Source organism: Marininema halotolerans, from assembly GCF_900116235.1.
GTDB lineage: Bacteria > Bacillota > Bacilli > Thermoactinomycetales > DSM-45169 > Marininema > Marininema halotolerans.
The window spans coordinates 1-57,671 of record NZ_FPAA01000004.1 but is presented as its reverse complement, the minus strand read 5'-3'; the positions used below and the strand labels follow the sequence as shown (position 1 = coordinate 57,671).

Here is a 57,671-nt window from a genome sequence, read left to right as displayed (position 1 = left end):
GATCTTGGATATTGTCCTTGATCTTGCTTTGTCTTACTATGATAAAAGCACTACTTTTCAATCAATTCAGCATAGGAGGTATTGCCCCGTATGCATAAAATGGATATTCAAATCGATATTGCCCGTGAAATTGAAACCATTGATAAAAAAGCGTTTCATCTCGACCTGAAAAATGTACTCAGCAAATATTTTGAGATCAATTCTATCCATATCCGCAAGGAAATACATACCGTTGAAGTGGAGCGCCTACAGTTCCGCGAAAAAATGGTGACTGAAATTACTGAGTCAACACCACCCGATCCCTTAGTCGAGATTGAACGCACCCCACTGGTGACGGAGTTTGATTCGACTTCAACTCAACCCCCCCTCCCTAAGTCCAAACGCTCCGTCGACCAAAAACACGCAAGTCCCACTTCCGATGATGAAACCCTATACTATTAGTAAAAAAGTGTGGCGGATATCCGCCACACTTTTTTATGACACAAGATCGATCAATAACAATCCGGCATGCGATCCTCAAAAACCGGAATCTTCTTTCTTACTGTTGTCACTTGGCTCAAGTCAACATCGGTTGTGTAGATTCCTTCTTGCTCGTCACCTTCAACGAGAATTTCTCCCCATGGATCGATCACCATCGAATGACCACAGAACTGATTATTAGGATCGGTTCCCACTCGATTAACCGCAACGATTACCATCTGATTTTCGATGGCACGGGCTTGATTTAACAACCGCCAGTGGTTCAACCGGGGATGGGGCCATTCTGCCACTACAAATAAAATTTTCGCTCCTTGAATCGCAAGTGATCGAGTAAATTCTGGGAACCGGAGGTCATAGCAAATCATCAGCCCCCCCCAATCATCCCCTAGGGGGAAAAGCGCACCATCACGCTTTCCTGCGGTAAGTACCTTCTCCTCCTCCATTAACCGGAAGAGATGAACTTTTCTATAACGAGTGACGATGCGTCCTTCTGGTGAAAAGATATAGGATGAATTATAAAATTGCTCTCCCTCTTTTTCACCAATCGAACCCGCTACTAAATAGATTTGATGTTGTTTAGCAAGCATAGCCAATTTCTCAGGTAGTTCTCCACGGTCGGCAATCTTCTCAAAACGCGTTAAATCATATCCCGTATTCCACAGTTCAGGAAGCACCACCCAATTCGAACCTTCCTGAGCTACTGCTTGACTTACCCTTTGTTCAACGCGTTGCCAATTCCTTATCGGATCTCCAAAAGAAACATCCATCTGAATAAGTGAAATTCGCACTGTACCCCTCCCGACACTTTCCTACTACACCCATGATGATTTATAGGTTACTAATTCTACGCTTTATTTGTCTACTATACCCATACTGTGGAAAGAAACGAAAGGTGCGAAGCAATGTTTTATATCGTCGCTTCATTTCCTCCCGATACGTTATAAATGATTCTCCCTCCATATAAAGTAGACTAAAACAACTTAGATACATAAAACTGACTACCTCATGTACCTCTGGATATCGCCCTACCAAGTTTTGATGGTATAACGTCTCCTGCACAGCTTGTACACGTTCTAAAACAGAAGTAGCCGTACCAAGATCATCTTTTTCACTCATACGGAAAAGGGCTTGAACGTTCGTATCAATCTGCGGGAGGATTTCTCGTAGCTCACCATGAAGACGGCATTGTAAAAGCACTTGAACCACCTGCCATTCTAGAAGTGAAATCCAAAAATAAGCAAAATTTATTTTTATTAGAATTTTAGCAATGAACACTCTGAACGGATCCCCATCGCGATGCAAATTTACGGGTCAATATCTACTATCCATCCTACACTCGCCTTACCTCATCAATAAACGCGCAATTTCGATAAAAACAATTACTAAGTATGTCGATAAATGTCTTCTTTCGCCTGTCAAGTATTGAAGTGTAAAAATATTAAATTTTTCGGTTCTTTTTATAGATACAATATACCATCATCGTTTCTTTCTCTTCAAGACCAATTTCATACAGAGAACTATACGTGGTTAACATAAAAAAGAGGCGGATTCCGCCTCCATTATGGCATCAAATCAGCCCCTTCGCCCTTTTTCATTTCACCATCTGATTCGGTAATGATAGGGGGAATCTCCTTTTAAGATAACGCATTTTTTAAATCAGCAATAATATCTTCCACACTTTCAAGACCCACTGAAATTCGAATTAGGTCATCGGTTACTCCCATTCGTAACCGATCCGCTTCTGGAATCACGGAATGGGTCATTGTTGCTGGATGCTGAATTAAGGTAGTCACTTCACCCAAACTGACTGTCAGTTGACACAATTGTACGCCATCCAGTACACGACGCGCGCCTTCAAGCCCACCTTCTACTTGAAAGCTGATGACTCCACCAAAGCAGCTCATTTGTTCTGCTGCGAGTTCCCTTTGAGGATAACTGGCTAAACCCGGATATACTACACGCGTGACCTTTGGATGGGCATCCAAATATTCAGCCACTGCCTGGGCATTCATTCGATGACGATCCATTCGCACTTCTAATGTCTTTAGCCCTCTTAATAACAACCAAGCATCAAAGGGCGAGAGAACTCCACCCATATCCTTTAAGGTAGACATTCGTATCGAATCCATTTCTTCTTTTCTTCCCACTGCCAAACCCGCAATCACATCGCCATGCCCCCCAATATACTTCGTAGCACTATGAATCACAACATCAGCACCGTATTCGATTGGACGTTGTCCATAAGGAGTGGCAAAGGTATTATCAACAACCACGATTGCCCCTGCTTCCTTAGCAATGCCACTAATTTTTTTTAAATCTGCGATTTTCATTGTCGGATTAATCGGGGTTTCCAAAAAGATCACACGGGTATTGGGTTGAATTCCCTGACGAATAGCCTCTTCATCGGACATATCTACATAGTTCGATTGAACCTCAAAACGATCCTGTAACATGGTTAACAAACCATAGGTACAACCATATACGCCATCTGCACAAAGGATATGATCACCTGTACGAACAAGGCCTAATAACACACTGGATATCGCAGCCATACCTGAACCAAAGGCTAATCCCGCTTCTGCACCTTCCAATTCAGCGATAACCTCTTCTAATTGTTGTACAGTTGGATTCCCTAGGCGTGTATAAATAAATCCCTCTTCTTCCCCAGCAAAACGGCGTGCTCCCTGTTCCATATTTTCGAAGACAAAGGTGGATGTTTGATATAAAGGCGGAATTAACGAACCGGTTTTTGAACAAGGGGCTGCACCACCATGAATTAGACGCGTTGCAAAGCCTTTCTTTTCTTCCATAATCTCCACTCCCTTTTTTCTCTACTTCATCGAAGTTTGATGGGGTGGCTGACTCTGTCCCACATGGATCAATTGAATCACTTTCACCCAGCGCCCCACCATACACTTCCCATATCGATTGTAAGCGCTTTCAACTAAGATTGTCACGTGGAGACCCTCCATATAAAGTCGTTTCAGTATCGCAGGATCCCCACTTAACTGATAGCGCTCTCCATTTTGGGCCTCCATAATCCAACATCCGCCTTCTATATTTAGGTGCCGCATCGTTCCAGAGAGAATCCATTGCGGATTCTCTCTGGAATCTGCGAAAGCGGCCTCCGTGAGGAATCCCCCTATGAGCAGGATCAGTACACAAAAAAGGACCATCCACTTACGAATGGGTACGAAATTCATCTAACTTCCCTCCATTCAGGTGTTACCCGCTAGTCTCCCATCATGGAGGGTTATTTACTCGTTATCCTCGATTCGTACCGTACAATCGTTCATGCATACGTAATGCATAAGGATCAGTCATTCCCGCAATATAATCACATACAACCCGTGCTCGAGAAGAAGGATCCTCGGCGATACGATGACGATCATTGTTTAATAATAATTTCTCTTCCTCCATCATCGCTTCAAACAACATCCGAACCACATGATCCCCTTTCCATGCAAGAGCCTGCACCGATTGCGAGTGAATGACCCGCTCTTTGACAATTAATTTTAGACGCTCATTTAATGCTTTGAGCTCTTGAGGAAGTTTAGCACGATACCGAAGTCGTTTGGAGTGGAAAGGTTCACTCAGTAATTGTTCACATTCCACATGATTAACAAAAACCGCAATCAATGAAGCAAATACCTGTTTTAGTCGATGTTTAAAATCATCCTGTCCAATATCGAGTTCATCGGCTAGCTTACTCGCCTCATGTAATTCTTCATACAATCCTTGCCATGGACTTGCATTTAGTACATCCCGTAATTCTTCAAGTTCCACTAAACGTAAATTTACTGCATCCTCTAGATCATGGGTTGCATAAGCAATATCATCAGCTAATTCAATAATCGAACATTCAAAAGACAAATGACGGGTTCTTCGGTATTCCGTACTTGGATCCAAAACGGCCCTTTGAAAATACGTACGTTCCTCCTTATCAAAGGCAGACAATACCCAATTAAAGCTAGCAAGGTCACTTTTATAAACACCGATTTTTGGAGGCCATCTTTTCGCTTGAAAATGGGTAACCTCTGCAACCGCGTCTTCATAAAGAATTGGATATTTCATTACGGACAAAAGTAATCCCCTCGTTAGGTCAAGTCCCTTCTCATGCCTTCCCTCTAAGCGAGTAAGGATACGAAAGGTTTGTGCATTCCCTTCAAAACCGCCATAAGAAGCCATCATACGATTCAGGGAACGCTCTCCTTCATGACCAAAAGGAGGATGACCTAAGTCATGGGCCAATGCTGCCGCTTCAACCAAGGAGATATCAATTGATTCTCCTTGGGGCAATACCACAGACTCATGATTAAGAAAAATGGCGATACCCCGAGCAATTTGTGCAACTTCCATCGAGTGGGTGAGCCGGGTCCGATGCAAGTCCCCAACATCCGTGCCAATGACTTGCTTTTTTGATTGCAACCGGCGAAATGCCGCACTATGAATAATTCTACCATAATCGCGCTCAAAGGCATCCCTTACATCCCGCTGCGAACGAGACACGCCACCCCCACGTCGTTCTTTATCTCGCTCACCATAAAAAGAATTATTATTGATCATCATTTGCATTCAGGTATCCTCCTACAAACTTCCCCTTGTATTCAATTCCTGCTGACTTGTTCGGGTTCCTTTTTTCAGGCATCACAACAATGAGCAACCCTAGTTAGAGGAAAAAGCCCGAACGCTCCCCACGGGCTATATCCTTCGCTGCCTTCATTCTCCCTCAATAAACGCGCATCTTCAATTGTGCAACTTTCCCCCCACGGACAATTACCCAATATAAATGGTGTTGACGAGGTCTCGTTGATACACGCAAAGTATACAATCCAGGCGACAAACCAACAACGCCAAAAAAACCATGTCCATCCGATCGTTGGATAAACCTTTGTCCACAACCCCTTACTTGAATCATGACGCCATCTTTGAATCCACCTTGCCGATCCAAAACAACTCCCATAATATGCCCTTCTCCAGCCCGTCCCTTCCATGGCATTGCAGGTGTGGAGACAGATTGTTGAAATAATCGCTGCTTCAATTGTTGGTAGAAAAGTAGATTGTCCTGTCCATCTTTGTTCGTTACAGCATAACTATACAGACTGATTCCTGCTAACCGCTTTCCTCCAACAGAAGTGATACGCGCTCGTTCAATTTGCGCAAAGCTCCCGTCCATAGCGTTAAGGTAGATACCTGGACCTGCCGCAATCAATCGTTGATATTGATGATCCTTTTCCCATTCAATCCATTGATCGTACCACAGTTTTTGCTCAGCCACGTGTTCTCGATCATAATTCATCGGGATCATCAGGTCGATAATCCCTTCTTGTAGCCACCCCACCCAATCTTGCATGACTTGCTGAAAGGGTGCACTCATGTGATATTCGTCCATCGTGACTGGCCCTTTTCCCCAGGCAATGACCGCTGCGGATATTTTGATATTCATGCGAATGGCCAATGACTTTAAATAAACCTTTCGCACAAGATGCGTCACTTGCTGACGGCGCCATTCTTTCCAGCTTTCCTCGGTTTCCCCAGGCAACCCTACATAACCTGTAATTGCCTGAAAACGTGCTACGCTGATTGAATTATACCCCCAATCCTCACCCATGTATCGAACAAGATCAAGGTGAATACCATCCACCTCATATTCTCGTACCACATTAAGATACTGCTCGACTGTATACTCCACAGCGTCGGGATGCCCTGGGTCCAGTACATAATCCGCACCGCTACGATTGAGACCATCCTTGCGATCCATTAGCCAATAATCCCGCCCTGTTGCCATCGGACCATGTTGGTTAAATACATGGTCCGATGAAAGTGGAGGCGTCGCGGAATTCCAAATGGGAAGAGTCGCTAACCACGCGTGGACTTCAATTGATGGTTGTAAAGCGTGCGCCTTTTTTATGAGGTCATCTAAAGCATCAAAGCCTGGCGTTAAAGAGGGATCCTGGGTACGCGGCTCTAACGCTCGATTAAAGTAGACATCCCCACGTCTACGCACCTGTACAATGACCGCATTGGCCCCAGCTGTCTGAACATCACTTAAAAGTTGATCCACCTGTGCTGCAGTTTTTATCCCATCATGAAAGGCATCAACCCAAAACCCACGAAACTCAGCGGAAGTCGTCAAAACCTGTCACCTTCCTTATCGTTTGGGGTCGTCTTTTTCTGCCTTGAATAACCAGCCAATGCCGCTCCAATCTGATCTTGGAGGGAAGTTTCCGATTGCGGGGTGTATCCATTCATCATGATCGAGTAAGCAAACCATTCATGATCCTGGGTTTGTACATACCCCGAAAGAGTGCTTACATGGGTGAGTGAGCCCGTTTTCCCGCGCAGGTTATTAGCAGCGGGCGTATTTTTCATGCGGTTGGCAAGAGAACCATCTTTTCCAGCCAAGGGTAACGATTGATAAAAGGCCTCAAATTGAGCGGTCTTCCTTTGCGCCGCCAGTAAGAAAACCAACTGTTCAGGAGAGACAAAATTGTATCGAGTAAGCCCCGACCCGTCTTCGATTTGAAAAGTTCCTGGGTAATGGATTCGCCATAGATAATCCTTCACAACTGCAAGCCCATTCTCTGCTGACCCGATGCCATGTTTCTCCAAACCAAGGGTTCTTAGGATCATCTCCGCATAAAAATTATCACTTGCTTTATTTAAATAGCGGGCCACCTCGGACAAGGGAGGCGAATAGTAGACCGCCCATGGATCTGTTTTTTGTGGGACTCTCTTCTCCGTTACTGCCCGGGTATCCGTCACATTGATTCCTTCCCGGATAAGCGCTTCTTTTAAGAGCACTCCTGTGTAACAATGCGGACGCTCTACAGGAACGCGCGTATAATCTCCTTTAAAATCAAGGGGCAAGCTCCCACTGAGATGAATCCGATTGGTTCCCCGTTTTCGTTCAATTTTCAAGGTGTTTTTTGAACCGGCTTCTCCTGTCGTCACATCAACCTTTACTTGGACATTTTTCGTCTGTGGTGTGAGGCTCCAGCGAATGGGGTCCCCTACTTTATCACCAGGCAAATAATCAAAGCGAACGGTTCCACGGTTTACACTTAGTGCGGTAATTTGTGGTTGATAATACTCATTTTCATTGTCTGATGCCCACCCTTTTCCGTAGATCTCATTAGAGAAGGCCGTTGAATCCACTGCAATATTCCCATGAATCCGCTTTATACCTCTTTTTTTGATGTCCTTGACGATTCCTTCAATGGTAGGACCTTCTTGTACCTTCAAGGAGCTTTCTGATGCAAGCGTTGGATCCCCATATCCTTTGAGGATAAGGTCACCATGAAGGGTACCGTGTGTGATCTTTCCATCTACCACCAGCTCCGTCCGAAATTGATAATCTGGCCCCAGGGCATCAAAAGCTGCCGATGAAGTCAACAGTTTCGTATTGGAGGCAGGTGTTTGATGCGTGCTTCCCTCATGTCGATACATCGTTTCACCGCTGTCAAGGGAACGTACCACCATCCCCGTCTGTATTCCTTCATACCCCTCTCGATTAACAAGTGGATCTAACAAAGCGGAAAGGGGATACTTTTCCGTATCGTTTACCGCCTTGACCTCCGGAATCTCGGGATAGGAGGCAAGCGTTATGCCCATCCGATCTTCTAAATCATCAGCAACCTGCTGCCGGCTCACACCATTGATCATGATAGAAAAGGCCAAGGGCTCACCTGTGCGGGATTTCACTATTCCTGTTAATCCGCTGATGCCGGGCTCATCCACAGGAAATGCACGCAAATTCTCATCAGCACGGGTCCCTTCCATGCGTCCCTTTAACGCTCCTTCTCCTACGGAAGTAAACAAGGTCGTCAGCTCTTTTTGAGAAGGATCGTGTGACACCCATTGCATCAAATCGGTCAATTGTTCAGGGGACATTACACTCATTCGAGAAAGGCCAGATCCATCCTTCGGTCGAAACGTATCCTTCACTCCCACCGTATGCGTTGCATAGTGACGCAACACTTCTAATCCTTTCGTATCACTACCTTCCTCACCTGCTTCTACAGCCAATTGCCGCAGAAGTACCTCCCCAATTAAGCTATGCTCAACCTCCTTCATCTTAGAAACTAATGTTTTTAATGGCAGAGACTTTTGTGTGAGTAGGGGATTCCCACTGGGGGCGATTCCCTGCATGACACGCGAATGGGGTGCGAATCGAATCCCGACTTTCTTCATGCGCTGTTGAAATACCTCTCCCGTATAGAGGGAAGGATCATTCACTGTTCGGCGCAATTGAACGGGAGGATGGCTATGACCAATTTTTCCAGAAACCACATATTCATTTTTCGCTCGTGTTCGATCCACTTCGATCGCATTGCTACTTCCCAAAGAAGTAGTTGCCTGGTTTGAAAACGTAACATCCGATAATTTTGGAGAAATGGATACATGAGGCTTTTCTCCTATTGAACCTGGCTTTATTGCAACCTCTATCGTATTGCCATGAAGGTCTAATGCACCAATTGGGGCATGCGCTGGAAAGGACTCCTGATCCCACATCCAACTGATCCCGAGCTTGGTTGGATCAAAACGCGTATCATCCACGACAAGATTGCCAGTAACCCTTTGTATCCCTTTTTCTTTTAGAGCACGGGCCAACTTGTCCACCTCTGCCACATCCAAAGAAGGGTCTCCGCCACCCTTCACAATTACATCCCCATGCAAGATACCTCCCCTAATTTTCCCACGAGTGTACAGTTCGGTTGCAAATTGATGGGTAGTAGACCAAGTATGATACGATGCACTTGCCGTCCATAACCGAGATACAGGACCCGGTACTAATGTCTTCTCTTTCCGGTAAGAAGCCAGCACCCGATGATCCTGTAATGACACCACTTGATAAGCAATTGACATCCCTGCTCCTTGCGAGCGTGACTCTATCCCCTTGGCAAAGGTAAGCAACCGTTGTTCTAACCGTTGATCCGGTGCATCAGCGGCTATTGAAGTCATTGGAACAGGGAATAGACCTCCAATCAACCCAGCAATGACCCCGAGTGTACACCACCATCGCCATCGAACCCACATTCTACTCAACCTCCTCCGCTCAAAGCACTGATAGCTTATCCACATTCTACCAGATCACTCCAGCAAAACATGACGAAAGCAGTCGTAGGTCCACAACGTTATTTAATGGATCGATTTCTGCAACCCCGCTCTGACCAACAATTATCCTTGCAATTCACATCCTGGACCCCTGATCACATTTAAAAAGCATGATTTTTGAATTCCAATATCATTTTTTAAACACAAAAAACGGGGGATATCCCCCCGTTTTTTGTGTTCTCTAACCATGCTCGCGCTTATCCCGTTTGACGGACTTGAAAGGAAGTGCGACTTGATTGAAGGGATTTATCTTGGTCTTCACTCGGATAGGAAGATCCTCCATCAATCATTGCGCATGGCATGAACACGCGACGTCCACTCTCCCAAAGGTCAGGCGCATAAAAACTGTAGCGTCGTCCTTCCATGGATTCTGCATACACAACACGACCTGTGTGAGAACGTAGGAGTGCAATACTTACCCCTAGCGTATCTTGACCCGCCCGCTCAAAAATCAAATCAAATCCTTCCCCTGCTGGAAGCCACTTGGTCACGTGACGAAATAATGGCTTCACGGTCCGTTCTTTATATAATTGGATCGTCTCTTCGCATTCTTGTTGATAACGCTCAATCTCTGGAAACCAAGGCAAAGCGGAAGGCCAATCAAAGCGCGATCCTTCTTCTGAAAAAATCGCTTCTAAACTGGTCGCCCCAATCAACATCCCACCATATCGCTCTTCTAAATAATGACGCTGTTCCTCAGTTTGTGATACGACACCCATCCGAGCACCGTGACGATGGAGTGCATCTAAGATTTCTAATCCGTTGCGATCGACTTTTTCCCGGTTCGAACAACCATAGTAGAATAAAACCGATTCACCTCGTTGAAAATCTGCACGTCGTAGCATTCGATCGGGACGCAATGCTGCTCCCTTTCCTAGGAAGGTCATATGATTTCCTTTAGTTGACCCTGAAAAGCCAATCGTTCCACCATCCGCTAACATTTGAAACATCCGTGGAAACTCCGCCTCTAGCCCTGAGTAAGTCAAATATTGAGGCAACTGGCCCCCATTTCTTCTCCGGGTTTCTTCCACCAAAACTTCGCCCATCGCACACCATTTTCTCCACCTCGATGGATCACCCGGAATTTTAGTATAGATTCCCCGATAGCGCAGGCTGTTTTGGTCCATCATTGCGTCCCTCTCCTTTGTAAATTTTTCACCTGGACTTCCCAGGATCACTTTGAACCTCACATCAATCACTTCAAATTGTATTAGTACAGTATCCGTATTTTGTTCTTTGTTATATAATACACAGACTCTCTCTGAATGACAAGGCTTTTTTCCGGAAATTCAAAAAATATGTTTGTGAAGGAATGATTGACCCTCCTGCAAGGATTGGCTACACTAAGCGGTAACCTTTTATTTACTGCTGGATCGGAAAAGGAGAAGCTTATGCCCTATCTTCTTATTGGAATCGCGGGTGCATGTGGAGCACTACTCCGTTATGGTCTATCTGTTCTGTTGGTTTCTGAAGGAACCAGCTTTCCATGGGTCACCCTTCTTATCAATTACCTGGGTTGCCTACTACTCACCTGGCTCAATGAAAAAAAAGGTCCCTTTCAATCCAACCCTGCCCTAAACACAGCAATAACAACCGGTTTTATCGGTTCTTTTACGACCTTTTCTACGTTTAGCGTCGAAACCATCACACTCATCCATACGGGACAAATTCTTTTGGCTCTCCTTTATCTACTGTTGAGTGTATGGGGTGGATTCGCCTTTGCTTGGCTCGGGGCCAAGCTGGCTTCCTCCACTACTCCTTACGCTAAGGAGGGAGATCAATGATCCTCTCCATCTTAGAAGTTGCCCTAGGCGGATTTATCGGTTCCTTGACCCGTTATTTCCTCGGTCGCTTGTTGAATCCGTCCACTGCAGCCCTTCCATGGGGAACCTTCATCGCCAACTGTACCGGTTCATTTTTACTTGGATGGGTTTATGGCGATCATCCATCAAGCGATGGACTTCTTTTTCTTGGCACGGGTTTTATGGGATCATTTACGACCTTTTCTACATTTTATTGGGAACTTCATCGTTTAACGAGCCAAAGAAAGCGAGAGCGTATGTTTCTCTACCTGGGTCTGACCTATAGCATTGGCATACTCCTAGCTTACCTCGGTTTTTTGTTAGGCAAGCAAACCTGAGCCTCTCATCAGAGCTTCTCCGTTACTTTATTGGCGGTGTTTATCCGCTGAGCACGGATCTCTCTTCCTGGCTTCCTATATCAAAGAGGCATGCCCCATACGGAGCATGCCTCTTTGATATTGCGTTTATCTTATACCCTTTTGCTAATTGTTTCGTGGCATCCGATCGTCGTCTTTGCTATCCATTCCTTGTACTCATCAGGAGTCATTCCATAGATGGCGGTATGTACTAAACACCCCTCAGAGGAGCGCATCTCATTCCGCAATATCCCTTCTAAGGTAAAGCCCGCCCGCTCAGCTACTTGGCTACTCCGTTTATTTTCTGCATCGCAACGAATTTCCACCCGTTGTGCATTGAATTCTACAAAGGCGACTTTCATTAGCCGGTACACGGCTTCGGTTACCAATCCTTGTCCGGTCGCACCCGTGCGAATCCAATAACCGATTTCAAATCGCGGCACCGACCAATCAATCCGGTATAAACCACAAGTTCCTAACATTTGTTGATCCTCTTTCCGGATCATCTGATAAATCAAATGGGTTCGCTCAAGACAATGAATGCGATATGCCCGTAACTTCGCTTCAACATCCATCGCATTGGGATTCGTTTTAAACCACTCCAACCAACGTTCCAGCTCTTCTCGACTTTCTTCCACGGCTTCAAAGAGCTGTGCACCATCACCTGGCTCCGGTTGACGCAAGAACAGTCGTTCTGTTTCTAGAGAATATGGGACTTCCCTTAGAATCGACGGTATCAATACTCATACCTCCTCATCGAACCTCTCGATTACTAACGACGATGCCATCCCTTTTTATGATATTGGATGGTTAATTTCTTCCAGCGTTCTTTTTCAGAGCGCATCGCCTCGCTACTCTTCTTGCGTTCGAGATAGGCAAGTTCTCGACCCAGCTTACGGTAATTTTGTAATCGCGAGGAATCTAAAACCCCTTGATCAATCGCTTCTTGTACCGCGCATCCCGGTTCCATCTCATGGCAACAATCACTAAATTTGCATTGCTCAGCCCAAGTGAGAATATCCGCAAAGGTATGGTCAACTCCGCCTTCATTCTCCCAGACCTTAAGGAGACGCATCCCCGGCGTATCAAGAAGAAGCCCCCCTTCGGGTAATAGGACCAATTCACGATGGGTCGTTGTGTGACGTCCTCGTCCATCCGCGCGTACTTCACCGGTCGCCAAAAGCTCTTGATCAGCTAAACGATTAATCAGGGTCGATTTCCCTACACCTGAAGAACCCGTAAGCGCCACTGTACGCCCATATTCTAGGTATCTCTTCATGCAATCGATACCTTCACCGTTAAAAGCGCTGACAACATGGACAGGCACACCAAGCGCCACTTGTTCTACTTGCATCCGCTTCTCATCAGGATCTTCACATAAATCCGCCTTGGTCAGGACAATTACAGGCATCGCACCACTCTCCCAGGCAACGGTAAGATACCGCTCCAACCGCCGGAGGTTAAAATCCTGATCAAGACCCATAACTAAGAATACTGTGTCGACATTCGCTGCCACAATCTGCTCATCAATATGAAAACCCGCTTCACGGCGAGTAAATTTGCTTTTCCGTGGGAGAATCGCATCAATCACCGCTCTCCCATCGCCACCTTCACGTAACACGACCCAATCACCCACAGCAGGAAACCCATCTCGGCCCACTGCCTGATGACGTAACTTGCCAGAGATGGATGCAAGGCGCTCTCCACCTTCGACTTGTACACGGTACAAGTGTCTATGCTCCAATGTTACGCGTCCTTTTACCATACGATCTGCTTGATAGGTGCTATAACCCTCTTCGAAAAACGGATCCAAACCCCAATCTTGTAAGTTCAATGCTTATGTCCTCCCTATTGGTACATACTTGGTATCGTTGATAAATTCGGTTCACAATTGCGTTGTTTACCCTGATGGACATAAGACATCACCCTTTCCAGTTGATTGGAATGCGGCTATTGGATCAACTTTACATTCCATCGCTATTATACAACAAAATACAATTATGTGTAAATAAAATATAAAAATTTTAGGCGATTTCTAACTAGAGTGGTCGTATTTCTCCTTCCACTCCTCCAAGCTTAATCGCGGAATTGAAAATTCTTTACCAATTGTGCCATAGGAAGACCCGGCTAATCGTCCAATCGGATTGAGGGTCTTTGTATGAATCCGCCCCTGCTCATATAAGTCATCCTGTACATGAAAAAGAAGAACTTCACCAATGATCAGGTCCGTATTGGGCGTGGGTCCCGTCCCCCCCATGGGGATGATTTGATGCAGACGACATTCCATTTGCACCTTCGTCTGAGCGATGCGAGGAACCTTCACTTTTACGCCAGGCAATAAGTCCAGCCCTACCGCTTCAACTTCACTCACATCAGGAGGAAATTCTGTAGCTGTTTGGTTTACTTGATCGGCGATGCTCTCATCCACGATATGGACGACAAACTCCTTTGCTTGGGCAATATTCCGCGCGGTATCCTTCTGCACCCCTCCTGGCTTACGCCCCACAGAAACAGATATCATCGGCGGTTCGGTACTCACCACGGTAAAGAAGCTAAAGGGGGCGGCATTGACACACCCCTCTTCAGAGATCGAGGTGACAAAAGCAATGGGTCGCGGTAAGATACTCCCAATTAATAATTTGTAATTATCAGCGCGTTCTTGTTTTGCTGGATCCAGTTGCATAGGTGCCTCCTATCAATCCCCATCCAACCAACTGGTTAGATATTGGGCATCTTCTAATTCTAAGGCGGTTTGTGTGACATAGAGTGGACGGAAGGTATCAATCATCACAGCTAACTCTTCTGTTCCTTTTTTACCAATACTCCCTTCAACCTTACCAGGGTGAGGTCCATGAGGGATCCCACTTGGATGAAGGGTGATCGATCCTTCCTTTACTCCTTTTCGACTCATAAAATTGCCTTCAACATAATACAAAACCTCATCCGAGTTCACATTGCTATGCCAGTAAGGGGCGGGAATCGCTTCAGGATGATAATCATATAAACGAGGAACAAAGGAACAAATAACAAAATTCGGACCGGCAAACGTCTGATGTACAGGCGGAGGTTGATGGATACGACCGGTTATTGGTTCAAAATCACCAATGTTAAAAATATAAGGGTACAAATAACCATCCCATCCCACAACATCAAAGGGGTGAAAATCGTATTCATAAGCATGGAGACGATTGTGCGCCTTCACACGAACTTGGTACTGATTGCGATCTGTGTGCGTCTCTAATCGTTCAGGCAGACGAATATCCCGCTCGCAAAAAGGGCTGTGTTCCATCAATTGGCCATATTCATTGCGATACCTTTTTGGTGGGACAATCTCACCTGTCGATTCGACAACAAGAAAACGCGTCGATCCTTCCCCCAATTCGAATCGATAAGTTGTTCCCACCGGGATGACAATATAATCGCCAGGCTGATAGGATAACCTTCCAAAAACAGACTGAAATTCACCCGTACCCTCATGAACAAAAATAACTTCATCGCCATCACTATTGCGGAAAAAATAATCCATCGACTCTGTTGGTTGGCAGGTAGCGATGGCAACATCATCGTTGATTAGTAAATGACGCCGCCCTTCCACTACATCACCACCCGGTGAAGCATTCAAGGTTAACAAGTGGCGATGACGATTCGCTCCTTCCTCCTCAAGCAGTGGTACCCAATCTCTAATCTTTTCTGCTCGGCTCACTCTTGTCGGTGGATGGAGGTGGTAGAGAATGGACTGAATTCCTGAGAAGCCTTTGGTTCCCATGACCTCTTCCCGATACAAGCTCCCGTCCTCTTTTTTAAACTGCGTATGCCGTTTACGGGGAATTTTCCCCATCTGATGATAAAAGGGCATGGTCATCCTCCCCCTATACACGCTTAATAGGATTGGTCGTTCATGATCATTGTATCAGAAATGTTGGGAAGATTTAGATGGAAATGAATGAAGCAGGAGAATCACCATTGTGACTCGGTTCCTTCATCCCTTCCTGTTCTTATCGCCAATTGATTCGTAAGGGTTTGCACCATCGGGGAGAGTTCCTGTGCGTAGTAGACTGGCCATGGCACCTTCGGCATCGGTTCCGATGCCACGATGGCTTGAATCTGGGTCAACGCCTTCACCCAGTCAATATTTTCTCCTGGTTTCAAGATGGCCCATTTTGCAAAGGACTCTTGTTTATACCCCTCGACCAGCACCAAATCCATTGATTGATAATGTACCAACACCTCTGTTAATGAGTAGGTAAACGGATAGTAGATCGCCGTTTGATTTTGACCCACCAAAGACACAAGGGTGGCTCCTGCTTTCCGGTGAGACCAGGAATCCTTACCCACCGTATCCATTTCCAATTCCCTGTGATGATGTTTGATTGTTCCTACGCGATAGCCCTTAGCTGTAAGATTTTCCACCAATTGTGTAATCAATGTCGTCTTCCCAGAACCCGAATGGCCAACCAGTTGTAAAACCAATGGTTGCAATCCACTCCCTCCTTCTCCTCACAAAAAAAGCACCGAACGTATTCGGTGCTTTCGATATTAATATTGTAGCAACGAGATGACATCGACATCTTGAATCTTTTCCCGGCCCTTTAAGTAGGTCAATTCCATCACAAAGGCAGTACCGACGACTTCGGCTTGAAGTTGGCGAACCAAGTTTAGGGTTGCATTAATGGTTCCCCCCGTTGCTAAGAGGTCATCCACGATGAGAACCTTTTGACCTGGTTCAATCGCATCCGTGTGGATCGCTAATTTATCTTTGCCATATTCCAAACTATAGTCGGCCTCTACCACTTTGCCTGGTAATTTACCTGTTTTACGTACAGGGACAAACCCTATACCCAGCGCATACGCCAAGGGAGTCCCTACAACAAACCCCCGAGCTTCAGGCCCAACGATGAGGTCAATTTCTTTCCCTTCTAGGCGGTTCGCCAATTCATCAATTGCCGCTTTAAAAGCTTTTCCATCTTTTAAAAGCGTAGTGATATCTTTAAATTGGACACCTGGTTGTGGAAAGTCCTCAATTACCCGGATTTTATCTTTAAAGTCCATGATTTTTTTCCTCCCGGATTCATTTCTGTGGTAATAATGCATTGATATAAAGACTTAGGTCACGCGTAGAAGAATAAACAAAACGTTCCTGGACTTTCTCACGTTCTACTTGATGTTGATAACGATTCGATTCAGTGAGGGGACGCTTTTCAGCACCCACAACTAATTCCAAGCTGCCACCTTCCTGACGAAGAAAACCTAATTCGGAAAATACTTCAGTCATAAAGCGAATATAAGGACTTGACAATCCTGTCAAGCGAGCCAGACGATCCATATCCCTTGGAAAACGAATCCCTTTCTTCCCTACCAAGAAAGCATACAGTCGCTTAAATTGTTCGCGGTCAGGCGTTCGACTGAGAGCCTCATCCAGTTCCGCATCGCCATACGCCATGTATAAACGTTCGAGTTGAGTAAAGGAAGGAATCCGCTCCTCAAATTCCTGAATCGAAGGAGGTAAATTTAATAAGACCACGACACGGCACGTATCCAACAAACCGCTTCCCTCTGCTTCCACTAACTCACTCCAGGAGAAAAAATCCCCGCTCCAACCTTCTCCCAGTAATGTTGTGCCATTCGCTTTATCGTTCCCGATAAATAGCGTATGGGATTGCAATGCCAGTGATTGAAAACGTTCTTTCTTATCACTGTTCCCACGCCAATCAAAAATTTGGACATGAGGAATGGACAGATCACGAATAAGCAATTGAGGCATTCGATGATGATTCCATTCATTCACTGCTAACTCTCCGAGCACTTCAATTTTGGCAGAAGGAGACACTTGCTCTGCTAAATCCCCAAAGCGAAAACCGACTGCATCCAATGAACACCCATTTGCCTCCAGTTGCAATTTCAAATGGCTTTTATCCCGCCCAATTCGTTGCATCTTAGAAAGGCCCGCCCCTTTAATGCGAAAACGGGGCGTAGCGTTTCCCATCCCATAGGGAGCTAATTGCTCCAATTCTTCAACAAGGGGTAAATTGATCTCCTCAACGGATAATTCCGCATCCACCTTTGACAAGGGAATGTAATCCTCCTCAGTTAACCAACCCTTGGCAACCTCGGATAGACGTTGATGAAGTTCAGGAAGATCGGATACGGGCAGGCTCATTCCCGCTGCCATTGGGTGACCCCCAAAGTGAGGAAGAAGATCCTTACACTGTGTAAGAGCCCGATACATGTCCAACCCCACAATGCTACGGGCAGATCCCTTGGCCATCCCTGTCTCTTCGTCGATCCCAAGAACGATCACGGGTCGATAGTATTTTTCCACCAAACGGGAGGCAACAATTCCAATGACCCCCACATTCCAACCCGGTGCGGCAACGACAATAAAATACTGATGATTACTTTTTTCAGTTTCGACCATCGCTACCGCTTCAGCAGTAATTTCCTCCACCAACTGTTGTCGTTCCCGATTCATCGTATCCAATTCCTCAGCAATCATCCGCGCCTCAAGAGGATCCTCTGTCAATAAAAGGTCGACTGCCTTGTTTGCTGAATCAAGGCGACCACTCGCATTAATTCGAGGCGCCAGGGAAAAACCCACATGCCCCGCACCTACTTCACCATCACATCCAGCTACATCCATTAAGGAAGATAAACCCAGGTGGTTTCTCCGATTCATTTGCATGAGTCCTAATGCCGCTAATACGCGATTCTCTCCCATCAGCGGAACAAGATCAGCAATGGTACCCAAAGCGGCAATCTCTAAAACTTCGCTGGGCACCCGATCAAGCAGTGCTTGACATAACTTAAAGGCAACGCCTACCCCTGCTAATGACTTTTCAGGATAGGAACAACCCGGCTTTTTGGGATTTAATACCACCAATGCTTCAGGGATCGTTTCAGGTGGTTCATGGTGATCCGTAATGATTAGGTCAAGACCCAACTCCTTGGCAAGGGATGCCTCCACAATCGCACTAATTCCGGTATCCACCGAAATCATTAAGTTGATTCCATCGGAAACTGCCTGATGAAGGGCATCTTCATTTAAACCATAACCTTCAGTAAATCGGTTGGGTATGTAATAATCCACATTGGCATCCAGTGCACACAAGACGCGCATCATCACACTTGTACTTGATACCCCATCCGCATCGTAATCGCCATAAATCCGAATCCGTTCTTTCCTTTTCAGGGCTGAGCGAATGCGGTCGACTGCCACTTGCATGCCATCCATTAGCATTGGATCATGAAGCTGGGCGACATCCACTGTTAAGAAGCGACGGGCTTCCTCTAGATCCGTCACTCCACGGTTACATAGAAGGCGGGCGGTTAAGGGATGGATTCCTAACTCCTTGGCCAGCAACTCCATGCAGGACTCGTCCGCATGAACCGTTTGCCAGCGTGTTTTGGATTGTAACAACGGCCACCCTCCATTCCCTTCTCTTGCCGCTTCCCATTATAGCACAGGAAACCATCCTCGTATGAAAAAGGAACGATCCGTCTTTAAATTGGCATCGTTAACGATGAGAGGGTTCTTGGCCCTCTTCACTTTCATCAACATGGTAGGGGTTAATATGTACCAAAACATCTAAGACATGATCAAAACGCTGAATCAACAACTGCTTCAAGGATTTACCGATGCGATGCCCTTCCTCAACCGTAATCCAAGGATCGACAGAGGCTTTTACATCCACAATCACATAAAAACCGTGTTCCCGTGCATGAAGTTGATCCACGCGCTTTATTCCCGCAACTTCCCTGGCCGCTTCCACCAATTCCGCTGCATCCTCCTCATGCAAGACGTGGTCAAGAGAATTATGAATCGACTCCCTTGCCAATTGATAGGCCATTTTTAAAACCAATAGGGAAACCAATACTCCGGCTATCGCATCCAAATAAACCAGAAGATCAAATTGAATTTTTTCACCTAGGATCGCTCCACCAATCCCAATTAACGCAGCAATGGATGAATAAACGTCGGATCGATGTTCCCAGGCATTGGCGATAATCGCTTGACTATGGATCTTCTTGCCTAATCGATATTTATATTGAAACATCCCTTCTTTCGCGATGATCGATACCACCGCCGCGCCTACGGCCGGCCATTCTGGTGCTGAAATCGGACCGAAAAGCGCCTTGATTGAGGAATATCCAATTTCCAATCCTACCAGAGCCAATAGGATGGAGACAATAATGGCTGCAATCGATTCGGCTTTGCCATGGCCATAAGGATGATCTTTATCCGGTGGAAGCTTTGCCGCCCGAACGCCGATTAAAACCGCCAAGGAGCCCACTACATCCGAAGCCGAATGGACCGCATCAGCTACCAGGGCACGGCTGTTTGCCATCACTCCGGTTACACCTTTTAAGATCGCCAGCGTTACGTTTCCCAATATTCCAACCCAAGCCCCTCTCTCTGCCAACCGATAGGATTCGGATTGCATAGCATCAACCATCCTTTTCGTTAAAAAACCGCAGGGAAGCCCCTGCGGCCTGGTTAAGCTAAGTGTATGGGGTTCTTGTCTATCTTATTCAGCGGATTGCAGATTTTGGTCGGCCCGTTTTAAGGAACGCCACTTCCAATCGATCCAGATCTGACTCGCAATGCAGATCGAAGAGTACGCACCAGAAATCAATCCGATCAAGAGTGCAATCGAGAAGTATTTGATACTCTCACCACCAAAGATCAGCAAAGCCAATGCTGCAAATACGACAGTGAGTACCGTATTGATGGATCGCACTAAGGTCTGTTGAACACTGGTATTCACTACACTCGACAGCGCTTCAAAGGTCTTTGGATTTTCCTTCTTCACGTTCTCCCGAATCCGGTCAAAAATAACAATTGTATCGTTCGTAGAATATCCCACAATGGTTAGAACCGCCGCAATAAAGACCAGGTCGACTTCCCACTGAAAGATTGAAAATAGGCTGATCGTAAAAAGGGCGTCATAGAGAATTGCAATGATCGCCGCAAAGGCAAATCGATATTCAAAGCGGAGGGTGATATAAGCAATAATCCCAATAGAAGCAATCAACACGGAGTAAATGGCATTACGTGCTAATTCCCGTCCGATAATGGGATCGACGGTTTGCTCATTGACTGCCACACTTTTACCATACACTTTTTGGAAAGCATCACGGATTTGAATCACTTTTTCCTTGCTCAATGCTTTGTCCGTGCGAAAAATCAATAATTCCTTATCATTTCCTGCTAACCGAGTGTTCGGTGACGCATAGCCCAATTCCTCTAGCTTCGCATCTGCCTTGGCTTTGTCAACGGCTTGGTGTAAGTTAATCTCCAAGCGCGATCCGCTGACAAAATCAATACCCAGGTTTAGCCCTTGAACCAATAATGAAACAACCCCTAAAAGAATCGTCGCCAATGAGAAGAGAAAAAACCACTTCCGCGCCTTTACAAAGTCAAATTTATAGTTCACTGATCTCATCCTCCTTGACACCAAACCAGCTGTGCTTCTTGTGCAACAGGTTGGAGCGGACAAGCAAGGTAAGGAGAATCCGTGAAAGTGCGACCGCCGTCAAGAAACTGACGAAGATCCCCACTAAGAGGGAAACCGAGAACCCGCGCACACCTGAGGTACCAAAATAAAACATCACAGCAGAAGCAATAATCGTTGTTACATGTGCATCAAAAATGGTGATGAAAGAGCTTTTCGAACCACTCTTCGTTGAAATCGGAATGCTTTTTCCGGAACGAAGCTCGTCCTTAATTCGCTCATACATAATAATGTTGGCATCCACTGCCATCCCAATCCCCAGAATATAAGCAGCGATCCCAGGCAATGTCAACGTGACATCGAGTAGAGAGAAGAGTAGAAGCACCAAGTAGCTATAGCTAATCAACGTGATAACCGCGATCACCCCTGGTAATCGGTAATAGCCGATTACAAAGAGAAAAATAAACCCAATCGCATACAGACCCGCGAACAAACTCTTATGTAAGGAATCCTGTCCGAGGCTTGCATCCACCGCATTGGATGAAAGTTGCGTCAGTTTTACGGGTAGGGAGCCTGCATTCAACAGATCCGCCAGTTCCTGCGCCTTTTCCACCGTAAAATTACCACTGATCATGGCTTCTCCGTTTGGAATACGAGACTGAATTACCGGTGAACTTAGTTCTTTACCATCTAAATAAATCGGCATTTGCTTTCCAACATATTTGCCCGTTAGATCGGCGTAATTTTTTGCATCTTTAAATTTTACGGAGACAACGGGTTCATTTGTCTGAGAGTTATAATCTTGTTTAGCGGCTCCTTGAACCAAATCCGATCCTTTCAACAGCACTTTCTTTCCTGATGGATCGCGGAATTCTAACACAGCGGGCTTCCCGAGTAATTTACGCGCTTGATCGGGATCCTTGACACCTGCTAACGAGATCCGTAGTCGATCGGTTCCTTCGACTGTAATTTCTGGTTCCGTAACACCAATGGAGTTAATCCGTTTGTTCAATGCATCGGCTGTATCACTTAAGATCGAAGGTGTGATTTTCTGCCCCTTCTCTAGGGGTGCCGCTTTATAAAGCACTTCAAATCCCCCACGTAGATCGAGACCTAAAGTAAGGTTATCGGTCACCCACTTTGTCGTCGACCCTATTATCGCTAAGATAGCTACGATACATAGGGAGAAGATAACAACTTTCCCCTTGCGAACCCTCATGCTGACGCTCCTCCTTCGAATAAAGACAATCTTTTTTCATTATCCCAAGTTAACTAGGGCCTTGTCAATTTATGACGCCGCTTTAAAGGACAAAAAAACCTGGGCATTACTCCTCGCCCGGGTTTTTATAGACACTGACCATTAGCCAATTCATAAACCGTGTTCCTTTGAGCGATAAAATATCATTCACCAACCGATTCAGACGTGGCCATCCCCGACGGTAATTCTCAGAAACACATGCCCATACCTGTTCACCTGTTACATTTTCGTACCCATAATAACGAAATTCCTCGGCCTTACTGTTACAAAGGTCTTCTATACATTGCATGAGCTCAGATTCGGACAAGAGCTCTACAGACTTTTCTCGTTCGTGGCTGACTGATTTAAGTGGTGTTTGTCTCACTAAGCTCTTCCCTCCCTCGTTTGCAAGTACCTCATTCTCTGAGGCCCGTCTGCTTTTCATCCATTATAATTCTTTCCTTCTTTTTTGAACACCTCTACCCATGCCTTTCCAGTCATGAAGGTAAGGGACAAGGGCATAAGCTTGTATTAATCGATTAACTTTACGGAGAAGGAAGGGGCCCATCGGTGACCAAGCAAACATTCCTCCAAGGTACATTAATACTTGTTGGGGCGGGTTTTGTAACAAAGGTACTCGGCTTTGTCTATCGAATTGCCCTCTCCCGTATGATAGGTGATGAAGGGATTGGTCTTTTTCAAATGGCTTTTCCAATTCTGATTTTCGCCATCACCATCACCACAGCCGGTCTTCCTGTTGCGATCTCAAAGCTCGTTTCTGAAGCGGAAGCGATGAAAGATGAGCAGCGTGTTCGATCGACCCTCATCATCTCGATCCTAATTGTTTCAATCTCAAGCATTCTCTTTACGGCTTTAATTTTATTAGCTGCCCCCTGGATTGCTCATACTTTACTAACCGATGCACGAGCGATCTATCCCTTGATGGGGATTGCACCGGTTCTTCCCATTGTCGCCGTCTCATCCATCTTCCGCGGCTATTTTCAAGGTCGTCAACATATGAGCCCCTATGCTTGGTCTCTCGTTGTTGAACAGATTGTTCGAATTTTCACCGTTCTCATCATTGCGCGTTGGCTTTACCCCTATGGAATTCAATACGCCGCTGCTGGAGCGATGGTAGGGGTTTTGTTGGGCGAAGGTGCTGGGATGCTCTTTCTCTTTCACTCCTATCGAAAGGATCCAAAGCGTCCCCCTTTAAAATTTAAAGTTAGGGAAACTTTTCAGTTTCAAATGTGGAACCGGTTCTCCATGGTAATTAAAAGCCTCATGCGAATTGCTATCCCTGTCACGGCGAGTCGAATGGTCGGCTCTCTTGCCTATGCCATCGAACCCATTGTCGTCTCGCAAAGTCTTGCCATCGCTGGAATTTCAGTAGCCGCTTCCACTGCCCTCTATGGACAATTAGAAGGCATGGCCATTCCACTTCTCTTTTTCCCCGCTTTTATCACAACCGGTCTCTCAACTTCCCTTGTCCCGGCAATTGCTGAAGCAGCCGCTCAAGGGAAACACGATGTTGTTGAACATCGACTCAATCAATCGTTACGATTATCTCTCATTGTAGGTGCACCCTGTGCCATGATTATGTTTGTTTTAGCTGAGCCCTTAACCACACTCCTTTATCACAACGCCCCAGTATCTAGATTGTTAGAAATCATGGCTCCGTTTGCGATCTTTTTATACGTACAAGGTCCCCTCTCAGCCATTTTACAAGGATTAGATAAAGCAAAGGATGCGATGCGCAATTCCATCTTTGGTGCCATTATTAAAACCACGTTGATCTTTTTTCTCGCTTCACAACCGCAGTTAGGGATTGATGGGGTAGTGATCGCTCTCAATTGTGGTTTAGTACTCGTCACCGCCCTTCATTTCATCAGTGTGATGCGGTATGTCCCCTTCACTCTCATTCTTCGTGATCTTATCAAATTGGCCTTTGCCGTTGCAGGGATGGGGGCTACTGGCTGGTGGGTGTTACAACACGGGGAGGGGCCTCTTGCCACCCTTACGCTTATATCAAGTGGCACCAGCTTTACGGTCTATCTCCTTTTGCTCATCCTACTTGCACTCATCAAAAAAGAAGACATCCGCCGTATCCCCTACCTAGGAAAATGGCTGTCTCCCTTTCTCCCACGCTAATTGCTGTTCAACGTTTATCTTTCCGTGAGTCAATATACATTCGCCCTCGAGCATCAATGCTGACAAAAAATATTTCTTTTAAATCTTTATAGCCATACTGTTGGATTTGATTTTTTAACCAAAATCGCGTCTGACCCATACTACGCAAGGCCTCCTCTTGCACCTTTCCATCAATGATAAGTGGAACAGGGAGAGCATGTTGGCGATAGTCACTAAAACCAGGTAAAAGCTCCTTCTCTTCAACAGGGGTTTTTTCCTCGTCCTTAGGAAAAACCGATAGTTTCCCTGAGGTTTCTAAGACCGCAAATTCTACATCGGCGATGTTGGCGATATTCTTCTCCCTCAATTGCAACATTAGATCATCCATATTATAGCGTTGCTTTTCCATCTCATCTTCTAATATTTGCCCATCTTTTATTAACGTCGTCGGTTCGCCATCAATCCACCTGCGGATTTTTGGACTTTTTAAGGAGACAAAGGATAACAATATCTGCGCACCCGCTAGCATCATGATGGGAATGAGACCATGAAACAACGGCATTTTCAAATCATCCACTGACATGACAGCAAAGTCCGCAATCATGATTGAGACCACCACATCAAAAACGGATAGTTTTCCAATCTCCCGCTTGCCCATCAACCGCATAATCAATAAAACAAAAAAGTAGATAAACAGCGTACGTAATAAAAGTGACCAACCCTCACCCATGTTGCTAGCCCCCTTTCAATCCACCTCCCCTAGTTTTTGCTTCCCCCCGCGGTTTTATCACAGCTTTCTCTACCCTCCTTTCGAATAATTGGTGCGCCCCACTCATACCCTGTACAAAGTCGATTTTGACCGGAGGTGCTAGGTATGAAGCAAGCCACAACCAGTGGGACCCACCCTGCTTTACGTTCTCCTCTGCTCGCCGGAATCAGCATCGTTTTGGGGGTTGTTCTCTCCGGTTCGATCATTACGGCAATGTTATTACGTTTTACAAGTGTAGAAGAATCATCGCTCCCCTACTTCGCTTATGGAATTAATGCCTTGGCTCTTTTATCAGGAGGATGGATATCTGGCAGACAGGCAGGGCATCGCGGATGGTTATATGGAGGATTAACGGGTATTATCTATGTAGTCCTCGTACTCATAATCGGCTTTCTTGCCTTTAACACCCAAATGCGTGTCCAACCGGTTTTGTTTACCCTTTGCGCTACCGGAATCGCTGCCATTGGAGGGATTTTCGGTGTGAATGCAGGGAACCGTTAACTTTTCTTTAATGGAAAATAAATCTGTAATATGAAAAATGTTTCATCCCCATTGTTTTGTGGAAAGGATAAAATGTATAATAGACGCCACGGTTCCGGAATTAAACCGGAGCTTTCCTTTTTACGTGGAGCTCTTATTTATTAGTAGCCCTTTTGAGGCTGATCCTTTTCACTGGGGAGTGTAGATGATTGTTTCAATCCACCTTTACCATATTCATAACCAGTGTAATCACCTTCCTAGTGATTCTAACGATCTGTTTACGACAAAATCCCTTTACCATTGTGGTAGATTTTCTGCGTGATCTTTTTCGTATTCGTATGATGATGGTTCATGTACTATTATGTTTAGGAATTTTAGCGATTAACAAGATGGAATTGTTACTCGAGCCATCACTTGATAAAACTGAAGATTGGACGCCCTATATACGAGCCTTTGAAGGTAATATCACGCCTCTCTTTCAACACTGGTTTGATAATGTAGCCCTTACTTATGTGACCACTTATTTTTATGTGATTGTTTTTTCCGTTTTGATGGCATGTTCCTTACTGATCTACCATCGTGAGAAAGACTATCGCTCGATGTATACTTTGCTTTACAGTATCGGTTTAAATTATCTACTAGCCATTCCCTTCTTCCTTTTTGCACCTGTATCAGAAACCTGGTACTACCATCCAGATATTCAATTTTTGATTCCCTCGGTCTACCCAGGATTTGAGTCAGGTTACCGAAGTTTATCAGGACTCGATAACTCTTTTCCCAGTCTTCACACATCCATCTCGATCACCCTTGCCCTAATCGCTTGGCAATCGGTGAATCGACCCATTAGCCGGATCACTTCTCTATCAGCAGCTGTCGTCCTGTTTGCAATTCTCTATCTCGGTATCCATTGGTATTTAGACATCATCACAGGAGCAGTACTTGCTCTTACTAGTGTCGCTCTTGCTTTTCGCTTTAGTGAAATTCCCCTCGGAAAAATGTCTACTCTTTCTTCCCAGCAGGCCTCGGAACATATTGCCGATATCCAATAAAAAAAGAACTCCCTGCAGGGAGTTCTTTTTTTATTTCTTCTCACTCGCCGTTTCTTCTTCACTCTCGCTTACCACTGTGTTGACAGCAGAACGTTCGAATACCAAACGGCTCGTATCATTTACTTTTAAGGTGACTCGATCATCGGTCAGATCCATAATCGTACCGTGCAGTCCACCAATGGTGATCACTTTATCCCCTTTTTTGATGGAACCCAGCATGGCATTTCGTTCTTTCCGTTGCTTTTGTTGAGGACGAAGCAACATAAAATAGAAGATAACACAGACAAGGACTATCGGAAGTAAACCTGAAAATTTTTCCATATTCCTACTCCTCCTTCTTTTGTATAGAGAATCACTCGAATCCTACTTAAAAACCACGACGCATCGCGTCACTGTTCATCGACCCATAGTATTTAGTAAAAAATTGATTACGAAAATCCTGGAGCCGATCCTCTTGAATCGCCTGTCGTACACCTTCCATCAGCTTCAACAGAAAGTACAAGTTGTGATAGGTCGTTAATCGTAGGCCAAGCGTCTCCTCTGCTTTAAACAGATGGCGCAGATAGGCTCGGCTATAGTTCCGACAGGTATAACAATCACACTCTGGATCAAGGGGGCCAAAATCACGCGTATATTTAGCGTTGCGAACGACTACACGTCCTTCACTTGTCATGGTTGTCCCATTCCGAGCAATGCGGGTAGGCAACACACAATCGAACATATCGACGCCTCGCATGACTCCTTCAACCAATGCATCGGGGGAACCCACTCCCATCAGATAGCGCGGCTTATCCACAGGCAACAACGGGGTCGTTTCTTCCAGAGCTTCATACATTAATTCCTTCGGTTCACCCACTGAAAGTCCACCAATCGCATACCCAGGCAAATCAATGGATGTAATTTGCCGCGCACTCTCTTTTCGCAAATCACCGTACATTCCACCCTGCACAATTCCAAAAAGACCTTGTTCTTCCGGACGCTCGTGTGCATCGACGCATCGCTTTAACCAGCGATACGTACGTTCCATGGATTTCTTTACATAGTCACGATCCGCAGGGTATGGAGGGCATTCATCGAAGGCCATGATAATGTCTGCACCCAATGCATTTTGAATCTCAATCGATTTTTCCGGACTGATGAATAACGGCTCACCACTTAGATGGGAACGGAAAGAAACGCCTTCTTCGGTAATCTTACGCAAATCAGATAAACTGAAGACCTGGAAGCCACCACTATCCGTAAGAATCGCTCGATCCCAATTCATAAATGAGTGAAGACCACCGGCTTCCTTCACTACATCATGTCCAGGTCGTAAAAAAAGGTGATACGTATTGGACAGGATGATGCCACTACCCATCTCCTTCAATTCTTCTGGACTCATCGTTTTTACCGTTGCTAATGTACCAACTGGCATAAAAACAGGAGTATCAATCGTTCCATGAGGGGTATGTAACCGCCCTAATCGGGCACCTGTTTGTGAACAGGTTTTAATTAATTCATAACGAACAGCCACTGAGCGTTCCTCCTACTCGTACCATTATACCTTAGGACCCCTTCTGGATAAACCTTCAGAAGGCATCGATTCGGCAAAAGATGTGACAAAACCATAAAAGGCAACCTTACCGATTACAAAATGAACATCGCATCACCAAAACTAAAAAAGCGATACTGTTCTTCTACCGCTTCTTGATACGCATGAAGGGTCAGCTCGCGACCTGCAAAGGCACTGACCAGCATAATCAGGGTCGATTTCGGCAAATGAAAGTTGGTCAATAATGCATCGACGACCTGAAATTTCACACCTGGGTAAATAAAAATGTCCGTCCAACCACTCGTTGCTCGTATTTCACCATGATCTCGGGCAATGGTTTCTAACGTCCGTACAGCCGTAGTACCCACGGCAATCACCCGCCGTCCTTCTTCCTTTGCCCGGTGAATTCGATTCGCTGATTCCTCACCCAACGAATAAAACTCCGCGTGCATTTGATGCGCTTCTAATGTTTCAACATTGACAGGTCGGAAAGTCCCAAGACCCACATGGAGAGTTAGAAAAGTCACTTCCACTCCCTTCTCTTTAGCAGCTTGGAGAAGTTCAGGAGTAAAATGAAGTCCTGCTGTGGGTGCCGCTGCTGAACCTGTCTCACGAGAGTAAACCGTTTGATAACGTTCCTTTTCAGCTAACTCCTCACGGATGTAGGGTGGGAGAGGCATCTGTCCTAAGTCCACTAAGAGCTCCTCTAAATCACTCGCTGTATAGTGCAATTGAAATACACGTCCACCCGCCATATCCGCCTCTTCTTGAGCGATTGCCTTTAAACGCCCCTCCCCAAAGGAAATGACTGTTCCTTCCTTCACACGCTTCGCTGGCTTTACCAACGCCTCCCAACGGTCCTCACCTAGCGGTTTAAGGAGTAAAAGTTCAATCTGCGCACCCGTTTCTTCCTTGACACCAATCAATCGCGCAGGACGTACCCGGGTATCATTTAATACCAGAACATCCCCTGCTTTTAAGTATCCTAGCAGGTCGGCAAAGGTACCATGCTCAATCTCTTCTGTCTTACGATCAAGAACAAGAAGTCGTGATGAAGAACGGTTCAATAACGGAGTCTGTGCGATCAACTCCTGGGGAAGATCAAAATCAAACAATGATACATCCATAAGGTACCTCCCTCTACAAAGTCAGTCAACGATTCATTTCGGACCGTTAACAAGAAAAAACCACCTGCTCCTCACCGGAACAGGCGGATCAGATACAGGATCAATGACATCACCACACTGATGACAATACAGGTGACAATGGGAAAATAAAAGCGCACATGTTCTTTCTCAATGAGGATATCCCCCGGAAGTCGACCGAAATGGAGGAAACGGCCACCCACTTGCCAGACAAGTCCGATTACAACCAGAACCAATCCAAAAACGATCAGGTATTTAGCAACTGGATTCATGAGTCTGGCATCTCCACTCCAAAATGTTGGTAACAACGCGGGGTGACTACCCGACCTCGAGGCGTTCGTTGTAGGAAACCGATTTGCATAAGGTAGGGTTCATACACATCCTCCACAGTATGAGATTCCTCCCCGATCGTTGCCGCAATGGTTTCTAATCCAACAGGGCCACCTCGGAACATTTCCATGATGGAACGTAGTAACTTATGGTCCACCTCGTCCAATCCCAGTCTATCCACCTGAATGCGCCCTAATGCACCCCGTGCGGAATCCGCCGTAATGATGCCATCGCCTTGCACTTCGACAAAGTCACGCACACGCTTTAGCAGACGATTCGCTACCCTTGGGGTTCCTCGTGCACGGCACGCAATTTCTTCTGCACCATCCTCATGAATCCGAACCCCTAGGAGATCCGCTGAACGAGATACAATCAGCGCTAACTCTTCCACCGTATAATATTCTAACCGACTCACTACGCCAAAGCGATCCCGTAGGGGAGAAGAGAGGGATCCTGCTCGCGTAGTCGCACCAACAAGGGTAAACGGTGCAAGATCCAAACGGACCGATCGAGCACTGGGACCTTTACCGATCACAATATCGAGGGCAAAATCCTCCATAGCTGGATAGAGAACTTCCTCGACACTTCGATTTAATCGATGAATTTCATCGATAAAGAGAAGATCCCCTGCTTGTAAATTGGTTAAAATCGCTGCTAAATCCCCAGGACGTTCAATCGCAGGTCCCGAAGTTGTCCGCACTTGTACACCCATTTCATTGGCGATGATATGGGACAAGGTGGTTTTCCCCAGCCCAGGTGGACCATAAAGAAGAACATGATCCAAGGTTTCATTTCGTTGTTTTGCAGCCTCTATGTATACTTCTAGATTTTCCTTCACACGCGATTGGCCGATATATTCCCGTAAAAAACGAGGGCGTAGGCTGAATTCGACCACTTCGTCCTCCATCGCCATATGGGAAGAGATGATCCGCTCTTCCATCCTTCATTCCCCCCTCGTTTCGCATTACTTTGCCTTCATCGAAACTTGAAGGGCTTTTCTGATCCATTCATCCACTGAAGGATTTTCCTCACCAAAAGCTTCTCCTGCTTGGTGAACTGCCGCCTGCGCTTCTGATTCATTATAGCCTAGCGCCATCAACGCATCAATTGCCTCTTGAGAGGCCTGTGCTGTATATCCAGGGGTATCCACTACGTCTTTTGCTCCCCTTATCAATGAAGTCCAGCCCGCTTTTTCAAGCTTGTCCTTCAGTTCCAAGATCAGACGTTGCGCAGTCTTCTTCCCCACACCTGGTAGCTTCGTTAAAAAACGAAGATCTTCCCGTTGCACCGCTTCTACGAGTTCTCGTGGAGATCCTGCACCGATGGCTGCTAACGCAACCTTCGGTCCAATTCCTGATACCTCCAATAGAAGGCGAAAGAGATCGCGTTCATCAGTGTTAGCAAACCCATATAAGTTCTGGGAGTCCTCGCGCACCACCTGATGCGTAAACACCTGTGCCATCTCTCCCTCCTTCCAATAGAAGGGGTGAGGGCAAAAAATTCGATATCCGACACCTGAAGCTTCCACGATCACCGCATCAAGGGAATGATACGCTACCTGACCTCGTATAAAGTCAATCACCTTTGCCACCCCCTTGCTTTCAATCGATCTGTAAAGGTGGTTGAATGCGCCTGACAGATCGCAACCCCAAGAGCGTCAGCAACATCATCCGGCTTTGGAATTTCTGCAAGGGATAGCAGGGTCTTTACCATCTCTTGAACTTGGCGTTTCTTTGCACCACCATAGCCTACCACAGCCATCTTCACTTCCATCGGCGTATACTCCGTGATACTTGCCCCTGCTTCCTCAGCCGCCAGCATGACCACCCCTCTTGCTTGAGCGACATCAAAAGCGGTCGTTACATTGCGATTAAAAAAAAGTTTTTCAATAGCAACCACTTCGGGGCGGTTTTCAGAAAATAGTTGGGTCGCCGCATCATAAATTTGCTTCAGTCGCATCGCCTTCGCTGTGCGAGCTTGTGTTTGAATACTTCCATAATCCACGACTTTCAGACGGTTTCCTATTTGATCAAGCACTCCATACCCTACGATTGCAACACCTGGATCAATTCCAATAATTCGCACCCCGCCGCCCCTCTCTCTATCGAACATCCATTCTCATCGGGTAACGATTATACCATAGTTCGTCCCATGACTGTGTTTTTCCTAGCAAACCCTTCATTTTCATGAATGAGAAACCGATTAATCGCAAAAGCTGTGAAAAAGATCAAAGGAGTGTTCCTTTTGTTCCCACGAACCAAGCTGATCGCCACCGCTCTCCTCCTCCTCTCTCTGATCCTTCCCACGGCTTGCCAATTTCAGGATTCCGCGGGGCCTGAAAAAGCAGCTGTCCGTTTCTATAAGGAAGTATGGGTGAATGGAGACGATCAAGCAGCTCAGTCTATGCTTGCTGATACCAAAAAAGTACGTGCACTCCATCGCCCCATTCGGCAGGTTAAAAATGAAGCCACCCATAATCCACCGATTTGGATTGTTAAATCCCCAACTGATCATCAAATGGGAAACCGCACCATTTTGATTCACCGTCCCTCCGACAAACGGGATTACAAAGTTCGCCTTCGTAAAGTGGGAGCGACATGGAAAGTTGACTCCTTTGAACAAAATTTTGATCCGAAAATGGGCGGTTATGCAAGCTTCGAAGCCTACCAACGACTCTCTCAAGAATATCCAGACTTAACGTGGAAGAAAATTGAACGACCCTAATAAAGAATCCATCGCAAACTCTCAATAAAAAATTTCGCTCGAACCACCCTCATGATGAATGAATCCTATCTAAACATTGACTTCCCTTCCATCGTCCCTTCACTGTAAGGGATGATCTTTTTTTGCCCAAAGGAAACACCACCAGACACCAAGCGTAGCCAGGCGAATAACATAGATCCATACCTCTTCGTTTCCCCTATTGACAAGGAATCCTCCCCCCGTTTAGAATGAATGTAAGCAAAATGTTTCCCTAATGCAACTTATGTAGTTTAATCAAAAATAGTTGTCTATATTTAAATCCTTTGCCCTCTTCCATCCTTTGCATTTTTCCCTTTGGGGTACTATACAGGAGGTCATCATAAGTGAGCCAGTCATCGATTATTCCCCTAACAGAGGGGCTCCCTGGCCAACGCATTCGAATTCATCATATGACGTTAGAAGGAACCATGCGTCGCAGACTATTGGATCTAGGGTTTGTTCCTGGTTCCGAAGTGAAAGTGCTTCAACGTAGCCCACTCGGTGACCCCGTTGCCTTTCGTGTCATCCATACAACCATTGCCTTACGTAAAGAAGAGAGTTCACAGATCTTTGGAGAAATCATCGGGGGTGAATATCATGAATCCACGCACTAACCCAAAACACAGCCAGAAGAATCCATTTCGCATTGCCCTCGCTGGTAATCCCAACACTGGAAAGAGCACGCTATTTAATGCGTTAACCGGACTGCGCCAGCATACAGGAAACTGGCCAGGAAAAACGGTCATTCATGCAGAGGGATCTTATCAATACGATGGTGATGCTTATACCGTGATCGATCTACCAGGAACCTACTCCCTCTATTCCAATTCCGCAGATGAGGAAGTGGCACGGGATTGTATTATTTTTGAAAAACCCGATGTCACCGTTGTGGTATTGGATGCTACCGCAATGGAACGGAACATGAACCTTGCCTTGCAAGTTTTAGAAATGGCGGATCGGGTCGTGTTGTGTATCAATTTAATGGATGAAGCCAAGAAAAAGGGCATTTATATTAATGAAAAAAGCCTTTCAAAAAAACTGGGTGTCCCCGTCGTCAAAACCTCTGCTCGTAATCGAGATGGTTTGGATCGCCTACAGAAGGTGATTCAGGAGATGGCTTACGGAAGAACGAAGACCAACCCCTATCGCATCCGTTACAGTGATGAACTAGAGGAGAAAATTTCTGCATTAGAAGAATCCGTAACCTCTACCTTTGGTGATCGACTTCCCGCACGTTGGGTTGCTCTTCGCCTCCTTGATGGCGATCAAAGTCTTATTGACTCCCTACACCAACGAATTGAGCTACACCGAAAGGAGGTTCATAACCATGGGGTCGATGAATCCCTCTATCCCGTCGAAGCGTAATAGTTTAAATGCGCTTCTTGATCAAGCGCAAACGCTATCCAGTAATTCCATTCGTGATGAGATCGTCTCTCAGATCCATCAAACGGGAAGTACCGTCTGTCAAGATACGGTTCGGTATACCGATGAAAATAAAATGATGCGTTCTGAAAAACTGGACCGCATCCTTACTTCGAAAGTATGGGGTTTTCCCATCATGCTCGCCCTGCTTGGTATCGTCTTTTGGATCACTATCGCAGGAGCCAATGTACCTTCCGCCATGCTTGCTGATTTCTTTGGTTGGATTGAGGGTTATCTCACCCTCGCTTTTCATGCGCTTCACGCACCTGATTGGCTACATGGCGTCCTTGTTTTAGGCTTATATCGGGGGCTGAGCTGGGTAGTGAGTGTCATGCTCCCACCCATGGCAATCTTCTTTCCCGTATTTGCCCTCTTAGAGAACTTCGGATACCTCCCGCGCGTCGCCTTTAATATGGATCGTCTATTTAAAGGAGCAGGTGGTCATGGTAAACAAAGCCTTACCATGGCAATGGGGTTTGGTTGTAATGCGGCAGCCATCATGTCGACCCGTATTATTGAATCCCCCCGGGAACGAATGATGGCCATCCTAACCAATAACTTCGTTCCCTGTAATGGACGTTGGCCAACATTGATCCTTCTCTCTTCTCTATTTATGGCTACAGGTTTTGCGGGAGGCGCTCAAACGTTAGTCACCGCCTCGGTTGTTATGGGAATGGTACTCCTTGGAATCGTCGTCACTCTCGCTGTTTCCTGGGCACTCTCTAAAACCGCTCTTAAAGGGGTTCCGACTCACTACACCTTAGAACTTCCACCCTATCGACGGCCAAAGTTATGGGATACGATTCTCCGTGCTAGCATCGACAAATCCCTTTTCGTATTAAAGCGTGCTGTCATTATTGCTGCACCAGCGGGTGTCATCACCTGGATTCTTGCCAATATTGATGTTGGGAATCTCAGCGTACTGGAACATGTTGTCGCGTTCTTAGACCCCTTCGCTAAAGCGCTTGGGATGGATGGATTTATTCTAATGGCCTTTATTCTCGGGCTACCTGCAAACGAAATCGTTCTCCCTATCCTTTTAATGGGATACCTTTCCACCGGAGCCATGTTAGAAGTGGATAACTTAAACGAGTTGAAACAGATCTTTCTGGATCATGGTTGGACTTGGTTAACCGCCCTCAACATGATGCTTTTCTCACTCTTACACTATCCATGTGGAACCACCTTGGTGAATATCTATAAAGAAACCAAAAGTGCCAAATGGACCTTCTTATCATTTCTGATTCCGACAGTGATCGCCATCGGCGTCACCTTTGCTACCACCCAGATCGCACATGCAATGGGTTGGGTATAACGGCTTTTCATGTCAACCGCCTAAGGGCGGTTGACATAGTATCTATATATGATAATGTGTGCATATAAGGATAATTGAAACGGCTATTCAATAAAATGTGAGGTGATCCCATTTATGACCCACTCCACGCATGAAGATTCTATCCACGAACATTCCTTTCACTCTCATTCAACAGGTGCTTATCAACCGCTGGATGAGGAAACGCTTTTTATGGTTACACAAACCTTTAAAGCATTGGCTGATCCCACACGTGTACGAATTCTTCATCTCATTGCTGAACGGGAGATTTCTGTCAATGAAATCGCCGATACCTTATCTCTCTCCCAGTCTACCGTTTCGCATCAACTACGATTTTTAAAAAATCTACGTCTGGTCAACTTTCGTCGTGCAGGAACCACGCTTTACTATTCGCCAGAAGACCAGCATGTTATGACCATTCTCCGCCAGACAATTCATCACGCACAACACGATTAACCATCCATCAAAGGAGAGTATGCCCCTTGAAGGAACATCAATTACAAGGCCTTTCATGCCCAGGGTGTGCTGCCAAAGTGGAAGGCCAAATTAAAAAACTTCCCTATGGAGAAGCCACACGAATTCTTTTTCATAGTAGTAAATTAGTCGTCGATGACCAAATCGACATGAATAAAGTAAATAAAATCCTTTCAGAAGAAGCGATCGTCATCCGAACAGGGGATGAAGAAATGGCTTCCCACAGCCATTCACATCAAGGTCGCAAAGAAAAACGCAACTTAGTGATTGCTACACTCCTCTTTCTTGTTGGATTCTTGCTTGAAGAGCGCCTATCCATGCCCATTGCCATTGGTTTTTATGTCATTGCAATTCTACTCAGCGGCGCCTCTACCTTTCGTAAAGGCATTCGTAACCTGTTGCGCTTTCAATTTAACATGGACACATTGATGACCATCGCCCTTATCGGTGCTGTCGCCATCGGTGAATGGCGGGAAGGAACCTTTGTTGCGATTCTTTTTGGGCTCAATGAATTTCTCGAGGGATTAGGGATGGAAAAAGCACGTCGCTCCATGGAATCCTTGATGGAAGTTGCGCCAAGGGAAGCAACACTCCTTACCTCCAATGGAGAAACCACCGTCATCTCGATTGATCATTTACAAGCAGGAGATATCGTCCTCGTGCGGTCAGGGGAAAAAATCCCCTCTGATGGTGTGATTATTGAAGGAAATAGTTCCGTAAATGAAGCCGCCATCACAGGGGAATCCCTTCCCATTCAAAAAGGAAGTGAGGACTCTGTATATGGTGGGAGTATCAACAACGAAGGGGTACTCAAGGTCCGTGTGGAAAGCCCCTTCTCCCAATCAGCAATCTCTCGCATTCTGCAACTGGTTCAAGAGGCACAAGATCAGCGAACCCCCACCGAATTATTTATCGATCGGTTTTCCCGGGTGTACACACCTGCCATTATCGTGATTGCGATGATCGTCATGTTTCTTCCTCCTTTGTTAGGAGGAGGCGCATGGAAGGATTGGTTATATCAAGGATTAGCTGTTCTCATCGTAGGTTGTCCCTGCGCATTAATTCTCTCGTCACCCATTGCAAATATTGCTGGTATCACACGAAATGCCCGTAACGGCATCCTGATCAAAGGATCAAACCATCTTGAACAGCTTGGTAAAATACGAACCATTGCCTTTGATAAAACAGGAACATTAACCAAGGGAACGCCTCATGTCATCAAAACCATTTCGTATCACCCCTCCTTATTAACCATTGCAGGTGCCCTTGAAAAAGAATCCACACACCCTCTTGCCAAAGCCATTATGCAGGAAGTACAAGAGCCGGTGTTACCTATAGCTACCGAACTAACCACACTCCCTGGACAAGGGGTTACCGCGATCATTGATGGTAAGCGTTATTGGGCAGGCAATGAACGCAGTACGAATCATTTAACCATCCCGCAAGAAGTCCAACGGGATATCGATCAGCTTAAAGGTACGGGTGCCATACTTGTCATCGTAACAGACGAAACCCATGTACTTGGCCTTTTTGGTTTAGCCGATGAGATTCGTGAAGAGAGTGCTACCGTGGTTCGTGCATTACATGATGCTGGCATTCAACAAACCGTGATGTTAACAGGTGATCACCCCCAAACAGCAACAAAAGTGGCTCAGACAGTCGGTGTCAAAACCGTCTATGCAGGGCTCCTACCTGAAGACAAGGTGGAGAAGGTAAAATCCTTATCCGTTCATTACCCGACAGCCATGATTGGGGATGGCATTAATGACGCCCCTGCACTTGCCGCCTCGGATCTTGGTGTCGCCATGGGGAAAGGGACCGATAGTGCGATTGAAACCGCAGATATTGTCCTTATGCAGGATCATCTGGAGAAACTCCCCGATGCGATTCATATCGCCAAGCGGGTGAATCGCACGATTCGTCTTAATATCACCTTTGCTCTTGGTCTAAAGCTCCTTGCGCTACTGTTAACCATTCCAGGTTGGCTAACCCTATGGATTGCGATCCTCTCCGACATGGGGGCAACCATCTTGGTTACTTTGATCAGCCTCACCATCCTTTGGGAGAGAAAGCCCACTCACCAACAACAAACCATCCCCCTCACAAAATAACGATCCACTTCGTGGTTCATCAAGCAATCAAGAAAATCAAAGTCCATCTTACATCGATGGACTTTTTTTATATTTCTCATCCATGACCTACGACTTCTATTCGCATTCTTAATGATAAGAACCTTTGTATTTCCCTCTAACCATCCACTCCTCAGACGTGGAAAGTTCCTCGATACACATCCATCATTTAATATTGTTTTTCTTTCCTCCTACTTTCACCCAATCCTTTCTACCAACTGAGAATACGCTAAACTAACTCATCCATAGGAGGTTTTATTGCCTTGGCTATTGTTAATCAGACGTTTTCCACTCGGGTCGCTCGGGCTGAATTTGATCGCAATTGGGTGGATCGTATCAATCGGAGTGGGTTTGTCGTCTATCGTGCCACCAAAAGAAATGCAAAAGTGACCCTTTTGCTCAATAACGGTCGAACACGTATCCTTACCTTTCCAGTCGGTGGTACCGTATTAGTAGGGGGCGGGGGAGCTAGTTTTTATAGTAAACCTCACACCACACGAATTATTTAAATGCACAGCAAATAGAAACCACCCACTCGATCATGAGTGGGTGGTTTCTTGTGTGAGGCCTTTTTTCATGATGATTGATAATTCGCCAGGTCCGCATCATCCGCCTCAAAATTAGCGTATACATTCTGCACATCATCATTATCCTCTAATGCATCGATCAACGCTAACATCTTATCAATCGAATCTCCGGTAAGTTCTACCGTATTTTCGGGAATCATGGTTACTTCCGCAGTCGAACAGTTCTCCCCCTCGGACTCCAAGGCTACTTTTACTTCTTCAAAAACTTCTGGAGCCGTGATTACCTGAAAGGATTCTGGAGTAACTTCGACATCCTCAGCCCCTGCTTCCAGTGCCAACAATAACATATCGTCTTCATTTCGTTCGGATTCTTCTCGATCCATCACTAACAACCCTTTACGGGCAAACATCCAAGCCACACATCCCGCTTCCCCTAAGTTCCCTCCTCGTTTCGAAAATATATGCCGAACATCTGCAGCCGTCCGGTTACGGTTATCGGTAAGTGCTTCGACCATGACAGCAACACCACTTGGACCATATCCTTCATACATGATGGACTCATAATTGCCTCCACCATCTTCACCAGAGCCCTTTTTGATCGCCCGTTCTACATTATCATTGGGCATGTTGTTGGACCGTGCCTTCGCAACCGCCAATCGCAGTCGTTGGTTGGTTTCTGGATCGCTACCACTTCTGGCGGCAACGGTGATTTCTCTTGAGAGTTTTGCAAATATTTTTCCCCGCAAAGCATCTTGTCGCCCTTTGCGGTGTTGAATGTTTTTCCATTTTGAATGGCCAGCCATCTGTCTCACTCCTCGTACAAAAAATGCAAACAAACGAAAGGATCCACCAATGATGTCGACGGATCCCTCCGTAACTTAGCAATCGTAATTCCGTACTTTGCGTACGAAAGATATGATAAAGACACTTTTATGATACCATAAGGAAATCCTTCCTACCAAGTTTCTATTTCCTTTAAAAACCTGCGCCAACGAGGAATATCCATAGCCATTTGCTCAAGGTAGGGAAGGGTTTTATCTTTTCCATACCCCTCCTTCGCTAATGTCAGACCTAAGAACTCTCGATAAAATTCATTAGGGAAGGAGAGGAGGACAATCAACACTTTTTTTTCTAACGCCGTCAGAGGACGATGCACTTCATAAGCAGCAAGAGCCTCTTCGGCAACACAACGATCCCACCGTTGTTCACTCAATCCCCGAGAGAGAAGTTGCCAGATATCCCCGACTTGAGAGTCAAATGCAGCCGTTTCAAAATCAATCAACCAGGGTGTTTCATCGTTGCTAAGTAAGATATTATGACTTGCTAGATCACGATGCGTGATGGAATGGGTACGCCGATCCCATTCACACAATTCATCAAGAGGAAGATGAAGCAGTTGTTGCATAGCCTCCCGCCCATACCAATGAAATTGATTGGCAAACTGCTTCATCTCCCCTTGAGCACTCTGCCATTCCCTAGGCGAATCAAGGAGCGTGGTGAAGGAATGGAAGCGGGATTGAACGCGTTGCAATAAATTGTTGCGATAAATCCCTAACTCAGACATCGCCAATCCTTTACCCAGGGTATGAAATCGCCCCAAAAGATCCGCCACAATCATAATATCCTTGCGATTCTTATAAGTAGCCCTTCTTCCTTCCACCCAGGAGGTGAATAACCAATCCCTCTCATCGGTACAAATCAGAGGCATCTGATGAAAGCCTTTTTGTCGCAACTCTCGATCAATGCGAATCCACCATTGTAGTTGTTGGGGGTGATGGATCTTTTTTGCCACCCACTTCCCTTTAGGGGTGACAAGCAACCAGTTACGATAATAGGGCTTCACCTCATGAATGGTTAAGCCCAACGTTGTTTCCCACTCGTTTTTCATATCCGCAGAGGGGATTTTCTCTCTTTTTTCGTTAGATTCCTTCCCCAGAGCTACTCTCCTTTTCATCCTCCAATGGTTCCTGAAAAAAGGAGTGAAAGTCAGGGGATTCCGTGGTTTTATTGCCAGATACCCCATAACTTTGCGTCATTGGATAGCCTGGCATGCCTGGCATCATTGTTCCTCCTTGCTGACCTGGCTGATAGTAACCCTGGCCACCATAACCCGGCTGATACCCATATCCCGGTGAAGGGGCATACCCAGGTTGCCCAAACATCATGGGGACTCCTGGAGCACCACATCCACATCCGGGAGCTTGCGGGGCATACATTTGTTGCCCGCCTGGTGCTCCATATCCATAGCCAGGCTGAGTATATCCCGGTGTGCCATAATCTTGATATCCATATGGAGGCTGCTTCCAACCCGGATTGGATTCATAGGGGGATTCCGGTTGACCTGTGGAAGATTCATCCTGCGGCATGGGCGGCATTCCATAGCCTGGGGGCATCCCATAGCCTGGAGGCATCCCATAGTTGGGTTGATTTCCTGGCATGCCATAATTCGGTTGGTTGGGTTGCATCATTCCTGGGGGCATATAGGTGGGGGCTTCTGGCATTGGTGGCATTTGTGGTCCGCCATAGTTAGGTGACTCAGGCATTTGCGGCTGTTGTGGACGCTGGGGCATTTCGTATTGGGGAGGTTGTTGTGGTGAAGGCTGATACGGCCTCATAGGAGATTCTCGTGGGGATTCGGGTTTGGGTGGATGATAATACGGCGGCTGTCTCCCTGCTCCAGGTTCTCTAGGCGGCCTTCCCTCCCCTCTTGTTGACAGATCTTCTTTGCGTTGAACATGAACACTTACTTTACCTGTGGGAATCTTCACTTTCATCCCCACGTCCAACTGATCTGGATCAGCAATATTCGGATTGGCATCAATCAGTTTCTGTAGGGACATTTCATAGCGTTGAGCAATCTTCCACAAGGTATCACCCGATTGTACAATGTGAAGTTTCAAAATAAACTCCCTCCCTCAAAAGGCAAATACATTCTATGTATATGCAACATTGGGCGGTTTGCCCCCCTTTCGTTGAGGAAAAGATAGGGAAGAATGATTGACGGTGCAACCTTCCCACGATATTTTTAGTGGAAAGAAACATTTTGACACTCCCACTTCCCTAGGTGAGATCAAGAGAACTGTTCGCCTACACACGCTACCTCAGACTTCTAAATTTACGAAAAGCATCGGGCACAATGAAACCTTCATCCAAAGGAGCATCCTATGAAAATTAAAGGGCAACCAATTTGGGTTCTATTTAGTTTGGTAACAGCCGCATGCCTTGGTTTACTTCTTCTGGGCTTTTTTCTTGCCTTACGAGAAAATGTAAGTGGATCTCCCTCTTCCTTGACAAAGTCATCCACGCCGACAAAAGAACCAAGTAACAAGACCTTATTCCTTGCACTCGGGGATTCTCTCACCCGTGGAACGGGTGATTCGAGTGGTCAAGGGTATGTCACCCGCGTCCGAAAAACCTTAGAAAAAAACGAGGGATCGATGAGTGTAATCAACCTCGGTATTAAAGGACAAACCTCCTATCAATTACAATCACAAATTAAACAACCCAAAGTCGGTGAATTTCTCAAGAAAGCCGGTCGCATCAGCATTACCATTGGAGGAAATGATCTTTTCCGCAAAGGGGACTCCTTAAAAACCCTTGACGGAAAACAAGCGATTCTCGCCCGCCAAGCATATGAGAATAATTTACGGCAAATATTGACGATCATCCGTCAAAAAAACAAAGAGGCTCCGGTTTTTTTAATCGGGTTATATAATCCTTTTGGCGATTTAGGAGATCATAAGGAGACCTCTGCAGAAGTATTGAAGTGGAACAACGCCATGGAAACCATTGCTCAGGATTATCAGCAAATTGTTGTCGTTCCCATCTATGATATTTTTCAACTACACCCAAAATCCTATCTATATAGTGACCGTTTTCACCCCAACGCGGCGGGATATGATTACATAGCCGAACGATTATTACAAGCCATGAATCAAGAATAGAAAGGAGATTGAGCCGTGACTGATCATCCAACCAAGGTTCTCGTCGTCGAAGGCCTTACAAAAAAGATCGGAAAAAGAGAAATCGTTCGCGATCTCGCTTTTGAAATTGGACAGGGAGAAGTCTTTGGTTTTCTGGGCCCCAATGGCGCAGGGAAAACCACCACAATTCGGATGCTTGTCGGCTTAATACGCCCTACCCATGGCCAAATTAAGATTGCTGGGTATGATTTAAGCAATCAATTTTTAGAGGCCATTCGCCATATTGGATGTATTGTAGAGAATCCAGAACTCTACCCCTATCTAACCGGACGCGAAAATCTAGAAATGTTTGCTCGCATGGTGGAAGGAGTCACTCCGCAACGGATCACAGAGGTTGTCCAATTAGTTGAGCTTGAAGAACGAATAGACGAACGGGTAAAGACCTACTCACTGGGGATGCGACAACGCCTTGGAATCGCCCAAGCATTACTTCATCACCCGCAGTTATTGATTCTCGATGAACCCACAAACGGGCTCGATCCTGCTGGGATTCGGGAAATGCGTCAATTTATCTCTCGCCTTGCTCATGAAGAAGGCATCAGTGTGTTTATTTCAAGTCACATCCTCCATGAAGTACAACTCCTGTGTGACCGTGTTGCCATTATCCATCAAGGGCGCATCATCCAAACCGGGGATGTCCATCAGTTGCTATCTGGAGAGCCCCCTGTCATTTGGAAGGTATCACCGCTAGCAAAGGCTAATCAACTGTTACAATCGTTACCGGATGTCTTCGATGTGGAAATCCTCGAAAATGAGTCCATTCGTACACGTCTGCCCCAAAATAAAATTGCAAATATCAACCTTCGTCTGATTCAAGCGGGTATCCAAGTCACTTCGATTGAACAAAAAAAACCAACTCTTGAGGATATCTTCCTCCAGATGACTGAGGGGGATTCTCTTGCCTAATTTTATGGGTCTAATTTACAATGAGCTCTTAAAAATGGTACGGAAAAAGCGCATTTTGGTCGTATTGCTCATTCTCGCGATCCTAATTCCTATCTTCACCTATGCACAGTATCGAACGGTGCAAACCAACATTCAAAACCTCGGCACATCCGATTGGAAGACACTCATTCAACAGCAGATTGTAGATAATCAAAACCGCCTTACCTCCAGTCGGATTCCAGAAGAGTGGCGGAAGTTAATCAAAATTAGTATTCAGCAACAACAATATTATTTGGATCATGACATCAATCCGACATCACCGGGTGCTCCTACCTTCATCCGCAAGTTTATCGACCAAGCGATCTCGTTATTTTTGCCCCTGCTCATTGTTGTCGTCGCCGCAGATATCGTCTCCTCTGAGCATTCAGGAGGAACCATTAAATTATTATTAACGCGACCCGTTCAACGTTGGAAGGTTCTTCTTGCGAAATATGTCTCGCTCATTCTGCTCGTCTCATTTATTGTGACGGTCACGGCGTTGCTGAGCTATCTCATTTCCGGTCTGGTTTTTGGCTATACGGGTTGGAACATGCCTGTCCTTACAGGCTTTGATACTCAAAATGATGAATTAATCACCCAAGGCGTCCATCTTGTACCCCAATGGAAATATATCCTGATGAGCTATGGCCTAGCTTGGTTTGCGTGTACAGCAGTCGCTACGCTTTCTCTGATGGTTTCTGTTCTCCTACGGAGTACAGCAGCCAGTATGGGAACCATGTTAGCTGCGATCATTGCTGGCAACCTCTTAACTCAACTCTCCCCTTCCTGGACCACCATCAAGTATTTTGTCTTTACCAATCTTAGTCTGACGAACTACCTTTCCGGCACCCCGATGATGATTGAAGGGATGTCCTTACCTTTTTCACTGATAATCCTCTGTGTCTGGTCCATCATCAGTCTACTCATCGCCTTTACCGTATTCACAAAAAAGGACATCCTTGCGTAAAAGCATTGCGTGTTCTTCTAAATATTGATTGTACTGTGAAGATGTGCACTGGCAGCCTGGATCCAAATGGAGGATGGCTCCGTGCACATCTCTTTTTTGTTTGCGCCATCAGGGTACGCTTTTGGTGATATGGGCAAAAAAAAAGACCTATCTTAGCCCTTATACATCTTGGTTTACCCTTTCCTTCTTTCTTTTCTGATCCACATATAAAGAGCAATAGCCGCTAAAACCCATACTACAAATTCTACCACCAATCTGATCAAACTGAGTGTTCCAAGAACCGCTGAAGTGAACATTTCCAAGACCAACCTCTCCTTTATCTTACATAGTTATTATGCTCTCTGAGGTTGTATTTCCCCCCGCAAAAAAACGCAAGACGAACTAATAGCCAGACACACCCGTAATACCCTCTAGAGGTTTCGTCCCAATTTTAATAGCTGATCCATAAGGGAACCTTTGAATCTTGCCATCCCTCGACAAAAAAAACCGTCTACTAGACGGTTTAGATCAAGAACCTACTGGATCTGATTTGACAATTTCACTTACTATTTTTTGGGGTTGACCCTGGTCTTCTATCAAAGTCAAGCCTGAAGCTGTAATAGAAGCTACTACAGCAATGATTACAATTACTTTGTTAATCTTCAAGGATTTCATTTTCTTCCCCCCTTAATGCCTTTTGTGATTTATACATATTCAGTAGGCACCTCTCAAATTCCTTCTGGTCATAATCCTGATAACACTGTGAGAGCCGATAATATAACTTATTTTCATCCTGTTTGTAACTGAACTTTTGAGCAAGCTCCAGGGCCCTTTCATAGTGGGGGATGGCTTCTAGCCTGTTCCCTCTGTTTTTCCAAAAATCACCCATCACACGCAACGCATAGGTAAGCTTAGGAGCATTGTCGTTTTTTTCTGCATTGGCTATGGCTTGCTCAAAGAGCTCTTTTGCTTCATCATTTCTGTCTTGGTGTGAAAGCAATATCCCATATCCTGAATAGGCATCTGTAAGATATGTTTCGCTCGTCAGTAAGTGTTGTGAGGTCAATCCTGTTTTAAAACAATTTTCAGCCTGTCTCCATGGGAAATACCCCGTTCAATGTTGCTAATAGTAGCTGGAGAAATATTTTCATCTGCTAAATCTTCCAATCGGAGTCCTTTAGATTTCCTTACTCTTCTTATAACTTCACCAACATCCTTTATATTTGAGGGCTCCATTAAGACACTCCTTTTCTATTTTTACTTATCCTCTCTGATTATTCTACACTAGCATTACTGATTATGGGAATACTGTATTTCTTATTATTTCTACTAAAAAAATAATTTACCATTTATCAATTAACTGTCTATATACTTTACGGTTGCTCCCCTTCTCTCTGAAATTATTCTTAGTTTCAGCATAATATTTTAAATTTTGAAATCTGAAGATGGGTAGTACCCCCCTCACCTACTCTCTCCACCTTTTTTAAGCCATAAGAAAATCCCCTCCGGATTATACAGTTCGTTTTGCCCACTCTATCATTGGGCTTTTTTGAACTGTCTACCTTGAGGGGATATGACTTACCCCATCTATGAGGGTGTAGCCTTTTTTTTATCGAGAGGGTTGACCCAGTGTCCGGACATTTTGAGGTTCCGCTTTCCCTTCTTGACCACCTTTTCCTCCCATGCGCTGTAACCGCTTCTTTAATTGCCGTGTTTCTTGCAACGTACTCCAAGCATCATAGATTTCATTTAATCCTTTTTCTGCTCGAGCTGGCTTTGTTTCATCACAAATTCCTTCAAACATTTGCTTCATGACATATAAGATCTTTTCCTCGCGTGCATGGAGACTCACCACAAGGTTTTCATATTCACTTTGACTAAAGTCCATTGCACAAACCCCTTCCCATTTCATGGCCGTATACTGTTCTTCTTGAGGAATTTTAGAACCTTCCATTGATGAATACATGAATATCATACTACTTTCTTTGGTTATATGGACAGACTTGATTCGCAATCCGAGAAATATTCCCTAAAAAAATAAAAAAATATACGAAGTGTTGGATGAGAATCATGTAGGATACTTTCCACTACTAACTTCTACTAATCTTTTGATAACTTCCTCATATCAATGACGATTTTCCTTCCATTTTATAAGCATGTAAATCCTCTCTCCCTGTAGATAGGGACGTACGATCCATAACCCCCCTCCCAAAAAGCAACGACAAGACAAGTGATCGTTTCTCCAGTTTTTCTGCTTATTTTTTCAAATATTATCAAAAAATTAATTGAGAACTTTTTTCAATTACATATTTACAGTGGCCAAACCGGATGGTAATATAGGCGACAAGACACTGATAATGATTCTCATTTTCGAAATTCGGGATGGTGATTGAAGTCATGCAATCCACTCAGGCAGGAACCAATGCCTTTTACTTAGCCAATCAAGCACGATGGGAGTCTAACGCCCGTTCATATCCACGTCGGATTCCCATCGCAATTCGCAAAGCATCGGGAATTCATGTGACCGATGTGGAGGGCAATCTTCACTATGATTGCCTTGCAGGGGCAGGAACCCTTGCACTTGGGCACAATCATCCCGCTGTGATTGAAGCGATTAAAGAAACCCTTGATGAAAATTACCCCTTACATACACTTGATCTAACGACACCGATCAAGGACGAGTTCGTGGAGGAGCTCTTCTCCTCTTTACCTCCCCACTTCGCCTCGCGGGCAAAAATTCAGTTTTGTGGACCATCTGGAGCCGATGCGGTTGAAGCCGCTTTAAAGCTAGTAAAAACCTCCACAGGGAATCGTTCGCTCTTCTCCTTCCATGGTGGATATCATGGAATGACCCATGGTGCACTTAGCCTTACTGGGAATAAAGGACCGAAAGAAAACGTTCCGGGGTTAATGGGGGATGTTCACTTTCTTCCCTATCCCTATTCCTATCGATGCCCCTTTGGATTAGGCGGCGAACTTGGCTCGGAGGTAGGAAGTCGCTATATCCAACGAACCTTGGATGACCCTGAGAACGGCATCGTCTCTCCTGCCGGCATGATCCTTGAAGTGGTTCAAGGAGAAGGAGGGGCCGTACCTGCACCCGATGCTTGGTTACGGGATCTACGAACCCTCACACACGATCGCGGCATCCCCTTAATCATTGATGAAGTGCAAACTGGATTTGGACGAACAGGTAAATGGTTTGCCTTCGAACACGCAGGCATTGTTCCGGATGTCCTCATTCTCTCAAAAGCCATTGGTGGTTCCCTTCCGCTATCCGTCGTGGTCTATGACCAAGCATTAGATGATTGGTCACCGGGGGCCCATTCTGGTACCTTCCGCGGAAATCAGATGGCCATGGCTGCAGGAATCGCTACCATGCGCACCATTCGAAGCGAGCGGCTTGATAACCATGCTGCATTAATGGGACAACGCTTCATGGATCAGTTAAGTAACATCCAATCCCACTCCTTCTCCATCGGAGATGTCCGTGGTCGTGGATTGATGATTGGCGTAGAAATTGTGGATACGAGCCGCCCAGCGGATCTTCTCGGGAGTTATCCCGCTCATCCCGACCTGGCACATTCTATTCAAAGGGAGTGTATGAAACGGCACCTCATCGTTGAACTTGGCGGACGCCATGGAAGCGTTGTTCGTTTCCTACCTCCACTTATCATTACCCCAGAACAAGTAGACGAAGTGTGTGCTCGTTTCGCTGAAGCTGTGGAAGCAGCAGAAAAAAGCCTCCCCGTCTACTCATGAAAGGAGACGAGAGTTCATGAAAACCATCCACGACTCGTCTCTCGATGAGTGGTTTCTCACTGGGACGCCCCTCTCGCAAGCGGCTCACCAACAAGCGATAAATACGGCACAACAAACCATAGAAACCCATTTTTCTACTGCTAACAAACCATTTAGTGGAATACAAGCGGAGGAATTATCCAACCTGCTTGAGGATGATGTCATATGCCCCGAAGAAGGAGTCCCGCTTGCGACCACTCTTCATGAAGTCGGGCAAAAAGTCCTTCGTCATTCAGTAGCCGTGCATCATCCAGCTTGTGCCGCACATCTTCATTGCCCTCCTCTCATACCTGCTCTTGCAGGGGAAATGATGGTCAGCGCCACCAACCAGTCAATGGATTCCTGGGATCAAAGCCCATCTGCAACGTTGTTGGAAGAGCGAATGGTTCAATGGTTGTGTAAAACCTTTGGTTTCAGCCACCAAGCCGATGGCGTTTTTACCAGTGGAGGCACGCAATCGAACTTCATGGGGTTATTGTTGGCACGGGATCATTACGCCTGGACACGCTTTGGCTGGAATATACAAAAACGTGGGCTGCCTCCTGAAGCCAGGGAGATGCGGATTCTTTGTTCCGAAGCTGCCCACTTTACAGTCAAACAATCCGCAGCTCTTCTTGGTCTCGGTGAAGAAGCGGTCGTCACAATAAAAACCGACGAGGATCACCGGATGAACTTAGAAGATTTTAATCAAAAGCTTTCTCACCTCTATGGAGAAGGTCTTCATCCCTTTGTGATTGCCGCGACGGCTGGCACGACCGACTTTGGTAGTATCGACCCTTTGCCAGAGTTGGCTTCTCGCGCCCATGCCCTTGGGCTCTGGCTTCATGTCGATGCCGCTTACGGTGGTGCTTTAATGCTAAGCAACACCTATAAAAAACAATTACAGGGGATCGAGGCCGCCCATTCGATCACTGTGGATTTTCATAAGCTCTTTTATCAGCCTATTAGCTGTGGTGCATTTCTCGTCAATGATCAGAACCACTTTAATCGGATCAAACAAAACGCCGACTACCTGAACTCCACAGAAGATGAAGCCCTTGGGATTCCGAATCTGGTCGGAAAATCCATACAAACCACCCGCCGTTTCGATGCACTTAAACTCTATATCTCGCTACGGTCACTTGGACGCGCTCGTTTCGCTGACATGATCGAAAAAACCATCGAAATTGCTACAAAAACCGCACAATTGATTAGTAAAGATCCCGTGCTTCAAGCAATTAATCCGACTCCATCATTAAACACCGTGGTATTTCGATATCTGCCAAACAGTCAGCACTCAGAATTGTCCGATTCCCAATGGCACGATCAAATAAATCACGACATTCGTCACACCCTCTTAGCCAGTGGCGATGTGGTACTTGCCAATACCAAAGTGAAGGGCAGAGTTTGTCTAAAACTGACCCTCTTAAATCCACGAACCACAATGAAGGATATCGAATTCATACTGGAACGCATCAAAGAAACCGGTAAGCAAAGGGAACTACCGAGAGGAGAGTGGGGCCAGCATGCCTCGAACATCAGCGCAACAAGCAACCATGCAAAGCTTCTTTAATTGCTACTTAAAGGAGACAGGGAATTTTCAAATTCTCAGCCAAGAAGAGTTCCTTGATCAGGATGTCTATCAATCCATTTTGCGAAACTCCCCCATTGGAAAAGGCATCCTTTGTCCATTGAAACACCATCAGATGGAGATTCTCGTCCCTCTCCAATATTGGTCGCTCACAGAACGACACCTTTTCGTTTTTCCTTTTTCCTATCGTGTAGGGTCATCGGATGAATGGTTGCCCTTAGATTATGTCACCTTCATTACGCTGGTAACGAAGGAATTATCAATTGCCCAGGGGTTAAATGAATTTCCTGACGACTTGGTTGAACGCGTGATTCAAAGTTGTCAACATATCGCATCCTTTGTCGATGCACGTAAGGAAGATCAACAAGAACTATATGGGACTGATTTTCATTTTCTTGATGCGGAGCAATCCTTAATTTTTGGACACCTCATGCACCCGACTCCTAAAAGCCGACAAGGCTTATCTACGATCGAGCATGAAAGCTATTCACCGGAATTAAAGGGCGCTCACCCGTTGCATCTTTTTCGAGCGCACCAATCGCTGATCCAAGAGGATTCGACTACCGGTCAACGGGCCACGGAACTCATTAAAGCGGAACTACAAGCAGACCCTGATCTATCGGACGCCTTTAAGCAGCAATACTGCCAACCTGATGAGTATGCCATTCTTCCCATACATCCTCAACAGGCAACCTACTTACTTAAGGAAGCCTATGTTCAAACCTGGTTGAAGGAGGGGCTTTTACTCGATCTTGGTGTACAAGGTGGCTCATGGTATGCCACTTCATCCCTTCGTACACTTTATCGTCCAACCGCCTCCTGGATGTTAAAGGTCTCTGTCAATATCAAGATTACAAACTCCCTACGGCTCAATAAATACAAAGAACTTGAGCGAGGCGTCGAGGTTTCACGCATCCTTGCTAGTCAAATCGGTCAAGAAATGAAGGAAGCCCATCCCCATTTTCAAGTGATTGAAGATCCAGCTTTTCTCACCCTTGTCCACCCTGATCGTGAAGAGTCTGGTTTTGAAATTTCCCTTCGCAACAACCCTTTTAAAGGAGATGCTGGGAAGCAAGTCTCACTGATCGCTGGTCTATGTCAAGATGCCATGTTTGATGAAGCGTCTCGCCTTGCTCAACTGATCACTTCCCTAGCAAAAGCAGAAGGACGGAGCACTGCCGAAGTCAGTCTCGATTGGTTTCAACGCTATCTAAATATTGCCTTTGAACCCCTCATTTGGCTGTATATGAACTATGGAATTGCCTTAGAAGCTCACCAACAAAACAGCTTAATTCAGTTGAAGGATGGCTATCCCAACCGCTTTTACTACCGGGACAACCAAGGTTATTATTACAGTCGTTCAACGTTCCCTCACCTTCAACAAATCCTTCCAGGAATTGATGAAAAAAGCCAAACCATGTGTGAAGATCACGTCGCTGATGAACGCTTCCGCTATTATTTCTTCCAAAATCACTTATTTGGGCTCATCAATCGTTTTGGTGTAGATGGGCTGATCGATGAAGAACTGCTCCTATCGGAACTAAGGGAGCGTTTGGAACGCCATCTGCCATTCAACCGAGAACCTTCTACCTTGCTGTATAGCTTACTGCATGATGAACGTATTCCCTGCAAAGCCAACCTACTCACCCGGGTTCATGATATGGATGAACTGGTAGGACCGATGGAAAGTCAATCGGTGTATGTTCAAGTGAATAACCCGTTGTCAAAAGGAGTGTCATCCCGACATGAACTCACAAGCACCCAAGGATGACCTGTTGAAAGAGCCCTTTTCCCTTGTTCACCCTCGCATCAATCAAACCATCACCTTTCGACCGGTGAATTTCTCAGAGGATATCAACCGGCTCCATCAATGGCAGAAAGAGCCCCATGTCGTTCCCTTTTGGAACCTGGATATCCCTCGCGTTCAGTATGAGAAACATTTGCTCAATTTTCTCGCTGATACACACCAGGATCTTCATATCGGCTCGATCGAAGGGGTTCCGATGAGTTATTGGGAAACGTATTGGGTCAAAGATGACATCTTGGGACAACACTATGACTTTCATCCAGAGGATCAAGGAATTCACTTGTTAATTGGCCCCCCCTCGTTTTTGGGGAAAGGATATGCACAACCCCTATTGGAATCAATGACCGCACGACTCTTTGAACATCCGGCCACACAAAAAGTAGTGGCTGAACCTGATATCCGCAATAAAAAGATGATCCATATCTTTGAAAAGTGTGGATTTCGTTTTCAAAAAGAAATTGAGCTCCCTGATAAACGGGCGGCCCTGATGTTTTGTCATCGGAAAACTAAGGAGGAGAACCGACATGGATAAACGTTCAAGCAGAGAATCCAGCGAAATTCTCGATATCCTCGGCATCGGGATCGGACCTTTTAACCTTGGATTAGCAGCCATGCTTAAAAAGACCCCAGAAGTACAAGCACTTTTCCTCGATAAGAAGCCACGCTTTGAATGGCATCCGGGTCTATTAATTGAAGGAACGACCCTCCAGGTACCCTTTTTTGCCGATGTTGTTACCATGGCGGATCCAACGAGCCCTTTTAGTTTTCTTAACTACTTAAAAGAACACCAGCGGCTCTATCATTTTTACTTTCTAGAACGTTTCCATATCCCACGCAATGAGTACAACCATTATTGTCAGTGGGTCACACAAGAATTAGACACCTGCCTATTCAATCGGGAAGTGATCAATATTCAATGGGAAGAGCAAGGTGCAGACAGCCATTACCGTGTCACCGCTATCGATACGGAAACGGATCAACTACTGATCTATCAAACACGCCATCTTGTACTTGGGACCGGCAGTGTTCCGAATATCGATCCGCGATATAGTGACCTCCCTCGTGAAGACGTCTTTCATTCCGCTCGCTTTTTAGAGAATCTGGATCGTTGTCGTCACGCTCGCTCCATTACCGTTGTCGGTTCTGGTCAGAGTGCAGCTGAGGTTTTCTATACCCTGCTTCAAGAGCAATCCTCCCATGGGTACCAATTAGACTGGTTTACACGGTCAAATGGCTTCTTTCCGATGGAGTATTCCAAGCTTGGACTTGAACATTTCTCACCGGAGTATACCCGTCACTTTCACTCTCTTTCCCCGGCGGCAAGGGATGAGAAGATCCGTAATCAAGATCTACTCTATAAAGGCATTAGTGCAAGTACCATTGCTGACATTTATGATCTCTTATATGAACGTACTGTCGGAGGAAAAGAAACCCCTGCACGTTTACTTTCCCACGTGGATGTTCGCGGAATTTCTCCCATTCAACAGAATGGACTCAGTCACTATCGCCTCAATGCCTTCCATCGTGATGAGCAAAAGGAATTCACCCATGATAGTGAAGTCGTCATTCTATCTACGGGTTATCACCATGCGATTCCACCCTTTATCGCAGGGATCCGACACCTAATCGAATGGGACGAACAAGAGCGCTACGTCATCGACGAAGATTATCGCCTATCCCTTACCCATGCCCATGACAATGCGATTTTCATCCAAAATGGCGAACTTCACACCCACGGTGTAGGCGCTCCTGACCTCGGACTCGGTGCCTATCGCAATTCCGTGATCATCAATACATTAACAGGACGCAATGTCTATTCGGTGTCGGAACGGAATGTATTTCAGCAATTTGGCGTGATGCAACGCCAATCCCTACACAAATCGTTAGTGAAAGGTTGAGAGTGCATGACAAAAAACGAGAAACTCGCCACGATTCTAAATCCAATTGCCTGGGAAACCGTTTCCCGTAACCTATTAACAAAAATGATCGCCGAGTTTATGTATGAAGATATCCTTTCGCCTACCTTGCTTGAGAAAAAAGAGGGCCGCAATCGTTACGTCCTCCCTTTTACCAATGGAATACGCTATCACTATGAAGCAAAAGAACGAGGTGTATTTGATAGCTATCGTGTCTTTTCGGATACCATTCAACGCGAAGAGGACGGCACCCTAGCCCCGGCGAGCAACCCCATTCGTTTTCTCTTGGATATGCAGGGGTCGGTGCCGATGTCACCAGAAACCACTGCCCATCTGATTCGTGAGTATCATAATACCTTGATTGCTGATGCTCATATTCTCTTAAAAAAACAATCTTCTACCGTGGATGTTACGGATCTAGACTATGCGGAACTGGAAGGAGAAATGGATGGCCATCCTTGGATTACTTACAACAAGGGACGCATTGGTTTTAATTATGATGACTACCTAAACTATGCACCTGAAAATCAACAACGCGTTCAGATCAGCTGGATTGCGCTTCATCGAGAGCGTACGGATCTGCATACCGTTCAATCCGTCGATTTTGATACCTTGCTCCGCCAAGAATTAAGCGATTCCACCATGGAACGTTTTAATCAACGCCTTCAAGCGGAAAATGGATCGAGGCAGGATTATCTCTTCATGCCCATTCATGAATGGCAATGGAAGCAAATGATTGTTCCGTTGTTCGCTGAAGACCTTGCAACGCGTAAAATCATCTACCTTGGTCAGGGTGACGACTGGTATCTCCCCCAACAATCCGTACGTACCTTTGTCAATGTCAGTCACAAAGAAAAGCATCATGTCAAATTACCAATGAGCATCTTGAATACCTTGGTCTACCGGGGACTTCCAGGGGAACGCACGGTACTCGCGCCAAAAATTACGGATTATATCAAAGGCATTTATGAACAGGACGCCTTCTTAAAGGAGGAGTGCCGCGTTGTATTACCCGGAGAGATTGCTAGTCTCAACTACGACCATCCTTATTTCACGGATCTCCCTGGCGTTCCCTATCACTACCTCGAGATGCTCGGAGCCATTTGGCGCGAGAGTGTATACACCTATTTGGATGAAGGAGAAAAGCCCATCACGCTAGCTGCACTCCTTCATGTCGACCACAATAACACCCCTCTCGTCAGTAAATTAATAGCACGTTCCGGTCTTTCTGTTGAGGAGTGGGTTCAGCGGCTAACAGAGGTTATCCTCCCTCCATTGCTTCGTTTCCTTTATCGTTATGGAGTGGTGTTCTCCCCCCACGGTCAGAACACCATCCTCATATTGAAGGACTCGATCCCGCACCGACTTGCGATTAAGGACTTTGTAGATGATGTCAATGTTAGTGACCAGCCTTTACCTGAGCTTGCCGATATCCCTGCCGACTTGAAAAAAGTATTGCGGAGTGAGCCACCTGAAGGACTCTGTCAATTCATTTTTACAGGGCTATTCATCTGTCATTTCCGTTATCTGTCCGATCTTTTAAATGAACATGAAGGCTTATCGGAAATCACTTTTTGGTCCCAGGTCCGTAAGACGATTCTTCGCTACCAAGAGGAATTCCCTGAGGAAAGCGAACGTTTTCAACTCTTTGATCTCTTACAGCCCCTATTTACCAAGCTGTGCTTAAATCGCAACCGGATGCTTGATTATGGATACGGTGATGATGGGGATCGGCCCCATGCATCGGAACATGGCACGGTTACGAATATCCTGGCCGAAGTTGCACACATTCCCCAGACATAATCAAATCGTCGTAAAACATCTGCCCGTATCCCTCGGTACGGGCAGATGTTTTTACCACTCATCTTCACACCAAGGAGTGAACATGATGCGGACATCTCTCCTATCAGCTCCATCACAGCCCCTATGGTCTCGTAATTTTATATTTGTCTGTATCGCTAACGCCCTGGTATTTTTCACATTCCAACTTCTTTTACCCACTCTTCCCCTTTTTGTTCGTCAAGTGGGAGGAAGAGAGGATTTAGTTGGATTAATTATTGGGATCTTTACCCTGGCAGCAGTCATCTCTCGCCCGTGGATTGGGGGCTGGCTTGATTTACGCGGGAGACGGCAAACTTACCTTGTGGGACTCTTCCTCTTTTTGCTCACCACGATCAGTTATTTGGGCATCACTTCTCTGTGGCCACTCCTTCTCCTTCGCGTCGTTCATGGTTTTGCTTGGGGAGCTGTTACGACTACCGCAGGGACCGTTGCAACGGACCTAATCCCCCCTCATCGACAAGGGGAGGGAATGAGCTACTATGGTCTATTTACCATGATCGGTGTTGCCTTCGGGCCCGTCATCGGTCTCTGGGTGATTGAGGAATATACCTTCACCCTCCTATTCATTTTTGCGACGAGTCTCATTATTCTCGCTTGGTTCATCGCTCAAAAAATCGATTATCCACCGGTCTCTTCGATACCAGCGACACACATTCTTGAAAAGAACAACCACCAACCTTTTATACCAAAGGGAACCGCCCTTCCCTCTTTCATGGCACTCTGTACAACGCTGACACTCGGGGCGATTTCCACCTATTTGCCCCTTTTTGCAGCCGATCGAGGAATTACATCCATCGGATTATTTTTTACGGTCTATGCTTTCGCTATGGTCCTTAGCCGTCTCTGGGCAGGAAAATCCTTTGATCAAAAGGGACCTCGCCCGGCACTGCTTCTGGGCCTAAGTATGATGATACTCGCACTCATACTCCTCGCGTTCTTACAGAATCTAGCTGGCTTACTACTGGCTGCAATCCTTTATGGCTTCGGGTTTGGCTCTGTCCACCCTTCTTTACAAGCATCAACCATTCAACGAGTTTTAGCCCATAGTAAAGGACGTGCAAACGGGGTCTTTTTCGCTGCGTTTGATCTAGGGATCGGAATCGGTTCGACAATCGCTGGCTTTCTTGTTGCTACCCTTGGTTATTTCTCCATGTTTCTTCTCTGTATAGCGCCTCTTATTCTTATTTTTATTTTGGCTATGCAAAAAGACCCCTTACAATCAACTGAATGATATTGATAATCGTTTTCATTTACGTTACACTATGAGAAAATCTTCTCTGAAAGGGGTATACCTATGGCATCCACCACCACTGCCTATCAACCTTCCAAACCAATCTTTCAATATGAGAACCCTGAAAAAAATACGACTCTCTCCTTTCATTCTTTTTCGTAAGAAGAGCACCGCCATCTTCTCCATCAATGGATGGGTAAACGACATATTGCGCCCTTTTGGAAACTAAATGTTCCCCTCGAAGAGTTTGAAGCCTATTTAACAAAATCAGTAGCCAATCCTTACCGTGACCATTTTATGATTTACTCAAGCAGTACTCCTATTGGCTACATGATGCGCTATCAGGTCGCTCACGATATGATCCGTGATTATTGATGATGAGCCCCAGGATATTGGTGCCCACTTTGTCGTTGGTAACCGGGCTCATATTCACCCCTCCTACATCGTTCCCATCGCACGCGCAATGGCCATTTTCATTTTTCAAACGGAACCCACCACGAATACCCTGGTGGTAGAGCCCGATTCTCGTAATCGGATTATCATTCCCGCATTAGAGGAAGCGGGTTTGAAAGTTCATTCGAGAATTACATTGCCTCTTGAACCTCCCCCACCTACGCTAAGAGGTGGGGGATTCTTGGAAACTCCCATCGACTGACAGGATACACTCCAAGCTTAGACCGTCGTCCCGACGGCAAGAATCTTTAATCCTTCTTGCAAAATGTTTTTGGATGCATTGATGTCTCGATCATGATGGGAGTGGCACGTAGGACATGTCCATTCTCGTAGGTTAAGGTTTTTTACGTCCTTATTGCGGTAGCCACAGGCTGAGCATAGCTGGCTGGAAGGGAACTGTTTCCCTACTTTCACGACGTTTCGTCCGTGCCATTCTGCCTTGTAGGTGAGCATGGCGACGAACTCCGACCAGGATGCATCCGTGATCGATTTGGCTAACTTGTGATTCTTCACCATGTTCTTTACGGAAAGATCTTCGATGCAGATCGTTTGGTTTTCACGAATCAGCTTCGAGGACAGTTTATGTAGGAAGTCGAGACGGGCGTTTACGATCTTCTCATGGATACGGGCAACTTTGATGCGGGCTTTGTGCCAATTGGAACCGCCTTTAGTTCGACGGCTCATGATCCTTTGCGC

At 45.8% G+C, this 57,671-nt stretch carries 57 protein-coding genes and 2 pseudogenes; 25 read left to right on the top strand and 34 right to left on the bottom strand.

Features of this window, described 5'->3' with window-relative positions; genetic code table 11:
* The first annotated feature begins 90 nt into the window (after positions 1 to 90).
* Positions 91 to 441, top strand: coding sequence for a hypothetical protein (locus CHX35_RS06160; RefSeq protein ID WP_091835551.1), 351 nt, complete (start codon positions 91 to 93; stop codon positions 439 to 441).
* 50 nt (positions 442 to 491) lie between these two features.
* Here CHX35_RS06160 and CHX35_RS06155 read toward each other — a convergent pair whose 3' ends face one another.
* From CHX35_RS06155 to CHX35_RS06120, 8 genes are all read right to left on the bottom strand, one after another.
* Positions 492 to 1,268 carry a carbon-nitrogen family hydrolase gene (locus CHX35_RS06155; protein WP_091835548.1) on the bottom strand — a complete coding sequence of 259 codons (777 nt, stop codon included), beginning with the start codon at positions 1,266 to 1,268 and terminating at the stop codon, positions 492 to 494.
* 40 nt (positions 1,269 to 1,308) lie between these two features.
* Complete coding sequence (locus CHX35_RS06150; RefSeq protein ID WP_140413562.1) at positions 1,309 to 1,677, bottom strand: hypothetical protein; 369 nt, start codon at positions 1,675 to 1,677, stop codon at positions 1,309 to 1,311.
* Positions 1,678 to 2,114: 437 nt separating this feature from the next.
* Positions 2,115 to 3,290, bottom strand: coding sequence for a methionine gamma-lyase (megL, locus tag CHX35_RS06145; RefSeq protein WP_091835542.1), 1,176 nt, complete (start codon positions 3,288 to 3,290; stop codon positions 2,115 to 2,117).
* A gap of 21 nt (positions 3,291 to 3,311) precedes the next feature.
* Positions 3,312 to 3,683, bottom strand: coding sequence for a hypothetical protein (locus CHX35_RS06140; RefSeq protein ID WP_091835538.1), 372 nt, complete (start codon positions 3,681 to 3,683; stop codon positions 3,312 to 3,314).
* A gap of 61 nt (positions 3,684 to 3,744) precedes the next feature.
* The gene (locus tag CHX35_RS06135) at positions 3,745 to 5,055 is read right to left on the bottom strand and encodes an anti-phage deoxyguanosine triphosphatase (RefSeq protein ID WP_091835535.1); all 1,311 of its coding nucleotides are present in this window, start codon (positions 5,053 to 5,055) and stop codon (positions 3,745 to 3,747) included.
* 154 nt (positions 5,056 to 5,209) lie between these two features.
* Positions 5,210 to 6,616: a glycoside hydrolase family 10-like protein gene (locus CHX35_RS06130; protein WP_091835532.1), complete on the bottom strand. Its 1,407-nt coding sequence runs from the start codon at positions 6,614 to 6,616 to the stop codon at positions 5,210 to 5,212.
* Entirely contained in the window at positions 6,613 to 9,519 is a 2,907-nt protein-coding gene (gene dacB / locus CHX35_RS06125; RefSeq protein ID WP_176391922.1) for a D-alanyl-D-alanine carboxypeptidase/D-alanyl-D-alanine endopeptidase, read from the bottom strand. The genes CHX35_RS06130 and dacB overlap by 4 nt, the downstream gene beginning before the upstream one ends.
* 275 nt (positions 9,520 to 9,794) lie before the next feature.
* The gene (locus CHX35_RS06120) at positions 9,795 to 10,727 is read right to left on the bottom strand and encodes a hypothetical protein (protein WP_091835526.1); all 933 of its coding nucleotides are present in this window, start codon (positions 10,725 to 10,727) and stop codon (positions 9,795 to 9,797) included.
* Between the two features lie 186 nt (positions 10,728 to 10,913).
* Here CHX35_RS06120 and crcB point away from each other — a divergent pair, with 186 nt between their 5' ends.
* Positions 10,914 to 11,381 (top strand): fluoride efflux transporter CrcB, encoded by a 468-nt coding sequence (crcB, locus tag CHX35_RS06115; RefSeq protein WP_245838673.1) that lies wholly within the window; start codon positions 10,914 to 10,916, stop codon positions 11,379 to 11,381.
* Positions 11,378 to 11,737: a fluoride efflux transporter FluC gene (locus tag CHX35_RS06110; RefSeq protein WP_217895870.1), complete on the top strand. Its 360-nt coding sequence runs from the start codon at positions 11,378 to 11,380 to the stop codon at positions 11,735 to 11,737. Before crcB ends, CHX35_RS06110 begins: the two co-directional genes overlap by 4 nt.
* 131 nt (positions 11,738 to 11,868) lie before the next feature.
* On the opposite strand, the gene CHX35_RS06105 is transcribed toward CHX35_RS06110, so the two are convergent.
* From CHX35_RS06105 to CHX35_RS06060, 10 genes and pseudogenes are all read right to left on the bottom strand, one after another.
* On the bottom strand, positions 11,869 to 12,495 hold the full coding sequence (locus CHX35_RS06105) for a GNAT family N-acetyltransferase (RefSeq protein ID WP_091835520.1): 627 nt from the start codon (positions 12,493 to 12,495) through the stop codon (positions 11,869 to 11,871).
* 32 nt (positions 12,496 to 12,527) lie between these two features.
* Complete coding sequence (gene rsgA / locus CHX35_RS06100; RefSeq protein WP_176391921.1) at positions 12,528 to 13,589, bottom strand: ribosome small subunit-dependent GTPase A; 1,062 nt, start codon at positions 13,587 to 13,589, stop codon at positions 12,528 to 12,530.
* Between the two features lie 201 nt (positions 13,590 to 13,790).
* The gene (locus tag CHX35_RS06095; RefSeq protein ID WP_091835517.1) at positions 13,791 to 14,438 is read right to left on the bottom strand and encodes a flavin reductase family protein; all 648 of its coding nucleotides are present in this window, start codon (positions 14,436 to 14,438) and stop codon (positions 13,791 to 13,793) included.
* A gap of 12 nt (positions 14,439 to 14,450) precedes the next feature.
* Positions 14,451 to 15,611, bottom strand: a complete 1,161-nt coding sequence (locus CHX35_RS06090) for a homogentisate 1,2-dioxygenase (protein WP_091835514.1) — start codon at positions 15,609 to 15,611, stop codon at positions 14,451 to 14,453.
* 101 nt (positions 15,612 to 15,712) lie between these two features.
* Positions 15,713 to 16,234, bottom strand: a complete 522-nt coding sequence (gene mobB / locus CHX35_RS06085) for a molybdopterin-guanine dinucleotide biosynthesis protein B (protein ID WP_091835511.1) — start codon at positions 16,232 to 16,234, stop codon at positions 15,713 to 15,715.
* A gap of 57 nt (positions 16,235 to 16,291) precedes the next feature.
* Positions 16,292 to 16,804 (bottom strand): adenine phosphoribosyltransferase, encoded by a 513-nt coding sequence (locus CHX35_RS06080; RefSeq protein WP_091835508.1) that lies wholly within the window; start codon positions 16,802 to 16,804, stop codon positions 16,292 to 16,294.
* Positions 16,805 to 16,823: 19 nt separating this feature from the next.
* Positions 16,824 to 19,169 (bottom strand): single-stranded-DNA-specific exonuclease RecJ, encoded by a 2,346-nt coding sequence (gene recJ, locus CHX35_RS06075; protein WP_091835505.1) that lies wholly within the window; start codon positions 19,167 to 19,169, stop codon positions 16,824 to 16,826.
* Positions 19,170 to 19,266: 97 nt separating this feature from the next.
* Positions 19,267 to 20,193 (bottom strand): cation diffusion facilitator family transporter, encoded by a 927-nt coding sequence (locus CHX35_RS06070; protein ID WP_091835502.1) that lies wholly within the window; start codon positions 20,191 to 20,193, stop codon positions 19,267 to 19,269.
* A gap of 84 nt (positions 20,194 to 20,277) precedes the next feature.
* Positions 20,278 to 22,423: pseudogene (gene secD, locus CHX35_RS06065) on the bottom strand (protein translocase subunit SecD).
* Positions 22,424 to 22,529: 106 nt separating this feature from the next.
* Positions 22,530 to 22,826 carry a post-transcriptional regulator gene (locus CHX35_RS06060; RefSeq protein WP_245838671.1) on the bottom strand — a complete coding sequence of 99 codons (297 nt, stop codon included), beginning with the start codon at positions 22,824 to 22,826 and terminating at the stop codon, positions 22,530 to 22,532.
* Between the two features lie 185 nt (positions 22,827 to 23,011).
* Here CHX35_RS06060 and spoVB point away from each other — a divergent pair, with 185 nt between their 5' ends.
* Positions 23,012 to 24,592, top strand: coding sequence for a stage V sporulation protein B (spoVB, locus tag CHX35_RS06055; protein ID WP_091835499.1), 1,581 nt, complete (start codon positions 23,012 to 23,014; stop codon positions 24,590 to 24,592).
* Between the two features lie 7 nt (positions 24,593 to 24,599).
* On the opposite strand, the gene CHX35_RS06050 is transcribed toward spoVB, so the two are convergent.
* On the bottom strand, positions 24,600 to 25,301 hold the full coding sequence (locus tag CHX35_RS06050) for a DUF421 domain-containing protein (RefSeq protein WP_091835496.1): 702 nt from the start codon (positions 25,299 to 25,301) through the stop codon (positions 24,600 to 24,602).
* A gap of 144 nt (positions 25,302 to 25,445) precedes the next feature.
* Here CHX35_RS06050 and CHX35_RS06045 point away from each other — a divergent pair, with 144 nt between their 5' ends.
* Positions 25,446 to 25,841, top strand: coding sequence for a TIGR04086 family membrane protein (locus tag CHX35_RS06045; RefSeq protein ID WP_091835493.1), 396 nt, complete (start codon positions 25,446 to 25,448; stop codon positions 25,839 to 25,841).
* Between the two features lie 188 nt (positions 25,842 to 26,029).
* Positions 26,030 to 26,869, top strand: a complete 840-nt coding sequence (locus tag CHX35_RS06040; protein WP_091835490.1) for a phosphatase PAP2 family protein — start codon at positions 26,030 to 26,032, stop codon at positions 26,867 to 26,869.
* Between the two features lie 30 nt (positions 26,870 to 26,899).
* Here the strand turns inward: CHX35_RS06040 and yajC are convergent, their stop codons facing one another.
* From yajC to ruvC, 7 genes are all read right to left on the bottom strand, one after another.
* Positions 26,900 to 27,190 carry a preprotein translocase subunit YajC gene (yajC, locus tag CHX35_RS06035; protein WP_091835487.1) on the bottom strand — a complete coding sequence of 97 codons (291 nt, stop codon included), beginning with the start codon at positions 27,188 to 27,190 and terminating at the stop codon, positions 26,900 to 26,902.
* A 46-nt stretch (positions 27,191 to 27,236) separates the two neighbouring features.
* Positions 27,237 to 28,382 carry a tRNA guanosine(34) transglycosylase Tgt gene (gene tgt / locus CHX35_RS06030; protein WP_091835485.1) on the bottom strand — a complete coding sequence of 382 codons (1,146 nt, stop codon included), beginning with the start codon at positions 28,380 to 28,382 and terminating at the stop codon, positions 27,237 to 27,239.
* Between the two features lie 113 nt (positions 28,383 to 28,495).
* Positions 28,496 to 29,527, bottom strand: a complete 1,032-nt coding sequence (gene queA / locus CHX35_RS06025; protein WP_091835482.1) for a tRNA preQ1(34) S-adenosylmethionine ribosyltransferase-isomerase QueA — start codon at positions 29,525 to 29,527, stop codon at positions 28,496 to 28,498.
* Between the two features lie 71 nt (positions 29,528 to 29,598).
* Entirely contained in the window at positions 29,599 to 29,817 is a 219-nt protein-coding gene (locus CHX35_RS06020) for a DUF2905 domain-containing protein (RefSeq protein ID WP_091835479.1), read from the bottom strand.
* On the bottom strand, positions 29,814 to 30,815 hold the full coding sequence (gene ruvB, locus CHX35_RS06015; protein WP_091835476.1) for a Holliday junction branch migration DNA helicase RuvB: 1,002 nt from the start codon (positions 30,813 to 30,815) through the stop codon (positions 29,814 to 29,816). The genes CHX35_RS06020 and ruvB overlap by 4 nt, the downstream gene beginning before the upstream one ends.
* A 24-nt stretch (positions 30,816 to 30,839) precedes the next feature.
* A complete protein-coding gene (gene ruvA, locus CHX35_RS06010; protein ID WP_091835473.1) occupies positions 30,840 to 31,457 on the bottom strand; it encodes a Holliday junction branch migration protein RuvA in 618 nt (205 codons plus the stop codon).
* Positions 31,454 to 31,960, bottom strand: a complete 507-nt coding sequence (gene ruvC, locus CHX35_RS06005; RefSeq protein WP_091835470.1) for a crossover junction endodeoxyribonuclease RuvC — start codon at positions 31,958 to 31,960, stop codon at positions 31,454 to 31,456. Before ruvC ends, ruvA begins: the two co-directional genes overlap by 4 nt.
* A gap of 159 nt (positions 31,961 to 32,119) precedes the next feature.
* On the opposite strand from ruvC, the gene CHX35_RS06000 reads away from it, so the two are divergent.
* The 7 genes from CHX35_RS06000 to CHX35_RS05970 all read left to right on the top strand — a co-directional run bounded on the left by CHX35_RS06000 (position 32,120) and on the right by CHX35_RS05970 (position 38,484).
* Positions 32,120 to 32,599, top strand: coding sequence for a hypothetical protein (locus tag CHX35_RS06000; protein WP_091835468.1), 480 nt, complete (start codon positions 32,120 to 32,122; stop codon positions 32,597 to 32,599).
* Between the two features lie 362 nt (positions 32,600 to 32,961).
* Entirely contained in the window at positions 32,962 to 33,231 is a 270-nt protein-coding gene (locus CHX35_RS05995) for a FeoA family protein (protein WP_091835466.1), read from the top strand.
* Positions 33,215 to 33,982 carry a FeoB small GTPase domain-containing protein gene (locus CHX35_RS05990; RefSeq protein WP_091835463.1) on the top strand — a complete coding sequence of 256 codons (768 nt, stop codon included), beginning with the start codon at positions 33,215 to 33,217 and terminating at the stop codon, positions 33,980 to 33,982. Before CHX35_RS05995 ends, CHX35_RS05990 begins: the two co-directional genes overlap by 17 nt.
* A complete protein-coding gene (locus CHX35_RS05985; RefSeq protein WP_091836153.1) occupies positions 33,954 to 35,354 on the top strand; it encodes a nucleoside recognition domain-containing protein in 1,401 nt (466 codons plus the stop codon). Before CHX35_RS05990 ends, CHX35_RS05985 begins: the two co-directional genes overlap by 29 nt.
* 210 nt (positions 35,355 to 35,564) lie before the next feature.
* Positions 35,565 to 35,828 (top strand): ArsR/SmtB family transcription factor, encoded by a 264-nt coding sequence (locus CHX35_RS05980; RefSeq protein ID WP_245838687.1) that lies wholly within the window; start codon positions 35,565 to 35,567, stop codon positions 35,826 to 35,828.
* Between the two features lie 26 nt (positions 35,829 to 35,854).
* Positions 35,855 to 37,957 carry a heavy metal translocating P-type ATPase gene (locus tag CHX35_RS05975; protein WP_091835457.1) on the top strand — a complete coding sequence of 701 codons (2,103 nt, stop codon included), beginning with the start codon at positions 35,855 to 35,857 and terminating at the stop codon, positions 37,955 to 37,957.
* 281 nt (positions 37,958 to 38,238) lie between these two features.
* Positions 38,239 to 38,484 (top strand): hypothetical protein, encoded by a 246-nt coding sequence (locus tag CHX35_RS05970; RefSeq protein ID WP_245838669.1) that lies wholly within the window; start codon positions 38,239 to 38,241, stop codon positions 38,482 to 38,484.
* Positions 38,485 to 38,549: 65 nt separating this feature from the next.
* Here the strand turns inward: CHX35_RS05970 and CHX35_RS05965 are convergent, their stop codons facing one another.
* The 3 genes from CHX35_RS05965 to CHX35_RS05955 all read right to left on the bottom strand — a co-directional run bounded on the left by CHX35_RS05965 (position 38,550) and on the right by CHX35_RS05955 (position 41,402).
* Positions 38,550 to 39,305, bottom strand: coding sequence for a YebC/PmpR family DNA-binding transcriptional regulator (locus tag CHX35_RS05965; RefSeq protein WP_091835451.1), 756 nt, complete (start codon positions 39,303 to 39,305; stop codon positions 38,550 to 38,552).
* 152 nt (positions 39,306 to 39,457) lie between these two features.
* Entirely contained in the window at positions 39,458 to 40,456 is a 999-nt protein-coding gene (locus CHX35_RS05960) for a phosphotransferase (RefSeq protein WP_176391919.1), read from the bottom strand.
* Entirely contained in the window at positions 40,422 to 41,402 is a 981-nt protein-coding gene (locus tag CHX35_RS05955; RefSeq protein WP_176391918.1) for a LysM peptidoglycan-binding domain-containing protein, read from the bottom strand. The genes CHX35_RS05960 and CHX35_RS05955 overlap by 35 nt, the downstream gene beginning before the upstream one ends.
* A 264-nt stretch (positions 41,403 to 41,666) precedes the next feature.
* Here CHX35_RS05955 and CHX35_RS05950 point away from each other — a divergent pair, with 264 nt between their 5' ends.
* From CHX35_RS05950 to CHX35_RS05940, 3 genes are read left to right on the top strand one after another with little or no spacing between them, the layout of a single operon-like run.
* Positions 41,667 to 42,446 carry a GDSL-type esterase/lipase family protein gene (locus tag CHX35_RS05950; protein ID WP_091835446.1) on the top strand — a complete coding sequence of 260 codons (780 nt, stop codon included), beginning with the start codon at positions 41,667 to 41,669 and terminating at the stop codon, positions 42,444 to 42,446.
* A 15-nt stretch (positions 42,447 to 42,461) separates the two neighbouring features.
* Positions 42,462 to 43,391 carry an ABC transporter ATP-binding protein gene (locus CHX35_RS05945; protein WP_091835443.1) on the top strand — a complete coding sequence of 310 codons (930 nt, stop codon included), beginning with the start codon at positions 42,462 to 42,464 and terminating at the stop codon, positions 43,389 to 43,391.
* Positions 43,384 to 44,376 carry an ABC transporter permease gene (locus CHX35_RS05940; protein ID WP_425435301.1) on the top strand — a complete coding sequence of 331 codons (993 nt, stop codon included), beginning with the start codon at positions 43,384 to 43,386 and terminating at the stop codon, positions 44,374 to 44,376. The genes CHX35_RS05945 and CHX35_RS05940 overlap by 8 nt, the downstream gene beginning before the upstream one ends.
* A gap of 507 nt (positions 44,377 to 44,883) precedes the next feature.
* Here CHX35_RS05940 and CHX35_RS17440 read toward each other — a convergent pair.
* The 4 genes and pseudogenes from CHX35_RS17440 to CHX35_RS05925 all read right to left on the bottom strand — a co-directional run bounded on the left by CHX35_RS17440 (position 44,884) and on the right by CHX35_RS05925 (position 46,243).
* Entirely contained in the window at positions 44,884 to 45,030 is a 147-nt protein-coding gene (locus CHX35_RS17440; RefSeq protein ID WP_176391917.1) for a hypothetical protein, read from the bottom strand.
* Entirely contained in the window at positions 45,011 to 45,421 is a 411-nt protein-coding gene (locus tag CHX35_RS05935) for a tetratricopeptide repeat protein (protein WP_140413561.1), read from the bottom strand. The genes CHX35_RS17440 and CHX35_RS05935 overlap by 20 nt, the downstream gene beginning before the upstream one ends.
* Positions 45,422 to 45,453: 32 nt before the next feature.
* Positions 45,454 to 45,591: pseudogene (locus CHX35_RS05930) on the bottom strand (helix-turn-helix domain-containing protein); the annotation flags it as partial.
* Positions 45,592 to 45,964: 373 nt separating this feature from the next.
* Positions 45,965 to 46,243: a hypothetical protein gene (locus tag CHX35_RS05925; protein WP_140413560.1), complete on the bottom strand. Its 279-nt coding sequence runs from the start codon at positions 46,241 to 46,243 to the stop codon at positions 45,965 to 45,967.
* A gap of 509 nt (positions 46,244 to 46,752) precedes the next feature.
* On the opposite strand from CHX35_RS05925, the gene CHX35_RS05920 reads away from it, so the two are divergent.
* The 9 genes from CHX35_RS05920 to CHX35_RS05880 all read left to right on the top strand — a co-directional run bounded on the left by CHX35_RS05920 (position 46,753) and on the right by CHX35_RS05880 (position 57,177).
* The gene (locus CHX35_RS05920; RefSeq protein ID WP_217895869.1) at positions 46,753 to 48,117 is read left to right on the top strand and encodes an aspartate aminotransferase family protein; all 1,365 of its coding nucleotides are present in this window, start codon (positions 46,753 to 46,755) and stop codon (positions 48,115 to 48,117) included.
* A 16-nt stretch (positions 48,118 to 48,133) separates the two neighbouring features.
* The gene (locus CHX35_RS05915; protein WP_091835428.1) at positions 48,134 to 49,708 is read left to right on the top strand and encodes a pyridoxal phosphate-dependent decarboxylase family protein; all 1,575 of its coding nucleotides are present in this window, start codon (positions 48,134 to 48,136) and stop codon (positions 49,706 to 49,708) included.
* Positions 49,662 to 51,497, top strand: coding sequence for an IucA/IucC family protein (locus tag CHX35_RS05910; protein WP_091835426.1), 1,836 nt, complete (start codon positions 49,662 to 49,664; stop codon positions 51,495 to 51,497). Before CHX35_RS05915 ends, CHX35_RS05910 begins: the two co-directional genes overlap by 47 nt.
* A gap of 37 nt (positions 51,498 to 51,534) precedes the next feature.
* A complete protein-coding gene (locus CHX35_RS05905) occupies positions 51,535 to 52,065 on the top strand; it encodes a GNAT family N-acetyltransferase (RefSeq protein WP_245838686.1) in 531 nt (176 codons plus the stop codon).
* Positions 52,058 to 53,431 carry a lysine N(6)-hydroxylase/L-ornithine N(5)-oxygenase family protein gene (locus CHX35_RS05900; RefSeq protein WP_091835420.1) on the top strand — a complete coding sequence of 458 codons (1,374 nt, stop codon included), beginning with the start codon at positions 52,058 to 52,060 and terminating at the stop codon, positions 53,429 to 53,431. The genes CHX35_RS05905 and CHX35_RS05900 overlap by 8 nt, the downstream gene beginning before the upstream one ends.
* 6 nt (positions 53,432 to 53,437) lie before the next feature.
* On the top strand, positions 53,438 to 55,252 hold the full coding sequence (locus tag CHX35_RS05895; protein ID WP_091835417.1) for an IucA/IucC family protein: 1,815 nt from the start codon (positions 53,438 to 53,440) through the stop codon (positions 55,250 to 55,252).
* Positions 55,253 to 55,337: 85 nt separating this feature from the next.
* Positions 55,338 to 56,522 (top strand): MFS transporter, encoded by a 1,185-nt coding sequence (locus CHX35_RS05890; protein WP_176391916.1) that lies wholly within the window; start codon positions 55,338 to 55,340, stop codon positions 56,520 to 56,522.
* Between the two features lie 192 nt (positions 56,523 to 56,714).
* Positions 56,715 to 56,897, top strand: a complete 183-nt coding sequence (locus CHX35_RS18150) for a GNAT family N-acetyltransferase (RefSeq protein WP_091835411.1) — start codon at positions 56,715 to 56,717, stop codon at positions 56,895 to 56,897.
* Positions 56,887 to 57,177: a GNAT family N-acetyltransferase gene (locus CHX35_RS05880; RefSeq protein WP_091835408.1), complete on the top strand. Its 291-nt coding sequence runs from the start codon at positions 56,887 to 56,889 to the stop codon at positions 57,175 to 57,177. The genes CHX35_RS18150 and CHX35_RS05880 overlap by 11 nt, the downstream gene beginning before the upstream one ends.
* Positions 57,178 to 57,194: 17 nt before the next feature.
* Here the strand turns inward: CHX35_RS05880 and CHX35_RS05875 are convergent.
* Positions 57,195 to 57,671: RNA-guided endonuclease TnpB family protein (locus CHX35_RS05875; RefSeq protein ID WP_091836148.1), on the bottom strand; the 477-nt coding region annotated here is incomplete at its 5' end.

Bases quoted from the DNA above. Each gene is read 5' to 3' on its own strand.
- CHX35_RS06160 (WP_091835551.1), top strand. From the start codon at position 91: ATGCATAAAATGGATATTCAAATCGATATTGCCCGTGAAATTGAAACC.
- megL (WP_091835542.1), bottom strand. From the start codon at position 3,290: ATGGAAGAAAAGAAAGGCTTTGCAACGCGTCTAATTCATGGTGGTGCA.
- CHX35_RS06140 (WP_091835538.1), bottom strand. From the start codon at position 3,683: ATGAATTTCGTACCCATTCGTAAGTGGATGGTCCTTTTTTGTGTACTG.
- CHX35_RS06135 (WP_091835535.1), bottom strand. From the start codon at position 5,055: ATGCAAATGATGATCAATAATAATTCTTTTTATGGTGAGCGAGATAAA.
- dacB (WP_176391922.1), bottom strand. From the start codon at position 9,519: ATGTGGGTTCGATGGCGATGGTGGTGTACACTCGGGGTCATTGCTGGG.
- CHX35_RS06120 (WP_091835526.1), bottom strand. From the start codon at position 10,727: ATGATGGACCAAAACAGCCTGCGCTATCGGGGAATCTATACTAAAATT.
- CHX35_RS06110 (WP_217895870.1), top strand. From the start codon at position 11,378: ATGATCCTCTCCATCTTAGAAGTTGCCCTAGGCGGATTTATCGGTTCC.
- CHX35_RS06095 (WP_091835517.1), bottom strand. From the start codon at position 14,438: ATGCAACTGGATCCAGCAAAACAAGAACGCGCTGATAATTACAAATTA.
- CHX35_RS06090 (WP_091835514.1), bottom strand. From the start codon at position 15,611: ATGCCCTTTTATCATCAGATGGGGAAAATTCCCCGTAAACGGCATACG.
- CHX35_RS06080 (WP_091835508.1), bottom strand. From the start codon at position 16,804: ATGGACTTTAAAGATAAAATCCGGGTAATTGAGGACTTTCCACAACCA.
- CHX35_RS06070 (WP_091835502.1), bottom strand. From the start codon at position 20,193: ATGCAATCCGAATCCTATCGGTTGGCAGAGAGAGGGGCTTGGGTTGGA.
- CHX35_RS06050 (WP_091835496.1), bottom strand. From the start codon at position 25,301: ATGGGTGAGGGTTGGTCACTTTTATTACGTACGCTGTTTATCTACTTT.
- CHX35_RS06045 (WP_091835493.1), top strand. From the start codon at position 25,446: ATGAAGCAAGCCACAACCAGTGGGACCCACCCTGCTTTACGTTCTCCT.
- yajC (WP_091835487.1), bottom strand. From the start codon at position 27,190: ATGGAAAAATTTTCAGGTTTACTTCCGATAGTCCTTGTCTGTGTTATC.
- queA (WP_091835482.1), bottom strand. From the start codon at position 29,527: ATGGATGTATCATTGTTTGATTTTGATCTTCCCCAGGAGTTGATCGCA.
- CHX35_RS06020 (WP_091835479.1), bottom strand. From the start codon at position 29,817: ATGAATCCAGTTGCTAAATACCTGATCGTTTTTGGATTGGTTCTGGTT.
- ruvB (WP_091835476.1), bottom strand. From the start codon at position 30,815: ATGGAAGAGCGGATCATCTCTTCCCATATGGCGATGGAGGACGAAGTG.
- CHX35_RS05990 (WP_091835463.1), top strand. From the start codon at position 33,215: ATGAATCCACGCACTAACCCAAAACACAGCCAGAAGAATCCATTTCGC.
- CHX35_RS05985 (WP_091836153.1), top strand. From the start codon at position 33,954: ATGAATCCCTCTATCCCGTCGAAGCGTAATAGTTTAAATGCGCTTCTT.
- CHX35_RS05980 (WP_245838687.1), top strand. From the start codon at position 35,565: ATGGTTACACAAACCTTTAAAGCATTGGCTGATCCCACACGTGTACGA.
- CHX35_RS05965 (WP_091835451.1), bottom strand. From the start codon at position 39,305: ATGGCTGGCCATTCAAAATGGAAAAACATTCAACACCGCAAAGGGCGA.
- CHX35_RS05960 (WP_176391919.1), bottom strand. From the start codon at position 40,456: ATGAAAAGGAGAGTAGCTCTGGGGAAGGAATCTAACGAAAAAAGAGAG.
- CHX35_RS05950 (WP_091835446.1), top strand. From the start codon at position 41,667: ATGAAAATTAAAGGGCAACCAATTTGGGTTCTATTTAGTTTGGTAACA.
- CHX35_RS17440 (WP_176391917.1), bottom strand. From the start codon at position 45,030: ATGAAATCCTTGAAGATTAACAAAGTAATTGTAATCATTGCTGTAGTA.
- CHX35_RS05925 (WP_140413560.1), bottom strand. From the start codon at position 46,243: ATGGACTTTAGTCAAAGTGAATATGAAAACCTTGTGGTGAGTCTCCAT.
- CHX35_RS05920 (WP_217895869.1), top strand. From the start codon at position 46,753: ATGCAATCCACTCAGGCAGGAACCAATGCCTTTTACTTAGCCAATCAA.
- CHX35_RS05915 (WP_091835428.1), top strand. From the start codon at position 48,134: ATGAAAACCATCCACGACTCGTCTCTCGATGAGTGGTTTCTCACTGGG.
- CHX35_RS05910 (WP_091835426.1), top strand. From the start codon at position 49,662: ATGCCTCGAACATCAGCGCAACAAGCAACCATGCAAAGCTTCTTTAAT.
- CHX35_RS05900 (WP_091835420.1), top strand. From the start codon at position 52,058: ATGGATAAACGTTCAAGCAGAGAATCCAGCGAAATTCTCGATATCCTC.
- CHX35_RS05895 (WP_091835417.1), top strand. From the start codon at position 53,438: ATGACAAAAAACGAGAAACTCGCCACGATTCTAAATCCAATTGCCTGG.
- CHX35_RS05890 (WP_176391916.1), top strand. From the start codon at position 55,338: ATGCGGACATCTCTCCTATCAGCTCCATCACAGCCCCTATGGTCTCGT.
- CHX35_RS18150 (WP_091835411.1), top strand. From the start codon at position 56,715: ATGGGTAAACGACATATTGCGCCCTTTTGGAAACTAAATGTTCCCCTC.